The organism is Pseudomonas sp. LTGT-11-2Z (assembly GCF_003691445.1).
GTDB lineage: Bacteria > Pseudomonadota > Gammaproteobacteria > Pseudomonadales > Pseudomonadaceae > Aquipseudomonas > Aquipseudomonas monteilii.
Genome location: NZ_CP033104.1, coordinates 4,113,867 through 4,171,091, shown reverse-complemented (window position 1 = coordinate 4,171,091; position 57,225 = coordinate 4,113,867). Strand labels below are relative to the sequence as shown.

Genomic DNA, 57,225 nt, shown 5'->3' with positions numbered 1-57,225 from the left:
GAACGCTGGCACCAGCGCCAGCACGATGGCGATCAGCGCAGCGGGGATGAACGCCGCTACGGCGCGCAGGTTGACCCCGCCCTTGTAGTGGTAGGCGGCCTCGGTGCTTTCGCTGTACAGCTGCGGCAGGTTCACCCGGCTGCGACGCACCAGGTAGTAGTCGGTGACGATGATGCCGTACAGCGGGCCGAGCAGGGCGCCCAGGCCGCCGAGGAAATACACGATTACGGACGGGCTGTTGTACAGGTGCCAAGGCAGGATCACCACCGCGATGCCGGCGCTGAGCAGGCCCGCGCGGCGGAAGTTCAGCAGGTTCGGGGCCAGGTTGGCGAGCACGTAGGCCGGGGCGACGAAATTGGCCATGATGTTCACCGCCACGGTGACGATCAGGAAGGCCAGGCAGGCCAGCACCAAACCGGCGGTGCTGGGGATGGCGGCGACGATTTCGGTGGGGCCCTGCACCAGCTTGCCGTCGATGCTGAACTGCGCACCGGCGAGTACCACGGCAATCAGCGCGAAGCCGAGCATGTTCACGGGCAGGCCCCAGAAGTTGCCCACGCTGATGGTGCGCCGGTCTGGGCAGTTGCGGGTGAAGTCGCAGAAGTTGAGGATCATGGTGCCGTACAGCGAGACCCACAGGGCGGCGGCGCCTAGCACTTTCAGCCACATTGTCGAGCCGGTCGGGGCGTTGCCGCTGGACCAGGCAATCGACAAGCCACTGCGCCAGTACATCCAGCCCGCCAAGCAGGCGAATGCGACCAGAATGATCGGCCCGGTGATGGACTCGAAGCGGCGTACCATCTCCATGCCGTAGGCGAAGATCGCCACCTGCACGCACCAGATACCGAGGAAGGTGACCCAGCCCAGTGTCGACAGGCCAAGGATTGCGTTCTGATCGTAGGCCTTGAGGTCTGGCACGATGGCGGTGAGCAGCACGCGCAGCACGACCGAGGCGAGGTACGTCTGGATGCCGAACCAGGCAATGGCGATCACCGCGCGGATCAGGGCCGGGATCTGTGCACCGTGGATGCCGAAGCTGATCCGGCACAGGACGGGGTAGGGTAGGCCGGTTTTCTGGCCCATGTAGCCGGACAGGTTCATCAGGCCGTAAATCACCAGCGCGCCGAGGGCGAAGGCGCCAAGGATTTGCGCGCCACTCATGCCCAGGGCGAACAGACCGATGGCGAAGGAGTAGTTGGCGATGTTGTGCACATCGTTGGTCCACAGCGCAAACAGGCTGTAGCGCCCCCAGGTGCGATTTGCCGCGCGGGTTGGCGCGAGGTCGGCGCTGTACAGGCGCGGGCTCAATGCCAGCTGAACGGGCTCGGCCGTTTCGACGGGTAGCGCGTCAAGGTGGCCAACATCGGAACGTGAAATCGACGCCATCGGAACTCCATGATGGTTGTGTACTTTTATTGTTGGATTTGTATACAAACAAGATTCGTACCAACCCGCAGGTTTCATGGGATTTGCCGTTTTCTCGGCGTTTTGCTGCCTTTTGCTGCGATGGATCGGGCCTTGAAGTGGGAAGTTCGTGCACATTCGTGTGTGCAGTTGTTACCGCTGGCGCAGGTTGACGCAGTGAACGGCTGGCTTTACGGGGCGTGTTCCGACTAAGCTGGGGGCAGGGTTCCAAGGGGGCAATTCGATGTTGCATGTATCGCTCGGACTGGGTCTGTTAATGGCCGTCGCCTTGGTCGAAGCGGCTCCCCTGCAGGTCCCCACCCCGGCCCAACTCAGGAGCCAGCTCGACAGCCTCAAGCCTGGACAGTTTCTCTGGTACCCGCAGGTCTCGCCGGTGGGGCCGGTGACTGTCGTGGTCAGCCTCACCGAGCAACGTGCCTATGTGTACCGCAATGGCATCGCCATCGGCGTCAGCACCGTGAGCAGCGGCAAGCCAGGCCGGGAAACCCCCACCGGGGTATTCAGCATTCTGCAGAAAAAGGTTGAGCATAAATCCAGCCTCTACAACAGCGCGCCGATGCCGTACATGGAGCGCCTGACCTGGGACGGCATTGCCCTGCACGCTGGACACCTACCGGGGTACCCCGCCTCGCATGGTTGCGTGCGGCTGCCCATGGACTTTGCCAAGAAGCTGTACGAAGTGACCGGTTTCAGTTCGACCACGGTCATTGTTTCCGACACCCACAGTGCTCCGGTGGAGGTCTACCACCCCGGGGTACTGGCGCCCACGGTCAGCGATGGTAAAGCCCAAGGCCCGTTGGTATTGAGCAATCAACAGTTCTGGAACGACCCCGACCCGACGGCAGGGCCGCTGTCGATCCTGATCAGCCGCGCCGACTTGCGGGCCTACGTGTTTCGCGGTGGCCAGCTGGTCGGATCGGCACCGGCACTTTCGCTTGAAAGCAGCCCGCATCGCAGTGGCATGGCGGTGTATTCCCTGCTGCAAAAGCCATCTGCCCCGGCACTCGATGGCGCGCTACCCTTGCATTGGTCGGTGGTGGGCCTGAGCAACCCGGAGTACGGGAGCACGCCCTATGAACAATTGGGCCAATTGAGTATCAACCCGGAATTCCGCCGCCATTTACGGGCGGCGATGGACGTTGGCACGATGCTGGTGATCACCGACTGGGCATCCACCCGGGATACCCGTAGCAATGGACAATTCACCGTAATCAGCACCGAAGGCAGTCAAGACGTTAAACCATTGGTCAAGAAATGATCGGCAATGCTGCAGGAATCAAGCAAAGTAGCCGCTTTTGGCTGCAATCATGGCAACAACGGCCAGGTTTTCATCAGGGTAATCCATGTCGATCTTCAAACCATTGCGGGGAGCCGCGCGGCTCTCGTTGGCCAGTATTGGCCTGTTTTTTCTCAGCGCCTGGCAAGCCGCCCACGCGCAACCTCTGCCGAGTGCCGCCGAGCTGCAGCAGTTGGCACCGAGCGCCAGCCTGTCGACCCTGGCCCTGGCACTCACCGCCTATGCATGCGCCAGTCACAGCGATGCGCAGAAGTTGCTGACGGTGATCGATTACTCCAAGGCCTCGCGTGACAAACGCTTGTGGGTGTTCGACCTGCGTGCCAGGAAGCTGTTGTTCGAGGAATGGGTCGCCCATGGCAAGAACAGCGGCGCCGATGTACCGACGGCGTTCTCCAACGCGCCGAACAGCTACCAGTCGTCTATCGGCCTGTATGAGACCGGCCAGACCTACAGTGGCAAGCACGGCCGCTCGCTGCGCTTGCAGGGTCTGGAGCCGGGGTTCAATGACAACAGCATGTCGCGGGCGATTGTGATGCATGCCGCCGCGTACGCCGACCCCAAGGTGGTGCCCGGCCTCGGTCGTTTGGGGCGCAGCCAGGGGTGCCCGGCTGTTCGGCCGGCCATTGCCGGCAAGCTGATCGAGACGCTGCAACGCGGTAGCTATGTGTTCGCCTATTACCCGCAGCGGGACTGGCTGAAAACATCGCGTTTTCTTAACGCCCAGAGCTGCCCGCTGGCGAATCAGTCGATTGCCAGCAAGTAGGGGAAGTGGCGGGCCAATCCTGTCCGTCCAGCGTAATGAGCTGCATGAGCCCCTAAACGCTACGTGTCACGCCGCCATCAACCCTGATGTTCTGCCCCGTGATGTAGGCCGCGCCGTCGCTGGCAAGAAACGCAATGGTGGCGGCGATTTCCTCGCTGGTGCCATAACGCTTGAGCGGCACGCTGTCGCGGCGTTGTTCGGTGGCCGGCAGGCTGTCGATCCAGCCGGGCAGGACATTGTTGATCCGCACGTTATCCCCGGCGAAGTTGTCGGCGAAGATCTTGGTGAATGCGGCCAGGCCCGAGCGGAAAACGGCAGACGTCGGGAACAGCTCACTAGGCTCGAACGCCCAGGCGGTGGAAATGTTGATGATCACGCCACCCTTCTGGCGCTGCATGAAAGGCGTTACCAGACGCGTCGGGCGAATGACATTGAGCAGGTAAGTGTCCATGCCCTTGTGCCAGTCCTCGTCGCTGATCTCCAGGATCGGCGCGCGCGGCCCATGGCCGGCGCTATTGACCAGCACGTCGATACGGCCCCATTTTTCCACCACGGCGTCGACCAGGCGTTGCAAGTCTTCGACCGACTGGTTGCTCCCGGTTACACCAATGCCGCCAAGCTCGGTAGCCAGCGCCTCACCCTTGCCCGATGAAGAAAGGATGCCAACCTTGAACCCGTCAGCGGCCAGGCGACGTGCTGCTGCAGCGCCCATGCCGCTACCGCCGGCGGTAATAATCGCAACTTTTTCTACTGACATGCTGCCTCCAGAACTGAAATGGCTGATTGCTTAGGTGTACTTACCTTAGCAGTAGCCCCAGTGGCGAGGGAGGCAGGCGAACTTTATCGTGACAGTAGATTAACTATTGCCAGCCTGCTGCCTTAGCCAGTGTTGAACCACGTCAAGCGACTCAGGCTGCTGCAGTTTGCGCGGCCACACCAGGTAGAACGACTTGTCCAGCCGGAGCGGCTGGTCGAAGACCTGAATCAGCCTGCCTGCGGCAATGTCGTCACCGACGAATGCCAGGCTGGCCAACGCAATGCCCTGACCACTGATGGCGGCATCAATAGCCAATTAAGTCTGGTTGAACCGCAGGTTTCTGGCGGTCGGTTGGGCGTGGTGTGGGAACACGGCTGCAAGGTACCGGGGCCAGAAGTCATGGGCATCGTGAAGCATGATGAACGCTTGCAGCTGTTCGAAGCAGGTGGGGATGTTGGTGCCCTCGAACAACGCTGGGCTGGCCACGGCGACGATGTGCTGTTCCATCAACAGTTCGCTGTTCAACCCCGCGCCAATTTCGGGCTTTCCATAGCGCACCGCGATATCTACGCCGTCGGTACTGAAGTGAGACAGCCGATCGGTGGCCAGGACCCGCAGATCGATGTCCGGGTGGCTTTGCGCAAAGTTGCCGAGCCTGGGAATAAGCCATTTCGAGGCAAAGGTGGGGGTAACGCTGACCGTCAGGTGAGACGTCTGCGGGCGCAACAGGCGGGTTGCCTCATCGATCATCGCCAAGGCACTGCGAATGCTGCCGCTATAACCCAGGCCCGCATCGGTCAGTGCCAGGCCCCGGGGCAGGCGCTCGAACAAACGAAGGTTCAGGCTTGCTTCCAGCCCGCGTATCTGCTGAGCAACGGCTGCCTGGGTCACCCCCAGCTCCTCGGCAGCCAAGCGGAAGTTGAGGTGGCGGGCAACCACTTCAAACACACGTAGCGCGTTGAGTGAGGGTAAGTCAGGGAAACCGTTTGGCATGACGATGGAGGTGGCCGGGCTGTAAAGATTCAATGCCGAGGCTACTCCCTGAGCACCATTAAAGAAACCCACGCCACCGCAGCCAATCCAGCGCTGTTTCCCTTAAGCCACGCCGTTATCGGCTGCACATTTGCATCGCTGTGCTTGACTCGTGAATTTTTTCATGTAATTTTTCATGAAAAATAACTCTAAAAATTTCACGGCAGTCCGAAACGATGAAGATGCACGAAGAGGTTGAAGCCCTCGCGATCCTTATTCACGACCTGCGCAAATTCAAGAACCTGACCCTGGGTGAGCTGGCCGAGCGCATCAACCGCTCGGTTGGGTTCCTCTCTCAGGTCGAACGCGGTGTTTCGCGCCCGACCGTGGCCGACCTCACCGCCATCAGCGAAGCGCTCGGCGTGTCGACCGCGTACTTTTACAACCTGAGCAAGCCCCGCAGCATCGGCTGGGTCACGCGCCCCCACGAGCGGCGCACGCTGTACCTGGAGTCGGGCATCACCGATGTGCTGGCGTCGCCCACCATCGCCGGCGCCTTCTCCATGCTCGACAGCCATCTTGAACCCGGCGCCACCAGTGGCGAGGCGTACCTGAGCGACCGTTCCGAGCAGGGCTGCTTCGTGCTCGAAGGTGAGCTCACGGTATGGCTGGACCAAGGCGAGGCCGTGACCCTGCAGGCCAACGACTGCTTCCAGCTGCAACCCCACGCGCAGTTCCGTTACGCCAACCTGACGGCAAAACCCACCCGCGTGCTCTGGGTCTTCAATTGAATTCGTTCAACTCACAAGGATAAGAAGATGAGTGTCATCTTTCCGGATCTGCTGACTGAAGTGCGCGCGTTCCGGGCGCAGCACCCGGCCATACGTTATGTCGACCTGATTGCGCTGGATATCCCCGGGCACTTCTACGGCAAGCGCTACCCCATGGACATGCTGGAAAAGGTCGCCGCCGGCGCCCCTCTGAAGCTGCCACAGAACTGCGTGCTGCTCGGTACCCAGGGTGGGCTCTACCCGATTGGTGACTACTGCTTCGCCGACGGCGACCCGGACGCCGCCCGGCGCCTGGTGCCCGGCACCCTGAAACCGGTGCGCTGGGAAAAGGAAGCGATCGCCCAGATGCTGATTACCTCCGACGGCACCGCCCAGCCGATCGAGTTCGAGCCCCGTGAGGTGCTGGCCCGCGTTATCGAACGCCTGGCCAAGCGTGGCATTCGCCCGGTGGTGGCGTTTGAGCTGGAGTTCTACCTGTTCGACCGCCAGCTGGATAACGGCCTGCCGCAGTACCCACGTGACACGGCGACCGGGGATGAAGACGATCAGCCGAACATGCACATCGAGCGGCTTTCGCGTTTCTCGTCAGTGCTGCACGAAATGGTGGATGGCGCCAACGAACAGGGTGTGCCAGCGAACGTCATCACGGCGGAGCTGGGCCCAGGCCAGTTCGAGATCAACTTCTCCCACAGCGACGATGCCCTGAGTGCGGCGGACTGGTCGGCGCTGTTCTGCCGCAGCACCCGGGGTATCGCGATGAAGCACGGCTACCGTGCCAGCTTCATGAGCAAGCCGTACCTGGATGCACCAGGCAGCGGCATGCATGTGCACGTCAGCCTGTACGACAGCGCTGGCAATAACATCCTTGCAGGTGCCGAACAACGCAAGCTGCGCCATGCGGTAGCGGGGTGCCTGGAATTGCTGCCGCACTGCATGCCGATCTTCGCCCCCAACCACAATGCTTATCGCCGCTATGGCGCCATGGTCAACGCGGCGAGCAAGGCCAGCTGGGGCTTCGAAGACCGTGATGCGTGCATTCGCATCCCCGAGTCCGACCCGCGCAACCTGCGCATCGAACACCGCCTGGCGGGCGCCGATGCCAACCCGTACCTGGTGCTGGCGGCCATCCTGACCGGCATGGAGCATGGCCTGGACCGCGGCGTTGAGCCCATCGCCCCGCTGAACGACAACCGCCAGAGCGGCATCGACTTCCCCAAGGATGCCCTCGGTGCCCTGGCCGCCATGCGTCACCACCCGGCGGTCAACCAGGGTTTGGGCAGTGAGTTCGTGATGGTGTATTGCGAAAACAAATACCAGGAGCAACTGGACTTCATGCGCCACATCGATGCCCGCGAATACCGCTGGTTCCTGTAGCTGGCGCCGTTCGTACAGCGATGCCTTTCAACGTTCAAACACCACGCGCAATACCGATTTGCCGGAGGAAGATATGCCACGTGTGCCCGTTATTGGCATTACCGCATGCACCAGCATGATTGAGCAGCATGCCACCCAGACCATCGCCGAGAAGTATGCACGCGCGGCGGCCAAGGCGGCCTGTGGCTTGCCCATCGTGATACCCAGCCTCGGTGAGCTGATGGACAGCGCCGATATTCTCGACGTGGTGGACGGGCTGATCTTCACCGGCTCGCCGTCCAACATCGAGCCGTTTCACTACAACGGCCCGGCCAGTGCCGAGGGCACCCATCACGACCCTCTGCGTGATGCCACCACGTTGCCGCTGATGCGTGCGGCTATCGCTGCCGGTGTGCCGGTACTCGGCATTTGCCGCGGTTTTCAGGAAATGAACGTGGCACTGGGCGGCACCCTGCACCAGAAGGTGCACGAGGCCGGGGTGTTCATGGACCACCGTGAAGGTAAGGGCGAGCCCATCGAAAAGCAGTATGGCCCGCGCCACACCATGCATGTAGAGCCTGGTGGCCTGCTCGACCGCATGGGTTTGCCGGCGATCTTCGACGTCAATTCCATCCATGGTCAGGGCATCGATGTACTGGCCCCGGGGCTTAGGGTGGAAGCGCTGGCACCCGATGGCCTGGTGGAAGCCATTTCGGTCGAGAACGGCAAGGGTTTTGCCCTTGCGGTGCAATGGCACCCAGAGTTCCAGGTCATGGACAACCCGCACTACCTGACCCTCTTCCAGTCCTTCGGCAAGGCCTGCCGGCAGCGCTCGGTATTGCGCCAGAAGCTGTTGCTGTCTGCCTGAAAGCGACCTTTCCCAACTAGAAAACGTACCTGCGCAGCCTGGCTGCGCAACGCGATGGAGTGAAAGCAATGAGTGAACAGAATTCGCAAACCCTGGCCTGGCAGGCCATGAGCCGCGACCACCACCTGGCGCCGTTCAGCGATGTGAAGCAACTGGCCGAGAAAGGCCCGCGCATCATCACCTCGGCCAAGGGCGTGTACCTGTGGGACAGCGAAGGCAACAAGATTCTCGATGGCATGGCCGGCCTATGGTGCGTGGCGGTTGGCTATGGTCGCGATGAGCTGGCCGAAGTCGCCAGCCAGCAGATGAAGCAACTGCCTTACTACAACCTGTTCTTCCAGACCGCTCACCCGCCTGCGCTGGAGCTGGCCAAGGCGATCGCCGATGTGGCCCCGCAAGGCATGAACCATGTGTTCTTCACCGGCTCCGGCTCCGAAGGCAACGATACCGTGCTGCGCATGGTTCGCCATTATTGGGCGCTGAAGGGCCAGAAGAGCAAGAAGGTGATCATCGGCCGCATCAACGGTTACCACGGCTCTACCGTGGCAGGCGCCGCCCTGGGCGGCATGAGCGGCATGCACCAGCAGGGCGGGGTGATTCCGGACATCGTGCACATCCCGCAGCCTTACTGGTTCGGCGAAGGTGGCGACATGACCGAGGCCGACTTCGGCGTGTGGGCGGCCGAGCAGCTGGAGAAGAAGATCCTCGAAGTTGGCGAAGACAACGTTGCCGCCTTCATCGCCGAGCCGATCCAGGGCGCCGGTGGCGTTATCATTGCGCCGCAGACCTATTGGCCGAAGGTGAAGGAGATCCTCGCCAAGTACGACATCCTGTTCGTCGCCGACGAAGTGATTTGCGGCTTTGGGCGTACCGGTGAGTGGTTCGGGACCGACTACTACGACCTCAAGCCCGACCTGATGACCATCGCCAAGGGCCTGACCTCTGGCTACATCCCCATGGGCGGGGTGATCGTGCGTGACGAAGTGGCCCAGGTACTCAGCGAAGGTGGCGACTTCAACCACGGTTTCACCTATTCCGGCCACCCGGTGGCGGCGGCGGTGGGCCTGGAGAACCTGCGCATCCTGCGTGATGAGCAGATCATCCAGCAAGTGCACGATAAAACCGCGCCGTACCTGCAACAACGCCTGCGCGAGCTGGCCGACCATCCGCTCGTAGGCGAAGTGCGTGGCCTGGGCATGCTCGGTGCGATCGAGCTGGTGAAAGACAAGGCCACCCGCGCCCGTTATGAAGGCAAGGGCGTGGGCATGATCTGCCGCCAGCACTGCTTCGACAACGGCCTGATCATGCGCGCCGTGGGCGACACCATGATCATCGCGCCACCGCTGGTGATCAGCATCGAGGAGATTGACGAACTGGTGGAAAAGGCCCGCAAGTGCCTGGACCTGACGTACGAGGCTGTTCGCTAAGCGGCCGTTGGCTGCACCGGGGTCGCAAGGCGGCCCCGGTTTGCCTGGCTGGCAATAAGTACACCTGTGAAGCATTTTGCTTTGTGAGTCGTATCATGTACTTTTCAGGGCATTCATTTCCTGTCTGAAAGTCGCGATTCAACTATGAAAGTGCACGAAGAAATCGAAGGCCTGGCAGTACTGATTCGCGACCTGCGCAAGTTCAAAGGCCTGACCCTGGGCGATCTGGCCCAGCGAATCGGCCGTTCGGTGGGCTTTTTGTCCCAGGTCGAGCGGGGCGTATCACGCCCGACCGTGGCCGACCTTACCGCCATCAGCGAAGCGCTGGGTGTCTCGACCGCCTATTTCTACAAGCTGGAAAAACCCCGCGAGCTCGACTGGGTCACCCGCCCGCACGAGCGTCGCACGCTTCACCTGGCGGGCGGCATCACCGATGTACTGGCGTCCCCCACCATATCGGGCGCGTTCTCCATGCTCGATAGCCATCTGGAACCGGGGGCCAGCAGCGGCGAGGAGTACCTGGACGACAGCTCGGAGCAGGGCTGCTTCGTGCTCGAAGGTGAACTGACCGTGTGGCTGGGCGGCGGTGAGCCGGTAACGCTGCGCGCCAATGACAGCTTTCAGCTGCAACCCCACGCCAGTTTTCGTTACGCCAACCTCACCGACAAGCCCACGCGGGTACTCTGGGTATTCAGCTGAGAGGCCCGCTCGGCGTGTCTCGGTTGGCCAGGAAAGATGACCTGCAAACACTGTCAGGGCTGCATAGGGTATCCTTGCGCCACGCAATCAACTTCTAAGCAGTGAACTGAACGATGGGTTTTGAACAACTAGCAGCGCTACGCGACCGCCTGCGGGCGGAAAAACAGCAGGTAAAGGCCGAGAGCCCGAAACAGCCAAAGCGCAAGCCGTCCCCGCAGGCGAAACCGCGCGAGCAGGATCCGGCGGTCGCGGCGATCTGGCCATTGCAGAAGCATTTTCCGTTGGCCTTCCCGGTCAACCCGGCCCCCAAGGTGCCGCTCAAAGAGGGCATTTTCAAGGATGCCGAGCAACACCTGGAGCTGCTCGGGCTAACCCGTGAGCAGCTCAAACTGGGCATCTCGACCTGGTGCCGGGGTGCCCGGTACTGGGCAAGCATGGTCGAAAACGCACCACGCGTGGACTTGACCGGCCAAGCCGCTGGCACTGTGACCGCCGCTCAGGCACTGCATGCCAAGCAGCAGGCATCGCGGCAGCGCAGCCGGGACCGTCGCAACCGTGCGAAGTCGAAAGCACAGGCTCCGGCCCCCGCCGCTGACACCGCAGCGGCCCCCGCCGCCGACTGAAACGCCCGGGCGGCTTGCCTGGTGCAAGGCCAACGTGAATAAGGCAGTGGCGTAGGCCTTCACTCGACCAAGGCAAGCCATGGCCAGCGCTCGCGATAGCTGGCGGCTTTTGCCTTGAACAAATCGGGGCGGGGACTCAACGCGTTCATCCTCAGCTCGTTGTCTGTGTTGCGGCCTTGGGCAACCAAGATGGGCCGAGAACATGGCGACGCAAATGGTCACCGTTAACGGGGCCTGACGACGGCCAGCTGGCAGGTGTTGAGCTGGCCATCGGCAAACCACTGGCCGCTGCCGTCGGCCCGGACTGTGAAGATCTGTTGCGCAAAGCGATGCCAGTCCAGCGCGGCGACCTGTTTACGCCAGAATCCCTCGGGGTCGTCGGCAGCGCGGGCGTAGGCCTGCTGTAATCCTCCCAGTCAGTGCGGATGGTCGCTTGGCGGGGCTTCTCAGGCGTGCTGTTGCGGGGGCAACAGTGGATCGACAGTCTGCTGCCTGAAGTGCACCTGGACAGGTTTTTATTTTCTTTAACTTACTGATTTATATGTATTTATAGGTTGGCATGTTTGCTGCTCCCGCCTCCTTGAACCCCAAGGATTCTCAAGGAGCCTCCCCATGAGCCACGCCCCAATCAAATTCGCCTACTGGGTCCCCAACGTCAGCGGTGGCCTGGTGGTCAGCACCATCGAGCAGCGCACCAGCTGGGACATCGACTACAACCGCAAGCTGGCGCAAATCGCGGAAAAATCCGGTTTCGATTACGCCCTGTCGCAAATCCGTTTCACAGCGGGCTATGGCGCCGACAACCAGCATGAGTCCGTCACCATCAGCCACGCGCTGCTGGCCGCCACGGAAAAACTCAAGGTCATCGCCGCCATCCTGCCAGGCCCGTGGAACCCGGCGCTGGCGGCCAAGCAGCTGGCGAGCATCGACCAGTTCACCCAGGGCCGTATCGCCATCAACGTGGTTTCGGGCTGGTTCAAGGGCGAGTTCCATGCCATCGGTGAGCCTTGGCTGGATCACGACGAGCGCTATCGCCGTTCCGAAGAATTCATCCGCGCGTTGAAGGGCATCTGGACCCAGGATAACTTCACCTTCAACGGCGACTTTTACCGCTTTCGTAACTACAACCTCAAACCCAAGCCGCTGCAGCAACCGCACCCGGAAATCTTCCAGGGCGGCAGTTCGCGTGCGGCACGGGACATGGCAGCGCGTGTGTCGGACTGGTACTTCACCAACGGCAACAGCGTGGAAGGGATCAAGGCCCAAGTGGACGACATCCGCACCAAGGCGGCGGCCAACGGCCACTCGGTAAAGATCGGGGTGAATGCCTTCATCATTGCCCGCGATACCGAGGAAGAGGCGCGTGCGGTGCTGCAAGAGATCATCGACAAGGCCAACCCCGAGGCGGTGCGAGCGTTCGGCCAGGAGGTCAAGCATGCCGGTTCGGCCAGCCCGGAGGGCGAGGGCAACTGGGCCAAGTCCAGCTTCGAGGACCTGGTGCAATACAACGACGGCTTCAAGACCAACCTGATCGGCACACCGCAGCAAATTGCCGAACGCATCGTCGCGTTGAAGGCGGTGGGGGTGGATTTGATCCTCTCCGGCTTCCTGCATTTCCAGGAGGAAGTGGCGTACTTCGGCGAGCACGTGTTGCCGCTGGTGCGGGCGCTGGAAGCCGAGCGTGGCCTGGACAAAGCAGTAGCCTGAGGCCGGGGGCAGGGAGGGCTTGGCACCCTGCCAGTATTGTCGGATTGTCGTGCAGGGGTTAGGTTGGCGGGCTTACTTCAAGGAAGACTACCCCATGAAACGGACCTTACCGCTCCTGTTCGCCTGCGCGATTTTCCCCTTGCAAGCCTGGTCGGCGCTTGAAGTTGGCCAGTTTACCCTCGGCATGCCCAAGGCCCAGGTCCTGGCCATTCTGCAGCAGCAGTTCGGCGAGGTTGAGCATTTCACGGGCTATCACTATCAGGTGCCCACCGAGTTTTATCAGGGCGCCAATCCCAAGGGCGACTACAGCCTGGGCGGTGTTCCCGTTTCACAGGTGAAAGCGTCGTTCAATGAAGCCGACCAGCTCCGCCAGGTCGAGGTACGGCTGGATACCACTGACGAGGCGCGGGTCCAGCAACTGCTGCCGATGACGAAGCAGGCCAAGCGGGTGCCGAATACCGGTGGCCGGCTGGAAGCGTTTTCTGCAGAGGGTGAGCTGGTTTACTGGGTCTCCAAAGACTGGGACTGGACCGTGGTGACCATTGCCGACAAGGCCAGCTCGGCCGGGAACATCAAGGCCCGGGCCAAGAGTGACGAGAAGTTTGCCCAATTGAACCGCAAGTTCGACAAGCTGATTGAAACCGCCAAGGCGGTGGAGGGGAAAGGCGCGCCTTGATCGCAAGCCCACCCCCTTGCCGACCTTGGCCATCGCCTGGGACGTTGCGGGAGCCTTCTGACGTTGTTGCTGGGCGGGCCGGTCTTTAGCGGCCAGCCTAAACGCTTTGTTTATTGGCCTGGCCGCTCGGACCCGCTAAGTTAGCGCCCCCTGCAAGGATGCATTCCAGGAGTTGTCATGTCGCCCTTTGGCCTGTTCATCGGCCGTCTATTCAACCCGTCCCCTGCGTTGAAGCCCCTGCTCGACGGTTATTCCGAACTTCAGGTACCCGACGCGCAAGCGGTCTGTGCCTTGGGTGAAGTCGACCTCGGTGAGGCCGTGCAGCTCAAGCGCTTCTATCTGGATGATGAAGATTACTGGCTGCAAGTGCTGATGAACGGCAACGAGGCCGGCGATACCGTGCTGTTTGGCTACCACAGCGCGATACCGGTCCGCGATCAAGCCCACTTGCAGCAAGTGGTTGGCAGCCAATCCAGCGTCGGCATGCCGATCTTCGAGCACGATGGCTATTTGTACTCCCGCCAGTGGGGCCGTGAGCAAGGCAAGGCGCCTTTGGTATCCCTGCATGAGCAGGTCGTCAACCAGAGTGCCCGCTACGGTATCAGCCACCTGTCGATGCTTTACGCCCGCGACACCGGCCTGCCGGAGCGCCGCGAATTCCTGCTGTTGTCGATCGAGGAAGATGAGCAGGGCAGCCTGACCTTCACCACTTCGCTTGGCGCCACCCTGTTCCCCAGCGATTTTCACGTAACCTGACAAGGATTTCCCATGCTCGACGCACTGCGCCTGTCGCTCAACGCTTCAGCGGTGACCGGCTTCATTCTCTATATCAGCGTGGCCCTGTTGGTGTTCTGGCTGTTCCAGTTCATCTACACCCGGCTCACCCCTCACCGTGAGTTTGCGCTCATCCGCGAGAACAATCCGGCGGCAGCCGTTGCCCTGGGTGGCTCACTGATCGGCTTTTCGTTGCCGGCCAGCAACATCATCGCCTACAGCGTCGGCATTCTCGACTTTATCGCCTGGGTGGTCATCGCCGCCGTGGTGCAACTGGTGGCCTTCGGCATCACCAGCCTGGTGCTGCGCGACTTGTCCAGACGCATCGTCCAGGGTGAACTGGCGGCGGCCATCTACGCGGCCAGCGTGGCAATCAGCGTGGGCTTTCTCAACTCGGCCTGCATGACCCCATCGGCCTGACGCGCCAGGAGCCTTGATGAACACCCCTATGCGAAGAAGCTCCGTCAAGCTGGTGCTAGCCGGCTCGCTGCCGCTGGCCTTGTCTGCCTGCGGTCCGCACGAAGATTTGTACACGGTCAGCCAGCAGGTCAATTACGACAGTGTCGAAGCCTGTGTCAGTGACAAGGTGCCTGCCCAGGCCTGTGCTGATGCCTACCAGCAAGCCTTGGTTGAATATCGCCGCAGCGCGCCGAGCTATGCCTTCAAAACGGCGTGCGAGGCAGACTTCAGCCCGGACGGCTGCCAACCAGCGCGTGATGGCCGGTACATGCCGCGCATGAGCGGTTTCGAATTGCAAACCAGCGGTGAAGTGACCCAGTCGCAGCTCGATGCGGGGTATGCCCAAGGCGGTGGCTATGGCCATGTCGCGTCGGCTGCGGTGGCCGGCATGTTGCTGGGACAGATGGCCAGCAGCGCCGGTCGCCGTTATAGCGCCCAGCCGCTGTATGCCTACCGTGAGGGTACGGGCCAGCGAATGGGTCTGCTCGGGCGGCGTTATGGTTCGGCCGGTGGTATCCGTGGCGTTGCCAGGGAAGAGGAAAGTGGCACGACGTCGGGTGGCGGCGGCGGGGGTTCCGGCGCCTGGGGGCGCAACGAACCTCGCTCGGCGCAGTCGGCGTCGATCACCCGTGGTGGCTTCGGCGGCCAAGCCACTGCGCGCAGTGGTTGGGGCGGCCGCTCCGGCAGTTTCTTCGGGGGCTGAACATGCACAAGGTCGAGCTGGATGAACGCCCAGGCTGGCGTGCCACTGCCCTGCGCGAAGGGTTTGCCTTCCATACCATCGAGGGGGAGCGTTACTGGGACGAGCGCAGTTACTACCTGTTTTCCGAAACCCAGGTCGTGCGTGACTTGCAGGCCCCGACAGAAGAACTGCACGCCATATGCCTGGACGCCGTTGATCGCATCGTCGACAGCGAGGCACTGATGACGCGGCTGGCGATCCCGCCTGCGTTCTTCGACCTGGTGCGCCGTTCGTGGAAGGCGCGGCAGCCGCACCTTTATGGGCGCTTCGATTTCAGCTACGACGGCCAAGGGCCGGCCAAGCTGATCGAGGCCAACTATGACACGCCCACCTCGCTGTACGAAACGGCAGCCTTCCAGCTGATCTGGCTGGAGGAGCAGATCGAACGGGGTGTGCTGCCAGGCCATGCCAGCCAGTTCAACACCCTGGCCGAAGACCTGGTGCAAGCGTTCATCGCGCTGCCGGGGCAGGGCACGTTTTACTTTTCCACCATCGCAGGTTCGGTGGAGGACCGCGGCACCACGGACTTCCTGCGCAAGATGGCCGGGCACGCCGGCATTCCTACCCGGCACATTGACCTGGAAGACATCGGCCTGGACGGCGACGGGCGTTTTGTCGACCTGGCCGGCAGGCCGATATCACGGTTGTTCAAGTTGCATGCCTGGGAGCACATTTTCCGTGAGCAATTCGGCCAGGCCATCCCCGGCTGCAACACGCAGTTTTTCGAGCCGCCGTGGAAGGCTTTGATCTCCAACAAAGGCATCTTGCCGTTGCTGTGGGAGTGGCATGCCGGGCACCCCAACCTGTTGCCGGCGTTCGTGGATGACGCCCCGGCTGGCCCGGTGCCCAAGGGCTGGGTGCGCAAGCCTTACTTTTCGCGAGAAGGGGCGAATGTCGATATCCATACTGCCGATGGCCGGCGGGTATTCGAGGACGGTCCGTACAACGATGCGCCATACATCCTCCAGGCCTTCGCACCGTTGCCCAGGTTTGCCGACAGCTACACCCTGATCGGTTCGTGGGTGGTGGGCGACCGCGCGGCGGGGATCGGCATTCGTGAGGATGACTCGCTGATTACCAAGGACAGCTCGCGGTTCTTGCCGCATGTCGTGCTTGGCTAAGCCATCACCGCAGGTCGGTTTCAGGACGCGCCTGGTCGTTCGCATGCATCCCTCTGGCGCCACAAGTGCCATGCTTGCAGGATGCCTTCGGACCAGTGCACGCAGATGCACGGCCGTCGGCAAGGAGGCCGCCAGACCGCGCAACCGTGACGTGGCCGGCGCGCCGCAGCAGAACACGCCGGACACCTGCCCCACAATAATTCAGGCAGGGTCCGTGATGCCGAGGTCCGCTGTATGCCTGATCAATTGCTCCACCTGCCCGTTATCCAGCGCATTCTGGCCCGTGACAAGGCTACCCCAGGCGCGCTGTTGCCGATCCTGCATGCCATCCAGCATGACATCGGCTATATCCCCGATGCGGCTGTTCCCGAAATCGCCCATGCCCTGAACCTCAGCCTGGCCGAGGTGCGCGGCGTGATCAGCTTCTATCACGACTTCCGCACCACGCCGCCTGCGCGCCACACCTTGCGCCTGTGCCGCGCCGAGTCGTGCCAGAGCCGTGGCGCCGAGGCCCTGGCCGCGCAGTTGCGCGAACAGCTGGCACTGGACGACCACGGGACCAGCGCCGACGGCGCCATCAGCCTGCGCCCGGTGTACTGCCTGGGTGCCTGCGCCTGTTCGCCGGCGCTGGAACTGGACGGCCAAGTGCATGCGCGGCTCACCCCTGAGCGCCTGCGCGCATTGGTCAACGGTTGCCGGGAGGACGCAGCATGCTGAAGCTCTATATCCCCTGCGACTCGGTGGCCCGTGCCGTCGGGGCCGACCAGGTGGCTGATGCCTTGCAACGCGAGGCCGAGCGTCGCCAGCTACCGCTGGATATCCAGCGCACCAGTTCACGCGGGCTTTACTGGCTGGAGCCGCTGGTCGAGTGCGACAGCGCACAAGGGCGCCTGGGTTTTGGCCCGGTCACCCCGCAGGAGGTGCCTTCGCTGCTCGATGCCCTGGCCGGTGAACCCGGTGGCCACTCGCTGGCGCTGGGGCCGGTCGAAGACATCCCCTACCTGAAAACCCAGCAGCGCCTGCTGTTCGCCCGCGCCGGCATCACCCGCCCGTTGTCGCTGGACGACTATCGCGCCCAGGGTGGTTTCGCCGGCCTGGAAGCTGCCGTGGCAATGGACGGCGCCGATGTGGTCGCTGCCGTGCTCGATTCCGGCCTGCGTGGTCGTGGCGGCGCGGCGTTCCCCGCCGGGATCAAGTGGCGCACTGTGCGTGATGCCGTTGCCGGGCAAAAATACGTGGTGTGCAACGCCGACGAGGGCGACTCCGGTACCTTCGCCGACCGCATGCTGATGGAAGGCGACCCGTTCCTGCTGATCGAAGGCATGAGCATTGCAGGCCTCGCTGTGGGCGCCGACAAAGGCTACATCTACGTGCGTTCGGAATACCCCGATGCCATTCGCGTGCTTGACCAGGCTTTGGCCATCGCCCGCGATGCCGGCTATCTCGGCACTGACGTGGCCGGCAGCGGCCAGTCCTTCGACCTGGAAGTGCGGGTTGGCGCCGGCGCCTATATCTGCGGCGAAGAAACCGCGTTGCTCGAATCCATCGAAGGTAAGCGGGGCATCGTCCGCGCCAAGCCTCCACTGCCCGCGCTGCAAGGCTTGTTCGGCCTGCCGACGCTCGTACATAACGTGCTCACCTTGGCTTCGGTTCCCATCATTCTGGCCAAGGGGGCGGCGTTTTACCGCAACTTCGGCATGGGCCGTTCGCTGGGCACCATGCCGTTCCAGCTGGCCGGTAATATCCGCCAGGGCGGTTTGGTGGAGCGCGCATTCGGCCTGACCCTTCGTGAGCTGGTCGACGGCTATGGCGGCGGCACCGCCAGTGGCCGGCCGCTGAAAGCTGCGCAGGTCGGTGGCCCGCTCGGCGCCTGGGTTCCGCCCAGCCACTTCGACACCCCGCTGGATTACGAAGCCTTCGCCGCCATGGGCGCGATGCTTGGCCATGGCGGTGTAGTGGTGGCCGACGACACACTGAACATGGCCAGCATGGCGCGCTTTGCCCTGCAGTTCTGCGCTGAAGAGTCCTGCGGCAAATGCACCCCGTGCCGCATCGGCTCTACCCGTGGCATGGAAGTGGTGGACCGGTTGATTGCAACCCAGGATTTCACTGAACGCCACGACCAGGCCCTGTTGCTGCGTGACCTGTGCGACACGATGCAGTACGGCTCGCTGTGCGCCATGGGCGGCATGACCGCCTACCCGGTGGCCAGTGCCCTCAAGTACTTCCCCGCCGATTTCGGGCTGACCACCACGGAGGCCGCGCAGTGATCAATTTCTTCGACCCCGCTTCTGATAAAAGCAGCGACCTCGGCACCCCGGCCCGTGACAGCGACGTGCAGGTCAGCCTGAGCATCGATGGCCGTGCCATCAGCGTGCCCGCCGGCACTTCCGTCATGCGTGCTGCCGCCATGCTCGGCACCAGCATCCCCAAGCTCTGCGCCACCGACAGCCTCGAAGCCTTCGGCTCGTGCCGCATGTGCATGGTGGAAATCGAAGGCATGCGCGGCTACCCGGCGTCCTGCACCACGCCCGTCAGCGAAGGCATGGTGGTACGCACCGAAACCCCACGCCTGGCTGGCCTGCGCCGCAACGTGATGGAGCTGTACATCTCCGACCACCCGCTGGACTGCCTGACCTGTTCGGCCAACGGCAACTGCGAGCTGCAGACCGTGGCTGGCCAGGTGGGTTTGCGCGAGGTGCGCTACGGCTACGACGGCGCCAACCACCTGGCCGAGAAAAAGGATGTTTCCAACCCGTATTTCGACTACGAGCCCAGCAAGTGCATTGTGTGCAGCCGCTGCGTGCGCGCCTGCGAGGACATTCAGGGTACCTTCGCCCTGACCATTACCGGGCGCGGTTTCGAGTCGCGGGTGGCGGCGGCGGGCGGAGACAACTTCCTGGCCTCCGAGTGCGTCTCCTGCGGCGCCTGCGTGCAGGCCTGCCCGACTGCAACCCTTACGGAAAAAAGCCTGGTGCAGCTTGGCCAACCTGAGCGCTCGGTCATCACCACCTGCGCCTATTGCGGTGTCGGTTGTTCGTTCCGCGCCGAAATGAAAGGCGACCAACTGGTGCGCATGGTCCCGGACAAGAACGGCGGCGCCAACCACGGCCACGCCTGCGTCAAGGGCCGTTTCGCCTGGGGTTACGCCACCCACCCGGATCGCATCACCAAGCCGATGATCCGCAAGCGGCTGGAAGACCCGTGGCAGGAAGTGAGCTGGGACGAGGCGGTGACGTATGCTGCCAGCGAGTTCCGCCGTATCCAGCTCAAGTACGGGCGTGACTCGATTGGCGGTATCACCTCCAGTCGCTGCACCAACGAAGAAGCCTATCTGGTGCAAAAGCTGGTGCGCACGGCGTTCGGCAACAACAACGTCGATACCTGCGCGCGGGTGTGCCATTCACCCACCGGCTATGGCCTGAAGCAGACCCTGGGTGAATCGGCCGGCACACAAAGCTTCGATTCGGTGATGCAGGCCGACGTGGTGCTGGTGATAGGTGCCAACCCCACCGATGCCCACCCGGTGTTCGGCTCTCAGCTCAAGCGCCGTCTGCGCCAGGGCGCGCGGCTGATCGTGATCGACCCACGGCGCATCGACCTGGTCGACTCGCCCCATGCCCGCGCCGAGCTGCACCTGCAACTGCGCCCAGGCACCAACGTGGCCATGCTCAACGCCCTGGCTCATGTGATCGTCACCGAAGGCCTGCTGGCCCAGCGCTTCATCGATGCGCGCTGCGAAACAGAAGACTTTGCCCGCTGGCGTGACTTCGTCAGCCTGGCAGACAACGCCCCTGAAGTGCTCGGCCCGGTCTGCGGCGTGCCCGCCGAACAGATCCGTGCCGCTGCCCGGTTATATGCCACAGGCGGCAACGCGGCAATCTACTACGGCCTGGGCGTGACCGAGCACAGCCAGGGCAGCACCGCAGTGATGGGCATCGCCAACCTGGCCATGGCCACCGGCAACATTGGCCGTGAAGGGGTAGGGGTGAACCCGCTGCGCGGGCAGAACAACGTGCAGGGCTCTTGCGACATGGGCTCTTTCCCCCATGAACTGCCTGGCTACCGGCACATTTCCAACGAAGGCGTGCGTGCCGAATTCGAGCGCGCCTGGGGCGTGACGTTGCAGCCCGACCCAGGCCTGCGCATTCCCAACATGTTCGAAGCCGCGCTGGACGGCAGCTTCAAGGCGTTGTACTGCCAAGGCGAGGACATCGCCCAGAGCGACCCCAACACCCAGCATGTCACGGCGGCCTTGCACGCCATGGAATGTGTGGTGGTGCAGGATATTTTCCTCAACGAAACGGCCAAGTTTGCCCATGTGTTCCTGCCAGGCAGCTCGTTCCTGGAAAAGGACGGCACCTTTACCAATGCCGAACGGCGCATTTCGCGTGTGCGCAAGGTGATGGAACCGTTGGCAGGCAAGGCGGACTGGGAGGCGACCGTGGCCTTGGCCAACGCCTTGGGCTACCCGATGAACTACCGTCACCCGTCCGAGATCATGGACGAGATCGCCCGCCTGACGCCGACCTTCCGCCGCGTCAGCTATGCCGAAATCGACCGTCACGGCAGCTTGCAGTGGCCGTGCAACGACGCCGCACCCGATGGCACGCCGACCATGCACATCGACCAGTTCGTGCGGGGCAAGGGGCGCTTCATGCTTACCGGTTACGTGCCCACCGACGAGAAGGTCAGCAACCGCTACCCGCTGCTGCTGACCACCGGGCGCATCCTCAGCCAGTACAACGTCGGCGCCCAGACCCGGCGTACCGGCAACGTGGCCTGGCATGACGCCGACCGCCTGGAAATTCACCCGACCGATGCCGAAAGCCGTGGCATTCAGGACGGTGACTGGGTGGGTATTGGCAGCCGCGCCGGGCAGACTGTACTGCGGGCCAAGGTCAGTGCGCGGGTGGCGCCGGGGGTGGTGTACACCACCTTCCACTTCCCCGAGTCGGGGGCCAACGTGATCACCACCGACAACTCCGACTGGGCAACCAACTGTCCGGAATATAAGGTAACGGCGGTGGAAGTGGTGAAAGTGTTTCAGCCGTCGCAGTGGCAGAAACGCTATCAGGACTTCAGTGACGAACAGCAGCGTTTGCTGAAGGAGCGCCGTACAGCGGAGAAAGTCGAGGTGCGCCGATGAGCAGCGACAACCTGGTCAAGATGGCCAACCAGATTGCCCATTACTTCGACAGCGAGCCGGACCGGGCCTTGGCGGTACAAGGGGTGCGGCAGCATTTGCAGAGCTTCTGGACACCGGCGATGCGCCGGCAACTGGCGGAGTGGAACAAGGCCAATGCGGGGGAGGGCCTGGACCCCAAGGTGCGGGAGGCGTTGGCGTAAATTTCGGGGCAAAAGACAGGCCCTGTGGGAGCGGGTTTACCCGCGAATGCGTCATTCGACTTACCGACGCTTTCGTGGGTAAACCCGCTCCCACACAGATCGCGTTTGCTTCAGCCGCGGGCCAACTCGGCTTGGTGGGCGATGGCTTCTTCGCTTTTCAGCACCAATACATCGCCTTCCAGAGCATCCAGTACCACCTCCGAAGTATTTCCAATCAACGCCCCGGTAATCCCCGTGCGGCACACCGTCCCGATCACCGTGACCACGGCGTCCAGCTTCTGCTCGGTATGCGGGATCAGCACGTCCGCCGGCCCTTCGGCCACATGCAGGCGCTCTTCGCTAATGTCGTACTCGGCCTGGAACGCTTTGCACGCCTCGCGATAGCGCTTTTCGATGGTCTCGCTCAACTGGTAAGCCGGGTCCGACGCCGACAGCATCGGTGACGGATGGGCGCTGATGACATGCAGTTCACCCTTGGCCAGTTTGGCAATCTCGAAGCCATGGTCAATGATGCTGGCATGCAGGCGGCGGTGATCCTCGTCCTGGTTGCCCACGTCCACCGCTGCCAGGATCACGCCACCCGTCCAGGGCCGCTCACTCTTCACCATTAGCACGGCACACGGGCACTGGCGCAGCAGCTTCCAGTCGCTGGGGGTGAGCAGGGCCTTTTTCAGCGGGTTGTCCGGGCGGTGTTCCTTGATCACCAGCTCGCAACCCTCGGCCTGCTGCACATAGATGATGGTGTCGTGCAGGTTGCCGCGCCAGGCCTCTTCATGGGTGACATTGTCGTAGCCGTCATCGTGCAGTTGACTACTCAACAGGCTCAGCAGCGCATGGTGATCATGCCGCTTGTCGCACATCAGCAGGTGCAGGCGTGCGCCGGTCACGCCGGCAATCAGCTTGGCCCGGGTCAGCGCCCGGCTGTGGGCGTGCTCGGGGTCGAGGACGACAAGGATGCTGCGGACGGCTTGCATGGGCGTTAGCTCCCTTCAAAGGTGGCGACCAATGCCTGACTATAGACGGCCCGCCCCCCGCTGGCGCTTGATGTACATCAAGAAGCATAGTCACTGACGCCGCCCGCCGCCGCCGCTATAATCGCCAGCCCTGCCTGTTCTGTGTGGTTGCACGCTTATGTCCCTGATCCCCGAAATCGACGCCTTTCTTGGCTGCCCGACGCCAGATGCCTGGATCGAAGCGGCGCTGGCCGACCAGGAAACCCTGCTGATCGACCACAAGAACTGCGAATTCAAGGCCGCCAGCACGGCCTTGAGCCTGATGGCCAAGTACAACACCCACCTCGACCTGATCAACATGATGTCGCGCCTGGCCCGTGAAGAGCTGGTGCACCATGAACAGGTGCTGCGGCTGATGAAACGCCGTGGCGTGCCACTGCGCCCTGTGTCGGCGGGGCGCTATGCGTCGGGGCTGCGCCGCCTGGTGCGCGCCCACGAGCCGGTCAAGCTGGTGGATACGCTGGTGGTGGGGGCATTTATCGAGGCACGCAGCTGTGAGCGCTTTGCCGCGCTGGTGCCGCACCTGGATGAGGAGCTAGGCCGCTTCTATCACGGCCTGCTGAAAAGCGAAGCACGCCACTACCAGGGCTACCTGAAACTGGCGCACAACTACGGTGATGAGGCAGACATCGCTCGTCGTGTGGAGCTGGTGCGTGCCGCTGAAGTCGAGTTGATCCAGTCACCGGACCAGGAACTGCGCTTCCACAGCGGCATCCCGCAAGCGCTGGCCGCCTGATTCGCACCAGGCGGCCCAGCCGTCAGTTGCGCCGGCCCAGCAGCAGGCCCACCACCAGGCCAAGGCCTGCGGAAATGGCCACGGTCTGCCATGGGTGGCCACCAATGTAGTCCTGGGTGGCGTCCACCACCGGTTGCGCCTTGCTGCGCATATTGCTGGCCGCCTGGCGGGCCTGGCGCAGCTTCAGGTTGACCTGCGCGCGTAACGTTTCGGCTTCTTCGCCCACCAGGGCGGCGCTGTCGTTTAGCAGCTTTTCCGATTCTTCGATCAGCGATTGCAGTTCGCTGAATACCTGGTCCTTGATCTGATCGCTGTCTGCCAGTGCGGCGTTTTTCCGGGCCATGAACTCTTCCTCGTCGATGGGGTGGTTTGAACAATGGATGCCGCCGCGTCGGGAAAGTTGCGCCGGCTTACCGATGTTGCGTTGCCTGGGTGTAAGATAGCGGCCATTTTCAAACCTGCAGGTACCTTCATGAGTTTCAATCTGGCCAACAAGAGCTTCGAGGAACGGGCGCAGATCGAGGCAGAGAAGGCGCGGTTGTTCGAGCTGTGGCAAAACAACCTGGGCAAGGCCAAGGCCGAAGCGGCCCGGCTGATTGCCGAAAAACCGCGTCGCAAGGGCAAGTGGGCCGAATGGGTACGCGCCGAGCTGGAAGGCATGACGCCCCCCGAATACGCCAGCATGGTGCGCAGCGAAGTCAACAAGCTGATGGCCGCCGCCAGCGCCAGCCGCTGAACACACTCTCCCGGTGCTTACCAGTAGGTGCCCTTGGGCAGGTCCAGCTTGCCCTCGTCGGTAAAGCGCACAGTCCCCAGCGGCCCACCGGCCAGCTTGCCGCGCAGCTTATAGGGCAGGCCCTGTAGCGAGTCCACCTTGCCCAGCCCATAGGCCTGGCGCAGGAAGGAAAATGCCGTGATGCTAACCGGCACCACGATCACTGCCTCGTCATAACGGCCAATGTGCCCCTGCTGGTCGCTGACCCCGGCGGCCAGCGGCTGGCCGTTCACTTCCAGGTTGAGGGCAATGCCGTTGTAGTCGATGGGGGATTCGTTGGGGTTTTGCACCCGCATTTTCACGGCCATGCGCAGTTCCAGTTCCTGGCCGGGCAGCGGTTCGATGCCGATCACACTGATGTTGATCGGGTCACGTGGCTGGAACAGTGCACAAGCGTTCAGGCCATAGGCCATCAGTAGCACGAGCATTAACCGGGTAAAGCGGTACAGGCGGGCAGTCATGAGGGCGACCTTGCCAGAGTGAGCGAAGTGTCAGTGTGGCAAATGCAAGTGGGCGTTGAAAGTGCCCCACAGGATGAAAGATACTGTTTCTCATTAACGCCCGATAACTCCTCCTACTGGCTGTTCCCAAACCCATGCTGACGTCACCCGTGTCGGGGCTGCTGGCGAGTTTCCAGGAGCACTACGACGACCTGCTGCAGTTTCTGACCCGGCGCATGAGCGACCGCCAGCGCGCCGCCGATGTGGCTCAGGAAACCTACCTGAAGCTGGTCAAGATCGATGAGCAGGCGCTGCCAGTGCTGCATGCGCGCAGGTTCATCTTCCGCGTGGCCGGCAACCTGGCGATCGATGCCTTGCGCCGCGAACAGCGCCTGGCGGCCAGCCATGACGACTGTGACGGGGCAGGGGAACTGGCCTGCCCGGCGCCAGCACCCGAGGCGATGTTGTTGGCCCGGGAGCGCTTGCAAATCCTTGACGATGCGCTGCTGAAACTGCCCGACAATGCCCGCCAGGCGTTGTTGCTGAACCGCGTCGAAGGCCTGACCCAGGCGCAGATTGCACAGCGGCTGGGGGTCTCCGAGAGCATGGTGGCCAAGTACATCGGCCAAGCCCTGCGCCATTGCCGCGACTGGCTCAAACAGGCGGGTGTGGCGGCCTCCGTGGTGTTGCTGGTCGCCGCTACGGCTGCTTGGCAACAGGCGCCGATGCTGTTGGCGGATTACCACACCGCAGTGGGCGAGCGGCAGGTGATCACCCTGGCAGATGGCACCCGGGTGACATTGAACAGCGCCAGTGCGCTGAGCGTGGTGTTCAACGAGCACGAACGCCGAGTGGTGCTGGATGCCGGTGAGGCCTTGTTCGAGACCGCTGATGACGCGCGGCCGTTTGTGGTCGAGACGGCGGGTGCGCGTGTGCAGGGTGGTGCAGCCACGTTTAGCGTGCGCCGCGATGGCCGTGTGGTGCTGGCGCGTGGTGAGGCCAAGGTTGGCGAACGTCCATTGGCGGTAGCGGCCGATGCCGGAACGCAGATGGCCTGGCAGCGCGGCAAGCTGATCTTCAACGGCAAGCCGCTGGGGCAGGTGCTGGCGGAACTTGAACGTTACCGGCATGGACGGATTGTGCTGTCGGACAGCAAGCTGGCAGCCATGGAGGTGAGCGGGGTGTTTGACCTTGACGAGCCTGAGGCGCTGTTGCGCACGCTGGAGCAGCGGTATGGCCTGAAGGTGACCTACCTGCCGTGGTTGGCCGTGGTTCACTGATCCGGTACAGAAATAAAAATATTTTCCATTTGCCACTGCAAGTTCCTGCAAGCCAGATCGTCGTAGTGGGACTGATCAGCAACCCATTCTCATTTACGACTTGTCAGGAAGCTCATTCGTGCCTCTGATGCTCAAGCCCCTGCACCGCCGTCGCGGTTCACTTCACCATGCCCTGATGTCCTGCAGCGCCCTGGCCATGCTGGCCGGCCCGCTGTCGGCATGGGCGTCTACCGCTGCCGACCAGGCCCAGGTCCAGGCCCGTCAGGTTCAGCTCGACCTGCCAGCCCAGCCGCTGGACCAGGCCCTGACTGCCTTCGCCGACCAGGCCGGCCTGCACCTGCTGTACACCACGGGCGATGTTGCAGGCCTGGCCAGCCCTGCGTTGCACGGCAGCTACAACGTCGAGCAGGCCCTGCAGCAGTTGCTGGCCGGCAGCGGTATGGGCTGGCAGTTCAGCGATGCCCGCACTGTCACCCTGCGCAAGGCCGAGGCTGCGCCGCAGGCGGTCAACCTCAAGCCGATCGAAGTCAGCGTGGCCTCGCGTACCAGCACTGCAATCAGCGAAATCCCCGGCACGGTCTGGGTGGTCGACCAGCAGCAATTGCGCGAACAGATCGACAGCGGCGTTAGCCTGAAGGAAGCCATCGGCAAGCTGGTACCCGGCCTCGACCTGGCGCCGGAAGGGCGCACCAACTACGGCCAGAACATGCGCGGACGCAACGTGCTGGTGATGATCGACGGGGTCAGCCAGAACAGCTCGCGCGGCCTGTCGCGCCAGTTCGACAGCATTTCGCCGTTCAACGTCGAGCGTGTCGAAGTATTGTCGGGCGCCAGCGCCATCTACGGCGGCGGTGCCACCGGCGGCATCATCAACATCGTCACCAAGAAGGGCGAGCCCGGCCCGGCGCGCTTTGAAACGCAGCTGGGTGCCAGCAGCGGTTTCAACAACAGCGATGACCTGGCCACTCGCTTCGCCCAGTCGATTAGCGGCGGCAACGAGCGGGTCAATGCCCGCCTGGGTATCTCCGGTGAGCAGAACGAAGCCTTCTACGACGGTGCTGGCGACCAGATTTTCATCGACAACACCCAGACCGACCTGCAGTACAACCGCACCCTCGATGTGCTCGGTACCTTGGGCCTGCAATTGAACGACCAGCAGAGCCTCGACCTGCTGGCCCAGTACTACGACTCGGGCAACCACGGCAGCACGGGTATCTACTTCCCCAACCTCAACTACAACGCACCGTCCGACCTGGAAGATGCCGAACTGCGCAGCGGCTACTCGTCCGGCCTGGAGCCGCGTACCCGGCGCCTGCTGCTCAACGCCAACTACCACCACACCGATGTGCTCGGCCAGGACTTCTACCTGCAGGCCTCGTACCGCAAGGAAGACGACAACTTCTACCCGTTCCCGTACTACAACCGCGCCACGCCCACCGGGTCGCGCGGGGTGTACTTCGCCGCCTCGCAGCAAAATTTCGAGGTCACCAGCCTCAAAGGGCTGTTCGCCAAGCAGTGGGACACGTTGAAACTGACCTACGGCATCGACCTGGACCGTGAGCGTTTCAACGCCGAGCAGACCACGTTCAATGCCCTGACTTCGTCCGAGTCGGGCGGCCTGGAACTGGAAAAGGACAGCAAGGCCCCGCGCTATCCCAGCTACCGTGTCGATGGTGTGTCGGTGTACGCCCAGCTCGACTGGCATGCCACCGACAACCTGACCCTCTCCGGTGGCGCCCGCCGCCAGCAGATGGACGTGGACGTCAGCGACTTCAAGGGCGTACCGGGCGGCAGCAACGATTACCAGGTCAACCTGTTCAACGTCGGTGCCATTTACGACTTCAAGAACGGCCATCAGGTGTGGACCAACTACGGCGAAGGCTTCGACCTGCCGGACCCGGCCAAGTACTACGGCAAGCCAGGCCTGAGTGTGGCCGACAACCCGCTGGCCGGCATCAAGAGCCGCCAGGTGGAACTGGGCTGGCGCTATGCCGATTTGGACTGGGATGCTCAGGCGGCGCTGTACTACATCTGGTCGGACAAGATCATCAACGTCGATTCGCAAACGCTGACCATCAACGTGGAAGAGCAGAAGAGCCGCGACTTCGGCTTTGAAGGTGCGCTGACCCGGCATTTCCAGACCGGCTGGGAGGCAGGCGGTACCTTGCACCTGACCCGCTCCGAGGAAGAGGCTGCCGACGGTGGCTGGATCAAGCGTGATGCCCGTTATGCCTCGTTGTCCAAGGCCACTGCATTTGTCGGCTGGAAGGGCGATGGCCGCAGTGCGCGGCTGCAGGCCAACCATGCCTTCAGCCTGAAGGACGACGCCGACCACGAGATCGACGGCTACACCACCTTTGACCTGCTGGGCAGCCAGGACACCGGCTTCGGCACCTTCAGTGCCGGCATCCAGAACCTGCTGGACAAGCAGTACAGCACGGTCTGGGGGCAGCGTGCGACGTTGTTCTATTCGCCGACCTACGGGCCGGCGTATCTGTATGACTACCAGGGGCGCGGGCGTACCTACACCTTGACCTGGAGCATGGCTTACTGATGGTTTTCGCCTGAACTGGCCTCTTCGCGGGCAAGCTCGCGAAGAGGCCAGTTCAGGCAAACGCTGCCAGCAAATCCTGCGCAAACGCCTGCTGTGCCTCGCCAACCCCCTGTGCCCGGTGCCTGGCCAAAGTAAACGGCACCACAAAATCCAGCCCCGGGTCCAGCGCCCACAACGCCCCCCCGGCCTCCCACTCCTGCGCACAATGGCGCGGCAGATAGCCAATATGCCGCCCCGACAAAATGAACGTCAGTACACTCTCGATCTGCTCTGCCACCGCCATGCTGCGCCGGCTCTGGAATGGCTCACCGCCTTTGAGAAACCGGTACGGGTGGCGCACCTGGTCGGTCTCCAGCAACCGCTCAAGCGCAACTTCCGCCTCGCCGAACAGCTCATGGCCTTTGCCGCAGTACAAGCGTTGCCGCTCCTCGAACAGCGGCTGGTAGTCAAAGGCCGCCTGGTTGCCAGAGAAGTAGCTGATGGCATAGTCCAGCCGCTGCTCCAGCAACAGCCGTTCCAGCTCCGCTGGTGGCGCACTGATCAGTTCCAGTTGTACCGCTTCTTCACGCGTGCGAAATGCCGAAATGGCTGCCGCCAGCTTCAGGCTCACCGCCTTGTCCTGATTCTCCGCCATGCCGATGCGCACGGTCCCCAGCAACCGCCCGGCAACCCCATTGGCTTGCTGGCGAAACTGCTCGATGTTCAGCAGCAGCCCGCGTGCCGCCTCCAGCAGCAACGCGCCTTTCTCCGTCAGGTGAAAGCCGCCTTTGCCCCGGCTGCACAGGCGATAACCCAGGCGGGCTTCCAGCTGTGCCATGCGCTGGCTGATGGTGGGCTGGCTCAGGCCCAGCACGCCTTGTGCGGCGCTGAAGCCGCCGGCCTCGACTACAGTGACGAACAGCCGCAGCAGGTGCAGGTCGGGGTCGTGCACTTGTCCGAGCATTACATTGCTCCTTTTGAATGTCAGCTTTACAAACTTGCCATTCCTGCAATGTAACCCGGCTGGCATGCTCGCGGCATCCACCCATTTGCCGAGGTGTCCGCCATGCGTCGATCGTTGTGCCTGTTGTCCCTGGTTCTGGCCTTGCCGCTGCAAGCCGAAGAAAAGGTCGTCAATCTCTACAGCTGGGCCGACTACGTTGCCCCGCAAACCCTCGAGCGTTTCGAGCAGGAAACCGGCTACAAGGTGCGCTACGACACCTTCGACACCACCGAAGTACTGGAAACCAAGCTGCTGACCGGTGGCAGTGGCTACGACGTGGTGGTGCCATCGTCGACCGTACTGGCACGGGCGCTGAAAGCCAACGCCCTGCAACCGCTCGACCCTCAGGCCATGCCCGGCTACAGCAACCTCGACAAGGACCTGCTGGCCAAGCTCGCCGAGGCCGACCCCGGGAACCGCCATGCTGTGCCGTACACCTGGGGCACCTTGGGCCTGGGTGTGAACGTGGAAGCGGTGCGCCAGCGCCTGGGTGATGTGCCGCTGGACAGCCTCGACCTGCTGTTCAAGCCCGAATACGCCAGCCGCCTGAAGGATTGCGGCATTGCCATGCCCGATTCACCGCAGGAGGTGATTGGCGTGGCCCTCAACTACCTGGGCAAGGACCCGTACAGCCAGAACAAGGATGATCTGGCGGCTGCGCAGCGCCTGCTGAGCCAACTGCAACCCTCGATCAGCTACGTCGCCAATGGCCGGCAGATCAGCGACCTGGCCAATGGCAGCGTGTGCCTGGCGCTGACCTACAACGGCGATGCGGCGATGGCCGCCGACCAGGCGCGTCGTGCCGGCAAGCCGTTCGAGCTGATCTACCGTATCCCCCGCGAGGGCACGCTGGTGTGGCAGGACAACCTGGTCATCCCTAAGGACGCCCCGCACCCCGAGGCAGCTCGGGCCTTCATCGCCTTCATGCTCAAGCCAGAGTCGGTGGCTGCGCTGACCAACACGCTGTTCTTTGCCAACGCCAACCAGGCGGCCACGCCGCTGCTGGACGAAGCAGTGCGCAACGACCCCGACATCTACCCGCCGGCTGAAGTGCGCCAGCGCCTGTTCGCCGACCGCAGCATGGCCCTGGCCGACCTGCGCCAGCGTAACCGCCTGTGGACGGCCTTCCGCACCCGGCAATAACCCATAACAACCCAGGAGCCCGACCGTGGACCAAGCCGCAAGCAACGACCAGGCGATGACCCGCGACAGCCTGTACGGCACTGCCGCAGAAAGTACCTACGCCGGCATTACCAGTTTCTCCCGCCGCCGCTACAGCCGCGACCTGCGTGGTGTGGATGTGGTGGTCAGCGGTGTGCCGTTCGATACCGCCACCAGCAACCGCCCTGGCGCACGCTTTGGCCCGCGAGCGATCCGCGCCGCCTCGGTGCAGCAGGCCTGGGCCCGGCACTGGCCGTGGGCGTTCGACCCGTTCGACCACCTGGCAGTGATCGACTACGGCGACTGCGCCTTCGACAGCGGCACGCCACAGTCGGTGCCGGACAGCATCGAGGCCCATGCCGAGCATATCCTGCAGGCGGGTTGCGCCATGCTCACCTTGGGCGGCGACCACTTCATCAGCTACCCGCTGCTCAAGGCTCACGCTCGCCGGCATGGCCCGCTGGCGCTGATTCACTTCGATGCCCACAGCGATACCTGGCCGGACGAAGAGGGCAAGCGAATCGACCATGGCACCATGTTCTGGCATGCGGCCCGTGAAGGCCTGGTCGACCCGGGCAGCTCGGTGCAGATCGGCCTGCGCACCACCAACGACGACAGCCAGGGCTTTGCCATCCTGGATGCCCGGCAGGTACACCGCCAGGGCACCGAGGCGATCATTGCGGCGATTCGTCAGCGGGTGGGCGACCGGCCGGTGTACCTGACGTTCGATATCGACTGCCTCGACCCGGCTTATGCGCCTGGCACGGGTACGCCGGTGTGTGGCGGGCTGAGCACGGTGCAGGCGCTGGAGATTCTGGGCGGGCTGCGCGGCATCAACCTGGTGGGCATGGACCTGGTGGAAGTGGCGCCGGCCTATGACCATGCCGACATCACCGCATTGGCCGGGGCGACGTTGGCGATGGAGATGCTGTGCTTGTATGCGGCGCGGCACAAGGTAGACAAAGCCCAGTAATCGGGGGCCGCTTTGCGGCCTTTTCGCGACACAAGCGGCCTTGTGTCGCGAAAGGGCTGCATGGCAGCCCCAAGGTCCATACTGAAACATCAGGAATCAACTCCACCCGCATTCACACTTTTGCCGCGAACCCTTCGCGCCTTACGCTATCAAAACCCCCAGGCGCGGCATTTTCGTACAGGAGGTGAAGCATGAACCCGTCATTGCCCATCCTGGCGCTTGGCCTGGCCTTGTGCCTGCCCGCGCACGCTGCTCCGCAGCCACCGTTGCAGCTCGCTGCCGGCAACAACAACCCCTACAACAGCCCGATCCAGCGCGCCAACCCCAACAGCCGCCAAGGCAGCATGCCTGCCACGCCGCCCGTGCGCGGCCCATCCACCGACCCGTACCAACGCACGCCCAGCCTGGACAACCGGGGCATTGGCAATGGCGACAACCTGCGCCGCCAGCAGCAAACCCCGAATCTGGAACCCACCCGGCCACCGCGCGACAGCACGCGTGCGCCATAAGCCCATACGAAAGGAATCCTGCATGCCCAGAGCAACCTGGCTGGTCAGCGTGACCGCCGCCGCACTCATGCCCTTGTTGGCACAGGCGGCGGCCGAGCAACAGTTTCGCAGTGAAGAAGGCACCTTGACAGTCAGTACCCTGGCTGACGGCCTGCGCAACCCCTGGGCATTGGCATTTTTGCCGGGCGGCAAGGACATGCTGGTGACCGAGCGTGCCGGCAATTTGCGGCTGGTCAACGCCGAAGGCAAGGTTGGCCCGCCCATCAGCGGTGTGCCCAAGGTCTGGGCCGAGGGGCAGGGTGGCCTGCTGGATGTGGTGCTGTCGCCCGCATTCGACAACGACCGCACCGTGTACCTGTCCTTCGCCGAGGAGGGCAGTGACGGTAAGGCCGGCACCGCAGTCGGCCGTGGCCAGCTGTCCGAAGACCGGGCCCGGCTGGAAAACTTCACCGTGATCTTCCGCCAGCAGCCCAAGCTGTCGGTGGGTAACCACTTTGGCTCGCGGCTGGTGTTCGACCGCAACGGCTACCTGTTCATCGCCCTGGGCGAGAACAACCAGCGCCCCACGGCCCAGGACCTGGACAAGCTGCAAGGCAAGATCGTGCGCATCCTTCCCGATGGTGAAGTGCCCAAGGACAACCCCTTTGTAGGCAAGGACAACGTGCGACCGGAAATCTGGTCGTTCGGCCACCGCAACCAGCAAGGCGCCGCGCTCAACCCATGGACCGGCAAGCTGTGGACCCACGAGCACGGCCCGCGAGGTGGTGACGAAATCAACATCCCCGAGCCCGGCAAGAACTACGGCTGGCCGATTGCGACCCACGGCATCAACTACTCGCTGCTGCCGATCCCCGAGGCCAAGGGCAAGCATGTCGATGGCATGGTCGGCCCACACCATGTGTGGGAGAAGTCGCCTGGCATCAGCGGCATGGCGTTCTACGACAGCCCGACGTTCAAGGCTTGGGACCACAACCTGTTCATTGGTGCACTGGCAACGCAGGAGCTGATTCGCTTGCAGCTGGACGGCGACAAGGTGGTGCATGAAGAGCGCCTGCTCGTGGACCTGAAGGCCCGAATCCGCGATGTGCGGGTAGGGCCGGATGGGTACCTGTATGTGCTGACCGATGACAAGGACGGTGCATTGCTCAAGGTAGGCCTGGTCGACTGACGCGCTCCTACACGAATAGCATCTGCCGTGTAGAATTCGTTATGGCCATTGACCCCCAATCCCTGTACCAGAAAGCCTTGACTACTCAGGGCTACGTCGTCGACCCTGCCCAGGCCCGTGCCGTCGATGCCTTGCAAGCCTGTTTCCAGGCAGTCGAACACAGCCGCTCTACCCAGGGCATCTACCTTTGGGGCCCGGTTGGCCGTGGCAAGACCTGGTTGATGGACCAGTTTTACCGCTGCCTGCGCATCCCCAGCCGACGCCAGCACTTCCACCACTTCATGGCCTGGGTGCATCAGCGGCTGTTCCAGCTCAACGGCACTGCCGACCCATTGTTGGCGCTGGCCCGGGAGTTGGCCGGGCAGATCCGCGTGCTCTGCTTCGACGAACTGTTCGTCAACGACATCGGCGATGCGATCATCCTCGGCCGCTTGTTTCAGGTGCTGTTCGATCAGGGCGTAGTCATTGTCGCCACATCCAACCAGCCCCCTGAGCAGCTCTACCGCGACGGCTTCAACCGTGAGCGGTTCCTACCGGCCATCGGCGCGATCCAGCGGCACATGCAAGTATTGTCGGTGGCGGGTGAGCAGGACCATCGCCTGCACCCCGGCGCAGCGCGGCAACGCTATTGGGTGGCAGAAGCGGGACAGGTGAGCCAGCTGGGGGAGGTGTTTCGCCAGCTCAGCCCGGACGCTGCAGGCAGTGACCAGCCGTTGGCCATCGGGTCTAGACAGGTGCAGGTCGTGCGGCGCAGCGAGCAGGCTATCTGGTGCCGCTTCACCGACCTGTGCGAACAACCCCTGGCGGCCATGGAGTTCATGGCGCTTTGCGACCGTTTTCCGGCCATTCTGGTGTCGGGTATTCCGGCATTGGGCGGTGAGCAGCAAGCCGGTCGCATTGCCCGTGGCACCGAAGACGGCGCAGCGCGAGTGGTGGCGGGCGACCGTGAGTTGCCAGCACTGTCACCCAAGGACGATGCGGTACGCCGCTTCATCGCCTTGGTTGACGAATGCTACGACCGCCGGGTGGCGTTGTACCTGGAGGCAGAGGTGCCGCTTGAAAGGCTCTACACGCAGGGGTATCTGGCGTTCCCGTATCAGCGGACCTTGAGCCGGTTGCGGGAGATGCAACTCCAGCGGTTTGGCTGAAAGGTGCAGGGGCGCTAAGCGCCCCCGGTTTCATTTGCCCAGCCACTCCACCAGCGTGCGATTGAACCGCACGGGCTCTTCGATCTGTGGCGCATGCCCCATGCCTTCAAAGGTGATCAGTTCAGCTTTGGGAATCAGCTTGGCCACCTGTGGCCCCAGCACTTCATACTTGCCCAGCTTCGCCTTCACGTCTGGCGGCGCAATATCACTGCCGATGGCGGTGGTGTCCTTGTCGCCGATCAGTAGCAGCGTCGGCATCTGCAGGTCCTTGAACTCGTGGTACACCGGCTGGGTAAAGATCATGTCGTAGATCAACGCCGAGTTCCAAGCCACCGCTTCATGCCCCGGCCCTTTGTTCAGGCCCACCAGCATCTGCACCCAGCGTTCGTACTCCGGCTTCCAGCGCCCGGCGTAGTAAGTCTTGCGCTCATATTCGCGCACACCATTGGCATCCAGCTTGAGCTCGCGGGCATACCACTGGTCCACGGTGCGGTAGGGCACGCCGAGGGCTTTCCAGTCTTCCAGGCCAATCGGGTTGACCATGGCCAGGCGTTCCACCTGCTGCGGGTACATCAGCGCATAGCGTGTGGCGAGCATGCCGCCCGTGGAATGGCCGAGCACGATGGCCTGCTTCACGCCCAGTTGTTCAAGCAAGGAATGGGTATTGTGCGCCAGTTGCTGGAACGTGTACTGGTAATACGCCGGTTTGCTGGAGGTACAGAAACCGATCTGGTCGGGCGCGATCACACGGTAGCCGGCCTTGCTCAGGGCGTCGATGGTGGTTTCCCAGGTGGCGGCGCAGAAGTTCTTGCCGTGCATCAGCACTACGCTGTGGCCGTTGGCCTGGCCTTGCGCGGGGACGTCCATATAGCCCATCCGCAGGGCCTGGCCCTGGGACTTGAAGTCAAAATGCTTGAGCGGGTGTGGGTAGCTGAAGCCTTCGAGCTGAGGGCCGTAGGTGGGTGACTCGGCGGCGATGGCCGGGCTGCCGACAAGGCAGGCCAGGGCCAGGGCGGTTGCGCGCAGCATGGGGGCACTCCATGTAGGGCCATGTAGGAATAGGCGACTTTAGCAGCCAGGCGCATGTCGGGAACGTGAAAGGTGTTACCAGGCGTGAAACCAGCCCAGGGTGATCATTGCCAGCACCGCATAACGGCCAGCCTTGGCCAGGGTGACCAGCAGCAGAAAGCGCCAGAACGGCTCGCGCAAGATCCCGGCGATCAGCGTCAGCGGGTCACCGATCACTGGCATCCAGCTGAGCAGCAGCGACCACTGGCCCCAGCGCTGGTAGCGCTGCTGCGCACGCGTCAGCTGGGCTGCGCTGAACGGGAACCAGCGCTTGTCGCGCAGGTGCTCGATGGCCCGGCCCAACAGCCAGTTCACCACTGAACCCAGCACGTTGCCCAATGTGGCCACCAGCAGCAGGGTCGCCCAAGCCTCGGGCTGGCGCAGCAACAGGCCGACCAGCACGGCCTCCGATTGCAGCGGCAGCAGGGTGGCGGCGCCAAAGGCGCTGAGAAACAGCGCCCACAGGCTCAGCATCAGTAGGTGGCGACCACGGTGTCCTGGCCATCCTGGGTCACGCCGATAACCTGGTAGGCGTCCTTGTGGTCACCCATTTCCATGCCTGGCGAACCCATGGGCATGCCCGGTACGGCCAGGCCCTTGAGGTCATTGCGTTTGGCCAGCAGGCGCACCTGCTCGGCCGGTACGTGGCCTTCGACGAACTTGCCGTCGATCACCCCCGTGTGACAAGACGCCAGGCGTGGTGCCACGCCCAGGCGTTGCTTCACCGCGCTCATGTTCGGCTCGACGTGGTCATTGACGGTGAAACCGTTGTCACGCAGGTGGCTGATCCAGGCCTTGCAGCAGCCGCAGTTGGGGTCACGGTAGACATCGATGGTCTCGGCGGCCTGGGCCAGGCCGGTGATCGCCAGCAGCCCCACGGTCAGCAGGTGTTTGCGCAGCATGGTAAAGCACTCCTTCCAGCATTGGTTCAGCAGCATAGCGTAAGCGGCTGGCCACTGAGTTGCACGTTACAGTACTGTCAGCTTGCTGCCTCGTCGGCACCGAGGTCGCGCATCAGCAGGGCATGCTCGAGCGCGACCTGCTCCGGAATGGGCAGGTACACCACATGGCCATCGCCCGGCGCCACCTCGATGGCCTGCTGCTGGCTGTTGCACAGGCGGTGCAGGTCGAAGTGGTAGTTGCCGCGCGGGGTCATCAGCTCCAGGTGGTCACCCACGGCGAAGCGGTTCTTAACCTTGACCTCGGCCAGGCCATCGACACGCACGCCGGTCAGCTCGCCAACGAACTGCTGGCGCTCCGAGACCGAATTACCTCGCTGGTAGTTCTGGTACTCATCGTGTACGTGACGGCGCAGGAACCCTTCGGTGTAGCCTCGTTGCGCAAGGGACTCCAGGTTGCCCATCAAGGTGCGGTCGAACGGCCGCCCGGCCACGGCGTCGTCAATGGCCTGGCGATATGACTGCACCGCGCGGGCACAGTAGAAGTGCGACTTGGTGCGCCCTTCGATCTTCAGCGAATGCACGCCCATGGTGGCCAGGCGCTCGACGTGCTGGATGGCACGCAGGTCCTTGGCGTTCATGATGTAGGTGCCGTGTTCATCCTCGAAGGCTGGCATTTCAGTGCCGGGGCGGTTGCTTTCCTGCAGCAGGAACACCTGCTCGGTCGGGGCGCCCAGGCCAAGGGTGGGCTGCACTTCGCGCACGATGTCGCCGGTGGCGTTCTCGGTGGCCGGCGTGGCGTCGTACTTCCAGCGGCAGGCGTTGGTGCAGGTGCCCTGGTTGGCGTCACGCTTGTTGAGGTAGCCCGACAGCAGGCAACGGCCGGAGTAGGCCATGCACAGGGCGCCGTGGACGAACACCTCCAGCTCCATGCCCGGCACCTGCTGGCGAATTTCCTCGATTTCTTCGAGCGACAGCTCGCGTGAAAGGATGACCCGGCTCAAGCCCAGTTGCTGCCAGAACTGTACGCTGGCCCAGTTCACCGTATTGGCCTGCACCGACAGGTGAACCGGCATCTGCGGGAAGTGCTGGCGCACCAGCATGATCAGGCCGGGGTCGGACATGATCAGCGCATCCGGCGCCATGTCGATCACTGGCGCCAGGTCTTTGAGGAAGGTCTTGAGCTTGGCGTTGTGCGGAGCAATGTTGACCACCACGTAAAAGCGCTTGCCCAACGCATGCGCCTCCTGGATGCCCAGCGCGAGGTTGGCATGGTCGAACTCATTGTTACGCACCCGCAAGCTGTAGCGCGGCTGGCCTGCATAGACCGCGTCGGCACCGTAGGCAAAGGCATAGCGCATGGTCTTGAGGGTGCCGGCGGGGGCCAGCAGTTCGGGCTTGGCAGTCGGGTTCATGTGCGTACCGGGGCAAAAGGCGCGGATGCTAGGGCTGGCGCAAAAAACGCGTATTGATTTGCATCAAAGGAGTGGTGGCACTTTTACCCACGCGGCGCGCACTAATATCCCAGAAGCCATTCGAGGACCTGCGATGAACGAAGCTGCGCTACAGAACAAAGCCCTGGCCGTACTTTTGGCGCTGGTGACCATCGCCTTTTTCTGGATATTGCTGCCTTACTACGGTGCAATCTTCTGGGCGGTGATACTGGGCATTCTGTTTGCCCCGCTGCAGCGGCACCTGCTGATCCGCTTTGGGCGCAGGCGCAACCTGGCCGCTGCCACCACGATGCTGGTGTGCCTGCTGGTGGCGATCCTGCCAGTGATCATCACCAGTGCACTGTTGGTGCAGGAGGGGGCCACGCTGTACCAGCGTATCGAAAGCGGGCAACTGGACATCGCCGGTTACGTCGAGCGCGGCAAGGACATGCTCCCGGCGTTCGCCCAGCATGGCCTGGACAACATGGGTATGGGCAACCTCGACGCGTTGCGCGAAAAAATCACCAAGTGGGCAACCCAGGGTAGCCAGGTATTGGCCAGCCAGGCCTTCAGCTTCGGTCAGGGTACGTTCGAGTTCGTGATCAGCTTTGGCATCATGATGTACCTGCTGTTCTTCTTCCTGAGAGAAGGCGCCGAGGTGGCTCGTCGTGTGCGCCTGGCCGTGCCACTGCCCGAACCCCAGAAGCGCCGTTTGCAGCTGAAATTCAACCGGGTGGTGCGGGCGACGGTGAAAGGTAACGTGCTGGTGGCCATTACCCAAGGGGCGCTGGGCGGGTTCATCTTCTGGGTGCTGGATATCCCCAGTGCGTTGGTGTGGGCGGTGCTGATGGCGTTCCTGTCGCTGCTGCCGGCAGTGGGCGCTGGCATCGTCTGGGCGCCGGTGGCCGCGTATTTCCTGCTGACCGGGGCCATATTGCCGGGGGTGATCCTGACCGCGTTCGGGGTGCTGGTGATCGGCCTGGTGGACAACCTGCTGCGGCCGATCCTGGTGGGCAAGGACACGCGCATGCCGGACTATCTGATCCTGGTGTCGACGTTGGGTGGGCTGGCGGTCTTTGGGCTCAACGGTTTCGTAATCGGGCCATTGATCGCAGCACTGTTCGTGTCCAGCTGGGCAATCTTTGCCTCGACCAAGCCGCAAGTGCAGTTGCCGCAGTAGACCGTGCATGGGGGCCGCAAAGCGGCCCCACTTGCCGGCTCAGGAGGCCTGCGGCATCTCGCCCTTGGCCAGGCGCCGGTTGATGTCGGCGATCACTTCGGGCAGCTCGTTGATGGTGTCGATCAGGTAGTGCGGGCGGGAGCCTGCGAACAGCGTGTGAATGCGCGTGCGCTCGCTTTCCAGCTTCTCGGCGCTCAGTGCACGGTAGCCTTCCCAGGTCAGCCCCAGGGCATTGCCCGAACACACCAGGGCCACGGTCCACATGCCGGCGCGTCGGCCTTCGAGAATGCCCGGCACGGTGTCATCCACCTTCACGCAGGCCGCTACGTCGTCGATGCCAAGGGCAATCACGTTGGCCAAGGCCTGGGCTGGCCAGGGGCGACCGTTCGGGGTTTCATCGGTGGCTACCACATGGTCGGCCACGTAGCCATTCTGCGCGGCCAGCTCCACCACCTTGTCCATCACCACTTTCGGGTAACCTGAGCAGGAGCCGATCTTCAGGCCGTTCTGGCGCAGGCCGGTCAAGGTTTCCAGGGCGCCGGGGATCAGTGCCGAGTGCACGGCGATCTTCTCGATCTGCAGTGGCATGAAGCGGTTGTAGATGGCGGTGACATCATCGTCGGTGGGGGTGCGGCCGAACACCTTGCGGTAGCGCTCGGCAATTTCCGGTACGTCGCACAGGGTGCGGATGTGGTCCCATTTGCCCATGCCCATCGGGCCTCGGGCTTCCTCGATGGTCACTTGCACGTCGAATTCGGCGAACGCCTCGACGAAGATCTGGGTCGGCGCGAAGGAGCCAAAATCGACCACGGTGCCGGCCCAGTCGAGGATGGCGGCTTGCAGCTGGGTAGGGTTGCTGTAGTTCATGTGCGCTAATTCCTGAAGTCGGGTGGGCAAAGGGTCAGATGTCCAGCACTTCCATTTCCCGCAGCACTTGGGCCACGGCATTCACGGCGGCTTGCATGCCGTCGGCTCCGACCACGCCGATGCAACCGACGCGGAAGGTTTCGACCTGGGTCAGCTTGCCCGGGTAAAGGATGAAACCCTTGGCCTTGACCCGCTCGTAGAAGTCTTTGAACTGGTAGCGGGCATCGTTGGGTGCATGGAACGTGACAATGATCGGCGCCTGGATCTCGGCCGGCAGGAAGCTGCGCAGGCCGATGGCTGCCATGCCGTCGAGCAGGGTCTTGCAGTTGTCGGCGTAGCGCTGGTGGCGGGCCGGCAGGCCGCCTTCCTCATTGTATTGCTGCAGTGCTTCATGCAGGGCCGCGACCACGTGGGTGGGGGGTGTGAAGCGCCACTGGCCGGTCTTGGCCATGTAGGCGTGCTGGTCGTGAAGGTCCATGGCCAGCGAGTGGGCATTGCCTTCGGCGGCGGCCAGGGCTGCTTTTTCGGCGAAGACGAAGCCCATGCCGGGTACGCCTTCCAGGCACTTGCCGGAGGCGGCGATAAGTGCTTCGAAGGGGATTTCGCGGGCGTCGATTGGCAAGGCGCCGAACGAGCTCATGGCATCGATGATCAGGCGTTTACCGTGGCGCTTGACGACCTGGGCGATCTCGGGCAGCGGGTTGAGGATGCCTGTGCTGGTTTCGCAGTGGATCAATGCCACGTGGGTCACGGCCGGGTCGGCAGCCAGCAGGCGGTCGACATCAGCGGCGGTAGTTGGCTGGTCTTCGGCGGTTTCGAAGGTGTTGTACGTGCGGCCCAGCACTTTGCAGATTTTCGCCAGACGCTGGCCGTAAGCGCCGTTGATCAGCACCAGAACCTTGCCATCGCGTGGCACCAGGGTGCCGATGGCCGCTTCCACGGCAAAGGTGCCGCTGCCTTGCAGGGGCACGCAGTGGTGGCTGGCGCTGCCGTCGATGATCGCCAGCAGCTGCTCGCACACGCTGGCCGTCAGTTGGTTGAAATCGCGGTCCCAGGAGCCCCAGTCCACCAGCATGGCTTGGCGGGTGCGGATTGATGTGGTCAGGGGACCGGGGGTCAGCAGAATCGGGGGGGTGCTCATTCCGTTATTCCTCACAAGCGGTGGGCTGAAACGACGGGGCCTAGGTTGCAATTCACGCTGCCATCAATCAAATTGTTTGTTGTTATCTCAGCTATAAGTCAGGCCGATAGAAATGAACCTGTTCCAGCTCCGCGCCTTCGACGCCGTGGCCCGTGAGGGCAGCTTTACCCGTGCCGCCGAGCGGCTGTTCATCAGCCAGCCGGCCGTGACCGGGCACGTCAAGGCGCTGGAGGAGCACTACCAGATCACCCTGCTGCGGCGTACCGCTCGGCGGGTGGAGTTGACCGAAGAGGGCACTCGCCTGGCAGCCATCACCCGCGCCATGTTCGGCCTGGCCGAAGAGGCACAGGCCATGCTTGAAGCCAACCGGCAATTGCTGACCGGGCGCCTGGAGGTGGCGGCCGATGGCCCGCATCGGGTCATGCCCATGCTGGCGCAACTGCGCGAGCGCTACCCCGGCATCACGGTCAACTTGCGGCTGGGCAATGCCCAGGAAACGCTGGCTGCGCTGTTGTCCGAACACGCCGACGTGGCGGTGCTGACCGAGATCGAGCCGCGCAAGGGCCTGTACCTGCAGAACCTCTGCGAATCACGCCTGTGTGCGTTGTTGCCTGCGGGGCATGGCTGGGCCCACGACGACGGCGATTTGCCCCTGGCCGAACTGCACCAGCAGATCATGGTGCTGCGCGAACCCAGCTCCACCACGCGGCGTACCTTCGACAAAGCCTGCGTCAGGGCGGGCGTGCAGCCGCGTGTACTGCTGGAGCTGGACAGCCGTGAGGCGGTAACCGAGGCGGTGGCTTCGGAGCTGGGTATTGGTGTTGTTTCTTCCACAGAAGTGGCCAATGATCCGCGGGTGGTCGCACGGCCATTGTCTGGCGAGGGCCTGGTCAACCAACACCTGGTCGGTTGCCTGGAGCGCCGTCGCGAATTGCGCCTGATCCAGGCGTTCCTGGGTCTGGCGGTGGGGCTGTGATGGCTGTTTTCAGCAAGGCGGCCTAAGATGGCCGGCAACACGCCGACAGGACCGTCGATGAGCGACAAAGACACTATTTCCATGCAGCTGGTGCGCGAAGCGCTGTTGCAGACTTGCCCCGCCGGTGAGCCCGATAGCAGCTTGCTGGCCCGGGCGGGCATCGCCGTTGAACACTTGCACTTGCCTGAGGCGCGTGTCAGTGCCGAGTCCTATGCCCGGTTGTGGCGCCTGCTGGCACGTCGCTGCAATGACGAGTTCTTCGCTATGGACCCGCGCGGCCTGCCCAGCGGCAGCCTGGCCTTCATGTGCCGTGCCAGCATGGGCCAGCCGACCTTGGGTGCGGGCCTGGAAACCTCGCTGGCATTCCTTTCGCTGATGCTCCAGGACATGCAGCCCAGCCTGGTGCGCCAGGAAGGTTTGGCCGAGATTGTCATCAATGAGCCGCGTGACGAACCGCGCCGCGCGTTCACCTATTTCACGTTCTGGATGATCGTGCATGGGGTGGCGTGCTGGCTGGCCGGGCGGCGTATCCCGATTCTGAGCATTGACCTGCGTTGTGCCGAGCCACCCTTTTGTGACGACTATCGGGTGATGTTTTCGGAAAACCTGCATTTTGAGCGCCCGCGCACACGCATGATCGTTGCCTCGGCGTGCCTTGACCTGCCACTGAAGCGCAACGAGGAGGAACTGCAGCGATTTCTTGCCGAAGCGCCGGGCAACATCCTGGTCAAGTACCGGGACCCGGCCAGCCTCGGGCGACGTATCCGTACCGATTTGCTGCGCCTGGCCCCTGAACATTGGCCAGATGCTGACAGCCTGGCACGGCAGCTGTGCCTGTCGCCTTCGACCCTGCGCCGGCGCCTGGCCGAAGAGGGGCAGAACTACCAGGGGTTGAAGGACAGCGTACGCCGCGAGTTGGCGATCGCCTGGTTAAGCCGGGAAGAGCTAGCCATGGGCGAGCTTGCCGAGCAGTTGGGGTTTGCCGACAACAGTTCGTTCTACAAGGCGTTTCGCAAATGGTTTGGCTGTAACCCTGGGCATTATCGGGCATTGATTCAGGCGCGCGGGGCTGGGCACTGAGGGACCAACGCTTCCGGCTGTGGCGCGGTAAACGGTAAGGGCAAGGTGGCAGGTCGAATCATGCCTGAGGATCCTGACCATGCCCCAACCGACGATTCACCCGAAACTGCTGCACCCGGCCAACGACTTTATCGCCGAGCAGTTGCCCACCTGGCTGAGGGGTGCCGGACCAAAACCACTGGCGTTGCTGCGGGCCTGCATGACAGCACATTTGCAGAGCCAGAAACGCATGGCGGCGGCCTCGCAGCAGCTGCAACCGCTTGAGCGGTTTGCCGCTCTGCACTTCGAGCAGGCGATGAAGTCGCAACTGAAGCTGGAAATGGATCTGACCAACGTCAACTGGCGTGAAGAGCGACGGCGTTTGAAGGTCAGCCAAGGCCAGCTTCAGGCGTTCGAGGCCTATTTCGTGACCGTTCCGGCCTTGCAGAAGCTGTTGCAGAACTTCAAGGAAGGTGAGTCGTTCTTTACCGATACGGCGCTGATCGATGCAACCGCTGCGCCTGGCGAGCCAGTGCGTGTCATCACGCAGCGCATCGACGATGTGGTGCAGCTGTGCCGTAGCGCAGATGTCGGTCAGGCCTATCAAGACCATCTTGATCAGGTATTGACGGCAAGTTTCAAGCGCCAGCTGGCCATCGACAAGCGCCTTGAACTCGCGGTTGCAATCGAGATTGCGGCCGTCAAAGGGCAACTTGCAGGTAGTGACCTGCGAATGCTGCGTGAAGTCGGGCAAGGCAAGCGTCCAGAGCTGTTTTCGGACCATGAGCTCAACATGAGTACGCTGCAGATCCTGGGGCACCGGGTGGATGGCGCCATTGCGTTCCAGCTGGTGGGAACACCAAGCGGGTTCCCCGGTCTGGTCTTCAACCCCAGACGTCTGCTGAGCGTGCTGCTTTATCTGCCAGACGACCCCGTTCAGCCGCTGCGCCGTTACGATGACTGGCGTTCGGCTAACCGAGGCCTGGTGGCTGCCATGGGCAATGCCCGGTTCCGCCAGGCGATTGGACGTCGGATTGCACTTGGCGGGCAGGCGGATTATCAGCAGACGCTGGGCAAGCGCCTGCTGGATGACCAACCGGACCTGGAACCCTGCTCCGTTGCTGCAGGAAACGAAGCGTTCATCGACTTGGCCGTCGGGCATGTTCAGCGCATCAAGGATGATGCGGCTTTCCTGGCCGTGCCGACGGCGCAGGCGAACGCCAGGGCTGCGGCAGAACGATTGCGAAAGCTGGAGACTGCGGGGCTGGTACTGCTGAACCTGGTCGGATTTTTCGTGCCGGCCGTTGGCGCACTGCTCTTGGCTGATCTGGCCCGGCAGGTGCTGGGTGAAGTATTCGAAGGTGCGCGTGACTGGGCTCAGGGGCACCAGCACGAAGCACTGGAGCACCTGCTTCAGGTGGCCACTACAGTGGCTGCCGGCGCTGCGGTCGCCACGGGCGTGCAGATAGCGCGAAGTACGTTTGTCGAGCAGTTGGAGCCGGTCCTCACCGAGGCGGGCAAGCAACGTCTATGGCATTACGACCTACGTCCTTACCAGGCACACGCGACCGTGCCGAGCTTGGCTGAACTGGATAACGGGCTGCTCAGCGATGGCCAGGCCCATTGGTGGCGGCGCGAGGGTGTGCTGTACCGGGTGCGCCGCGATACGGCGGGCACCTGGCGATTATTGCACCGTGGGGGCGCGAGCGTGTTTGGCCCTTCTCTGGAGAGTAACGGTGAGCGTGCCTGGCGGCTCAGTTACGAGCGGCCGCTGGAGTGGCAGGGCAGTGAGCGACTACTCATGCGTCTATGGCCTGGCGCAGCTGAATTGAGCCCGGAGCGCATCTCCCAAATCCTCACCGTTGCGGATGTCAATGAGGCGCATTTGCGCGGTTTGCTGGTAGAGGGTCGGCGCCTGCCGGTAGGGCTGCGCGATACCTTGGAGCGGTTTGCCGTTGATGAGAGGATCGAGGTGTTCTTTGCCGAACTTGGAGGGCAGGACCACGATGCTGAAGCCTTGCAGTGGTGTATCGACCGATTAGGGCTGCAAGGGCTGCAATCGCCAAAACAGATAAAGGCAATTCGGGCGTCTGCGCAAACCCTGCGGGCCCCGATGCTGGAGCATTTTGCAAAAGCCTACCTGGTTGATGATCCGCTGTTGGCCACGCTGAAGGGCAGTTTCGCGGGGCTGCCTGACGCCTATGCGCTGGATTTGCTCAAAAACGCCAGTGTTGAGCTACGCCAACGCATGGTGAGTGAGTCTCGCGTGCCGATGGCGTTGGCCGAGCAGGCGCGTGCGCTGCTGCAGCAGGCTCGCCTTACACGGGTACGCGAGGCTCTGTTCTTGCGTAATGGATACAACGCCGACTGGGTGGCCTTGGTATTCGCCTTGCTGCGTCGCCGGGGTTTGGCGCCTGGACGCATCAACCTGATATTGCGCGAGGGGTCAGCCTTTGGCCCCGTACTGGAAAAACTGTTCCCTGAGCAAGGCGGGGCAGAGCAGGGTACGGTGATGGTGTGGCGTGACGGCAGCTTTGATCTCTACGACGAGATGGGCCAGGAAAACGAGATAGAGGTGGCGCAGCCCCACGGGCTATTCGAAGTGCTGGCCGCCTGCCTGCCGTCCACTTTCCTGCAGCGTGAAGGGTGGGCTGGTGAAGGCGCCGCAGCGCGCATCCGTGTGTCGATGCAAGGCTGGCTACCGCCTGATCGCCTTGAGTTGATCCGTTTGCTAGGGTGGCGTGAAGCCAGGCCCGTTGCTTCTACCTTGCACCGTTTACCCGATGGGCGGGTTGGCTATTTGCTCAGCGGCCGGGGCACTTCGCCAGCGACTCAAAGGCAGGTGCTGCTGCGTCGGATTCGTAGCCTGTACCCTTCGTTCGATGACGATGCCGTCGAACGCTTCTTGCAGATGCTCTTGAGGAGCACGCACTCGGCTTACGCCAATCTGCTGTATCAGGAGCAACAGTATCGCAGGCTTGATGAGAGCCTTGTTCGCTGGACCGATGCTGTATCCGAGCCTCAGCGTGGGCAGCGGCAGCTGGTAGCAAGTGCGTTTCGCCACGCGTGGCGCCTGGAGGGTGATCGGGTTCATTTTCCCGATGATGCGCAAAGTGGATTGAGACTTGGTGTTCTAAATGTGCCGGCCGGCGGCTTGCCTGTCCTACCAGTAGGTAATGACTTTGGCCACATCACGGACCTTGTGCTGGTGGGGTTGCGGCTACACGCTTTGCCGACAGGCTTTCTGAACTTTTTCCCTGGCTTGCGGCGCCTGGACCTGAGCAGAAATGCCTTGCCTGCGATTCCGCAAGGGCTCGAAATGTTGCCCCGGTTGCGCTATTTGCACCTGGCCAGCAACCGGATTCGGATGACGGCGCCGCATGCGGGGGCCTTGGCGCAGCTCGTCAACCTGCGCACGTTGGACCTGAGTGGCAACCCGTTGGGTGCGATCAGCTTGCGTTTCAACCAAACTTCCCGGTTGCGCGAGCTGCATCTGTATCGCACGGGTCTGCAGGTGGTGCCGGATGGCCTTGAATGGTGTGGCCTGCTTGAGCATGCCGACCTGCGAAACAACCAGATTTCCAGTTTGCCCCAGGCATTGATCGATGCTCCGCTGGCGCTGCGCCAGCGGCTGCTTGTAGAGGGTAACGCGCTGTCGGTGGCCGATCGCGAGCGCTTGTACGCGGTACAGCCGGGACCGGGCCACTTGCAAGGGGAGGAGGCGGACATTCTGCATGCCAGGACGGCCTGGCTGGCGACACTGGATGAGCATGGTCAGTTAAACAGGTCTGGGCAGTGGGACGCGTTGAGGCAGGAATCAGGCAGCACGCAGTTCTTCCTGCTACTGGCTGAGCTGATTGACAGCGCCGATTTTCGGCTCGCGCGTGAAGACATTTCGCGAAGAGTGTGGGGGATGGTGGAGTCTGCCTCGCAAAATACCCGGATCCGTGAAGAGCTTTTTGACCGCGCGGCGGACCCGCGTACATGCGTTGATAGTGTGGCGCGTTGTTTCAGCCAGCTCGAAGTCCGCATGAGAGTGCTGCAAGTGACATTCGGGGGCGACCCGATTGCCACGCGTGATGCCCGCTTGTTATTGGCTCAGCGCATGTTTCGGCTTGATGAGGTGGAACGTATCGCCCGTGCCGACTGCCTTGACCGGTTGGCCGAAGGGCACGCTGTGGATGAGGTCGAGGTCAGCCTGGCGTATCGCACGGGGTTGGCGAGCCGCCTGAACCTGATAGGGCAACCGCGGACCCTGCAGTTTCGTGCCATTGCCGGGGTTACGCAGGCCCACCTCGATCAGGCGTATGCGACCGTGCTGGCTGCCGAAACGGGTGTAGAGCGGGTTCGCTACATCAGTCAGCGAGACTTCTGGGCGCCGTACCTGCGTGCCAGGTATCCCGAGGCGTATGCGCGGATCTCCGACGATTTCGACACGCGGATCAATACCCTGGATCAGGAGAAGGAAATCCTTGGCAGTGGTGAGTATGTGCAACGCTGTGAGCAGCTGAAGCGGGAAACGGAACTGGCGTTCGATGCGCTTGCCTTGCAGCTTACCGAGCAGGAACTGAACATGCCGTTGCAGGGCCGTCCGCGCCAAGGCGTTTGATCTGCCCGCACCCGTTCCCTCTGCATCCTGGTCGGGCACTTGAGCAACATGGTTGGCTTCGTCCAATAGCTGGGGAACCAACCATGATCGCCAACGCGACTGGCCACGATCAATTCATGGCAGCCAGATTACCTGAGTGGCTCAAACGCGCTTCAAAGGGCCAGATCAATACCTTGCGTACTAGCCTGAACGCGCATCATGCCAGTCAAGCGCGCTTGCGTGGGCTCACGCTCGAGCTACTGCCGCTCCAGCCGTTTGCCGAGAAGCACCTGATGACACTGCTGGATGCACCGTTGCCTGACGGGCAGGCCTTTGCCCAGCTCGAATGGCTGAGGGTTGCTCCGCGCTTCGGCACACTGTCAGGCACATTGCAGCAGACGTATGCGTACAGCCAGACACGTGAAAACGGGTTGCTGCGGCTGATGCGCAACTTCGCTGCGAATACAAGTTACTACACAGGTACCGGGCTGGTTTTGCCAGGCAGCGATAAGCCGTTGAACGCATCGCTGGACGCATTGATAGCGGCTTGTCGCGATCTGGACGTTGGCCAGAAATATCAGGACGAGCTGGAAAGGATCTTTCATCCGGCTACTCAAGCGATGCTGGCTGCAGACAAACGTTCGGGGTTGAAACTGGCCACCGAAATTGCAGCTTTGCAGGGAAACATAAGCGCCGATGTACAGATCGCCTTGCGTGAGGTGGTGGACCACGGTGAGCCACACCGACAGCAAGGATTGACGGGTGACCCTATGCTGCTGAAGGCGCTAGGGCAACCTGTGGCCGACGGGTTGCTGATTCACCTGCGTGACAAGGCAGGGAATGAACGGGGTATCGTCCTTTACCTGGCGAGTGATCCTCGGCAAGCGCTGCGTTTCTTCGACGATGCAACCGCCATGAACAGCATGCTGGCATCGCTGTTGAAGGAGCCATCGTACTGGCAGTACTTCACGCAGCTGATCAGCATCGAGCACCGTGCAGCTTTCGTCAGCACCCTTGGCATGCGCCTGAAGGACGCACTACCGGACCTGGCGCTTGAAGGCACGGCACCGGGCGGGGGGATTTTCACGGAACTGGCGACCCGGCAAGTGCACAGGGTCAAGAATGATGCCCGCTTGTTGCTGGTACCAACCGCCGACGCTGATAGCCAGGCCATAAGCGCCAGACACGCGCAATGGAAGGCTGCGGGTCTGGACCTGATAAACCTCGCCGGATTGTTCATTCCCGTCGTGGGCGCCTTGTTGTTGGGTCAGTTGGTTGCCCAGACCTGCTCGGAAGTGTTCGAAGGGATAAGGGACTGGTCGAGCGGGCACCAACATGAAGCGTTGGAGCATTTGCTAGGGGTGGCCGAGACCTTGGCGGCCACGGCTGCGACAGTGGCGGCGGTCAGTTTTGTGCGCAGTGCGTTTGTCGCGCGCCTGGAGCCGGTAAGCCTTGGGAATGGGCGCGGTCGGCTATGGCATTTCGATCCCACGAATTATCGCTCCATGCCGGGTTCTATCGGTCTGCTGGAAGAGGGACGGTATGGTGAGGATGAACGTCGCTGGGTCCGCATTGACGGGCGCTATCATGAAGTGCATCAGCCGATCGCTGGCGGCCCCTATCGCTTGCGTCATGCCGCGGGTGAGGGTGGCTACGGGCCGGTGGTGTTGCACAACGGTGAGCGTGGCTGGCGCCTGATGCGCGAGCAACCGCTTGGCTGGCAGGATCCTGCACACATGCTGGATGCTTTGTGGCCACAGCATCCCGCTGTCGATGCGCATCAGGCCGAGCAGATACTGCGGGTCGCCGATATGGATGAAGATGAGTTGCGCGGGGTGCTGGTGGAGAACCGACCGGCCCCCGTGAACCTCGGGCAAAGCTTGCGCGCCTTCCAGGCACATGCGCGTATTCAGACATTTTTCGAGCGCGCTCGGCTGAAGGCATTGATGCCATCCGACAGTGAGCTGTTGACCTGGAGTGAAGGCCGGCCAGACGTTGGGGAGGGGCTGGAGCAGTTACTGGCGCACGAGGCCGAGTTGCGCCCGCAGCTGTTTGCCCACCTGACAGAGCAGCCGCTTGTGCAAGGTCCCTTGAGCCTGTTGGTCAAACGGGACTTCCCTGGCCTGCCGGCCGCCTACATAAACGAGCTGGCCGGCCAGGCAGGTGAGCTTGAGCACGAAATGGCGCGGGTCGAGCAGCGCTTGCCCTTGTCTTGCACGAAGCACGCCCGTTCGCTCCTGCGCCTGGCGCGGTTGAACCGGGGGCTGGCCGGATTGTATCTGAGCACAGCCTATAGCGATGTCACAGGCGCGCTGGCCCTTGCGTTGCTGGATACCTTCGAGCTTGAGCAGCTCGACATCGACTTGCGTGAAAGCGCGTTTGATGGACGGTCTGTCAAGCACCTCGGTAGCGGCGGGCAGAGCGAGGCGGAAAGGGTACTGGTCCGCCATGAAGGCAGGTTTCAGATCTACAACGGGTTGGGTGAGCAACAAGCGGTTCCGCCCGGCGAGCCGGGCTGTATCTTCGAGGCACTCGTTGCCGCCCTCACGTCTGAACAGCGCGCGGCGATGCAGTTGATGGGCAGTGGTTTGGCCGGCCAACTGCGTACGCAGCTTCTGGAGCGGTTACCCGGTACCCATTGGGGGATTGCACGCATGCTCGGCTGGCCGGAGCAGGGTGCGTGGTTCAACCCAGGGCACCGCCTGGAGGACGGGCGCGTGGGTTACACGCTCAGTGGCCGCTCTTCAGCTGCGCCCCGCGATGAGCGGGCAATCGTTCGTAACCAGCTACGATCGCTTTATCCTGGCTTGGATGAGGCCGCGCTTGACGTGGAGCTGGCGCGTTTGCAGGAAAGCGCGCAGCCCGTGCTGGAGCGCCTCGTGGCGCTGCAGGATGACCATGATCAGCTGATGCAGCACCTGAACCGCTGGGTCAGTGCCGAGCTGCAGGAGGGGCGGCAAGCCGCACGCAGGTTGACGGCCGACAGCATATTGCGCGCCTGGCGACTGCAGGGCGAGCCTGTCTCGACCGGTCAAGAGCAAACACAGGAGCAGCGCTTGTCGCTGAGCGGTTTGCACTTGCGTACGCTGCCGGCACTGCCACCACAAATCGACTTCCATCGCATTACCCTGCTCAGCGTGAACGACACTTTGGTCACTGACATTCCGGTCGATTTCCTTCGTCCTTTCACGGCCTTGACGCACCTGAATCTCAACAACAACGGTTTGATGCGCATGCCGACGGTGCTTGCGTACCTCCCAGGTATTCAAACGCTCAGATTGGCGCGTAACCAGATACGGCTTGACGCCCAGGCAATCGGTATTCTGCATGGGATGCCAAACCTTACGCATCTTGACCTCAGCTACAACCGGCTGGAAGCGCTGGACATGAGCTTCCATCATCTCTCCCGACTGAGAAGCCTGAACCTGCGCCATTGCCGTCTCGACGCCTGGCCGCGACGCCTGGAGCTGTGTGGCCTGCTTGAGTGTGCTGACCTGCGCGACAACCAATTGCGTGAGGTGCCGGCGGAAATCCAGCAGATGCCGCATGCGGTTCGGCGTGCCATTCTGATAGAGCGCAACCCCTTGTCGCCCATGCAACTCCGTAGATTTTACGCGCTCGATGTGATCGAGGAGCATCGGCACTCGCCTGAGCAGTCATGGACATTTGACCTCACCCGGACTCGCACGCTTTTGGCCGAGCATGAGGATGCGGCGGTTCGGGCGACGCGAGAGGCCGTGTGGCAGCGTTTGCTGGCGCAAGCGAATAGCAGTGGGTTCTTCAGGTTGTTGGCTCGCCTGGAAATGACGGCTGACTACACGGGCGCTGGCGAAGGACGGGTTGCGCTGGTTGACGGAGTATGGACATTGCTGGCCGCACTGGACAACGACCCCGTGCTCTGCCGGCGAATTTTCGAATGGGCTGACGCGCCGCTGTCGTGTTCGGATGCTGTCGCCAGCCGGTTCAGTGAATTGCAGGTACAGGTCAGGCAGGCGCAGGCTGAAGCGAACGCGGTCAATCCTGAAAGCAGCAACCAGCTGCTGGAACTGGGCCGGCAACTGTTCCGGCTGGATCAGGTGGAAGGAATTGCCCGCCAGGATTACCGGCAGCGTCTGGCCGCGGGTGAGTCCGTTGATGAATTGGCATTGGGACTTGCCTACAGGGTCCGACTTCGCAGCCGTTTGCAGCTGCCTGGTCAGCCGTACGCCATGCGCTATCCCGATGCTGTCACGCTTGCACAGGCCCGGATAGAGGATGCATTTCGGCGGGTTAACCACGCGCAGACCATCGAGAACTTGACCGATAGCCTGAGTCAGCGGGCGTTCTGGAACCGTTACCTGCGCCAGCAGCATGGCCGCATGTTTGATGCCATCCGTGCAGACTACTCGCAGCGCATGCTTCGGCTGCAGGCTCAGCGGCCTGCGTTGTCGGCGATGGCCCTTGATCAGCAGCAAACTCGACTACGGGAGCAACAGGGCGTCGATATCGAGCGCCTGGTCGCGGCGCTCACCCAGTCTTACCTGCGCGCCGCAGAGCGCGGGCAGGGGTAACGAGAGGCGGCCAAACCGGTCATCCAGATTGACAGCTTTGGCCATTGCCGCCGCGCTTGAGCGGCGCGAACATCGTTGGACCGATGGTTTAACTCCAAAAACAAGAAACCAGGAGTCTGACGATGCGCGATTACGCCGAGGCCGCCCGTGCGTTCGACCATGCCAATGCTGTTACGGCGGCATTGCATGGCAACCTCGAAGCCCTCAATGCCTGTGTCGAATGTTGTGATCGGCATGCCGGAAGCGGCAAGCTGGCGCTGATTTACGAAGACCGCGATGGCAACAGCGCGCGCTACAGCTTCGATCAGCTCAAGGCGCAGGCAGCCCGGTTTGCCAATGTGCTCAAGGCGCAGGGGGTGGAGGCTGGAGACCGGGTGGCCGGGTTGATGCCGCGTACGCCCGAACTGCTGGTCACCATCCTCGCCACCTGGCGCCTGGGGGCGGTTTACCAGCCGTTGTTCACGGCGTTCGGCCCCAAGGCCATCGAGCACCGGCTTGAACAATCCCATGCCCGAGTGGTCGTCACCGACAGCCAGAACCGCGCCAAGCTGGACGATGTGCAGGCCTGTCCGACCATCATCACCGTCAGGGCCCGCAGCGGTGAGCTGGACTTCCAGCAATGCCTGGAACGCGCAGCGGATGCATGCGAGCCGGTGATGCGCTCAGGCAACGATCCGTTCCTGCTGATGTTCACCTCTGGAACCACCGGCCCGGCAAAACCATTGGAAGTGCCACTGCGGGCGATTGTCGCGTTCCAGGGCTACATGCGCGATGCCATCGAACTGCTTCCCGAGGACAACTTCTGGAACCTGGCCGACCCGGGTTGGGCGTATGGCCTGTATTACGCCGTAACCGGCCCGTTGTCGCTAGGGCACGCCACCACCTTCTACGATGGCCCGTTCAGTGTTGAAAGCTGCGCCCGGGTGATCGACAAGCTGGGCATCACCAACCTGGCTGGCTCGCCCACTGCGTACCGTTTGCTGATTGCTGCGGGCAATGAATTCTCGGCGCCGATCAAGGGCCGCCTGCGGGTGGTCAGCAGTGCTGGCGAACCGCTTAACCCGGAAGTGATCCGCTGGTTCTCCGACGAACTGGGCGTGACCATTCACGATCACTACGGCCAGACCGAGCTGGGCATGGTGCTGTGCAACCACCATGGTTTGAAGCACCCGGTGCACCTGGGCTCGGCCGGCTTTGCCATCCCTGGTCACCGCATCGTGGTGGTGGACGAGCAGGGTAACGAACTGCCGGCCGGCCAGCCGGGCATCCTTGCTGTCGACCGTGAGCAATCACCGTTGTGCTGGTTCGGTGGCTACCAGGGCCTGCCGACCAAGTCCTTCGTTGGCAAGTATTACCTCAGCGGCGACACCGTCGAGCTGAACCAGGACGGCAGCATCAGCTTCGTCGGCCGCAGCGATGATGTGATCACCACCTCCGGTTATCGGGTTGGCCCGTTCGATGTGGAAAGCGCGCTGATCGAGCACCCGGCGGTGATCGAGGCGGCGGTGATCGGCAAGCCCGACCCGGAGCGCACCGAGCTGATCAAAGCGTTCGTGGTATTGGCCCGTGGCTACAACGGCAGTGCCGAGCTGGAGGAAACCTTGCGTCAGCACGTACGCCAGCGGCTGTACGCGCATGCCTACCCCAGAGAAATCGAATTCGTCAGCGAGCTGCCCAAAACCCCGAGTGGCAAGCTGCAACGCTTCATCCTGCGTAACCAGGAAGTCGCCAAACAAAACGCGCAACAGGCCACCCCTGCCAGCGCTTGAAAGGAAACCGATCATGCAGATAGCCAACAAACACTTCATCGTCAGCGGCGCCGCCTCCGGGCTGGGTGCTGCGACTGCGCAGATGCTGGTCGAAGCCGGCGCCAAAGTCATGCTGGTCGACCTCAATGCCCACGCTGTCGAGGCCAAGGCCCGCGAGCTGGGTGACAACGCCCGCTTCGCTGTGGCTGACATCAGTGACGAGCAAGCGGCCCAAGCGGCTGTCGATGCGGCTGTCAGCAGCTTTGGCAGCCTGCATGGGCTGGTCAACTGCGCAGGCATCGTCGGTGCCGAGAAAGTGCTGGGCAAACAGGGCCCGCATGGCCTGGCCAGCTTCGCCAAAGTCATCAATGTCAACCTGGTAGGGAGCTTCAACCTGCTACGCCTGGCTGCGGCGGCCATGGCCGAAGGGGGTGCCGATGAAGGTGGAGAGCGTGGCGTGATCATCAACACGGCGTCGATTGCCGCCTATGACGGGCAGATAGGCCAGGCCGCTTACGCCGCATCCAAGGGCGCCATCGCTAGCCTGACCTTGCCGGCCGCCCGTGAGCTGGCGCGCTTTGGCATCCGCGTGATGACCATTGCCCCAGGCATTTTCGAAACACCGATGATGGCCGGCATGACCGAAGAAGTGCGTGCTTCGCTGGCTGCCGGTGTGCCATTCCCGCCGCGCCTGGGCCGTCCACAGGAATACGCTGCACTGGCCCGTCACATCATCGAGAACAGCATGCTCAACGGCGAGGTGATCCGCCTCGACGGCGCACTGCGCATGGCAGCCAAGTAAGGAGAGCGAACATGACCCTCGCCAATGACCCGATCGTAATCGTCAGCGCCGTGCGCACGCCCATGGGTGGCCTGCAGGGCGACCTCAAAAGCCTGACCGCGCCACAACTGGGCAGCGCGGCCATTCGCGGCGCCGTGGAGCGCGCCGGCATCGACGCTGCCAGCGTCGAGCAGGTGCTGTTCGGCTGCGTGCTGCCGGCCGGCCAGGGCCAGGCACCAGCGCGCCAGGCGGCGCTGGGTGCCGGGCTGGACAAGCACACCACCTGCACCACCCTGAACAAGATGTGTGGCTCGGGCATGCAAGCCGCGATCATGGCCCATGACCTGCTGCTGGCCGGTACGGCTGACGTGGTGGTTGCCGGCGGCATGGAAAGCATGACCAACGCCCCCTATCTGCTGGACAAGGCCCGTGGCGGTTACCGCATGGGCCACGGCAAGATCATCGACCACATGTTCATGGACGGCCTTGAAGACGCCTACGACAAAGGCCGCCTGATGGGCACCTTCGCCGAGGATTGCGCCCAGGCCAATGCCTTCAGCCGCGAAGCCCAGGACCAGTTCGCCATCGCCTCGCTGACCCGTGCCCAGGACGCGATCAGCAGCGGCCGCTTTGCCGCCGAGATCGTGCCGGTAGAAGTCACCGAGAGTAAGGAAAAACGCGTCATCAAGGACGACGAGCAGCCGCCGAAGGCGCGCCTGGACAAGATTCCGCAGCTCAAGCCTGCCTTCCGCGAAGGCGGAACGGTGACCGCAGCCAACGCCAGCTCGATTTCCGATGGTGCTGCCGCGCTGGTGCTGATGCGCCGCTCCGAAGCCGAGAAGCGTAGCCTCAAGCCGCTGGCGGTGATTCATGGCCACGCCGCATTTGCCGACTCCCCGGCGCTGTTCCCGACCGCGCCGATCGGTGCCATCGACAAACTGATGAAACGCACCGGCTGGAACCTGGCCGAGGTCGACCTGTTCGAAATCAACGAGGCCTTCGCGGTGGTCACCCTGGCGGCCATGAAGCACCTCGACCTGCCCCACGACAAGGTCAACATTCACGGCGGCGCCTGCGCCCTGGGTCACCCGATCGGTGCCTCTGGCGCTCGCATTCTGGTCACCCTGCTGTCAGCCCTGCGCCAGAACAACCTGCGCCGCGGCGTGGCGGCCATCTGCATTGGCGGCGGCGAAGCGACGGCCATGGCCGTCGAATGCCTGTACTGAGGTGAACCATGCTGGTAACTGACGAGCAACAACAGATCGCCGACGCCGTGCGCGCTTTCGCCCAGGAGCGCCTGAAACCGTTTGCCGAACAATGGGACAAGGAACACCGTTTTCCGAAAGAGGCCATCGACGAGATGGCCGAGCTTGGCCTGTTCGGCATGCTGGTGCCGGAGCAGTGGGGTGGCAGCGATACCGGTTATGTGGCCTATGCCATGGCCCTGGAAGAGATCGCTGCGGGTGATGGCGCCTGCTCGACCATCATGAGCGTGCACAATTCGGTAGGTTGCGTGCCGATTCTGCGTTTTGGCAGCGAGCAGCAAAAAGAGCAGTTTCTCACCCCGCTGGCCACGGGGGCGATGCTCGGTGCCTTCGCCCTGACCGAACCGCAGGCAGGCTCTGATGCCAGCAGCCTGAAAACCCGTGCAAAGCTTGATGGCGACCACTACGTACTCAACGGCAGCAAGCAGTTCATCACCTCTGGGCAAAACGCCGGGGTAGTGATCGTGTTTGCCGTGACCGACCCGGACGCCGGCAAGCGTGGCATCAGCGCCTTCATTGTGCCGACCGATTCGCCGGGGTACCAGGTGGCGCGGGTCGAGGACAAACTCGGCCAGCATGCCTCCGACACTTGCCAGATCGTTTTCGACGATGTGCGTGTGCCCGTGGCCAACCGCCTGGGCGCGGAGGGCGAAGGCTACAAGATCGCCCTGGCCAACCTTGAGGGGGGGCGCATCGGTATTGCTTCGCAGGCTGTGGGTATGGCCCGCGCCGCGTTCGAAGTGGCCCGCGACTATGCCAATGAACGGCAAAGCTTCGGCAAGGCGCTGATCGAGCACCAGGCCGTGGCATTCCGCCTGGCCGACATGGCCACGAAAATTGCCGTCGCCAGGCAGATGGTGCTGCATGCCGCCGCGCTGCGTGATGCCGGGCGCCCAGCGCTGGTGGAAGCGTCGATGGCCAAGCTGTTTGCCTCGGAAATGGCCGAAAAGGTCTGTTCGGATGCCTTGCAGACCCTGGGCGGTTATGGCTATCTGAGTGACTTCCCGCTGGAGCGGATTTACCGAGACGTTCGGGTATGCCAGATCTACGAAGGCACCAGCGACATTCAGCGCATGGTCATTGCGCGCAATCTTTGAAGGAGCAGACTGCATGGCATTCGAAACCATC

50 protein-coding genes and 1 pseudogene (2 of these 51 running past the window's edge) are annotated in these 57,225 nt (G+C 62.8%); 37 read left to right on the top strand and 14 right to left on the bottom strand.

The features are described from left to right. Nucleotides 1-1,386, bottom strand: the 5' portion of a protein-coding gene (locus D8767_RS19545) for an NCS1 family nucleobase:cation symporter-1 (RefSeq protein WP_016714931.1). Its footprint begins 135 nt before the window's first position; only the first 1,386 of its 1,521 coding nucleotides appear in the window; its start codon is at nt 1,384-1,386; the stop codon falls past the left edge of the window. Nucleotides 1,387-1,648: 262 nt separating this feature from the next. Between D8767_RS19545 and D8767_RS19540 the strand changes: the two genes are divergently transcribed. Both D8767_RS19540 and D8767_RS19535 read left to right on the top strand, forming a co-directional pair. Beyond that, nucleotides 1,649-2,683, top strand: coding sequence for a L,D-transpeptidase (locus D8767_RS19540; protein WP_029380327.1), 1,035 nt, complete (start codon nt 1,649-1,651; stop codon nt 2,681-2,683). Between the two features lie 85 nt (nt 2,684-2,768). Further along, nucleotides 2,769-3,485 carry a murein L,D-transpeptidase catalytic domain family protein gene (locus D8767_RS19535; RefSeq protein ID WP_029380328.1) on the top strand — a complete coding sequence of 239 codons (717 nt, stop codon included), beginning with the start codon at nt 2,769-2,771 and terminating at the stop codon, nt 3,483-3,485. Nucleotides 3,486-3,537: 52 nt separating this feature from the next. On the opposite strand, the gene D8767_RS19530 is transcribed toward D8767_RS19535, so the two are convergent. Both D8767_RS19530 and D8767_RS19525 read right to left on the bottom strand, forming a co-directional pair. Continuing rightward, complete coding sequence (locus D8767_RS19530) at nt 3,538-4,242, bottom strand: SDR family oxidoreductase (protein WP_016714934.1); 705 nt, start codon at nt 4,240-4,242, stop codon at nt 3,538-3,540. Nucleotides 4,243-4,341: 99 nt separating this feature from the next. Next, a pseudogene (locus D8767_RS19525) lies at nt 4,342-5,235 on the bottom strand (LysR substrate-binding domain-containing protein). Nucleotides 5,236-5,450: 215 nt separating this feature from the next. Between D8767_RS19525 and D8767_RS19520 the strand changes: the two are divergent. The 6 genes from D8767_RS19520 to D8767_RS19495 all read left to right on the top strand — a co-directional run bounded on the left by D8767_RS19520 (nt 5,451) and on the right by D8767_RS19495 (nt 10,975). Beyond that, nucleotides 5,451-6,005 carry a helix-turn-helix domain-containing protein gene (locus D8767_RS19520; RefSeq protein ID WP_016714936.1) on the top strand — a complete coding sequence of 185 codons (555 nt, stop codon included), beginning with the start codon at nt 5,451-5,453 and terminating at the stop codon, nt 6,003-6,005. Between the two features lie 27 nt (nt 6,006-6,032). Beyond that, nucleotides 6,033-7,379, top strand: a complete 1,347-nt coding sequence (locus D8767_RS19515) for a glutamine synthetase family protein (protein ID WP_016714937.1) — start codon at nt 6,033-6,035, stop codon at nt 7,377-7,379. Between the two features lie 73 nt (nt 7,380-7,452). Continuing rightward, a complete protein-coding gene (locus D8767_RS19510; RefSeq protein ID WP_019098729.1) occupies nt 7,453-8,226 on the top strand; it encodes a gamma-glutamyl-gamma-aminobutyrate hydrolase family protein in 774 nt (257 codons plus the stop codon). 68 nt (nt 8,227-8,294) lie between these two features. Next, nucleotides 8,295-9,653, top strand: a complete 1,359-nt coding sequence (locus D8767_RS19505; protein WP_016714939.1) for an aspartate aminotransferase family protein — start codon at nt 8,295-8,297, stop codon at nt 9,651-9,653. 144 nt (nt 9,654-9,797) lie between these two features. Then, on the top strand, nt 9,798-10,352 hold the full coding sequence (locus D8767_RS19500) for a helix-turn-helix domain-containing protein (protein ID WP_016714940.1): 555 nt from the start codon (nt 9,798-9,800) through the stop codon (nt 10,350-10,352). Nucleotides 10,353-10,465: 113 nt separating this feature from the next. Then, nucleotides 10,466-10,975, top strand: a complete 510-nt coding sequence (locus D8767_RS19495; RefSeq protein WP_016714941.1) for a ProQ/FinO family protein — start codon at nt 10,466-10,468, stop codon at nt 10,973-10,975. A gap of 224 nt (nt 10,976-11,199) precedes the next feature. On the opposite strand, the gene D8767_RS19490 is transcribed toward D8767_RS19495, so the two are convergent. Continuing rightward, nucleotides 11,200-11,391 (bottom strand): acetyl-coenzyme A synthetase N-terminal domain-containing protein, encoded by a 192-nt coding sequence (locus tag D8767_RS19490; protein ID WP_231115651.1) that lies wholly within the window; start codon nt 11,389-11,391, stop codon nt 11,200-11,202. A 196-nt stretch (nt 11,392-11,587) separates the two neighbouring features. Between D8767_RS19490 and sfnG the strand changes: the two genes are divergently transcribed. The 10 genes from sfnG to D8767_RS19440 all read left to right on the top strand — a co-directional run bounded on the left by sfnG (nt 11,588) and on the right by D8767_RS19440 (nt 21,803). After that, nucleotides 11,588-12,682: a dimethylsulfone monooxygenase SfnG gene (gene sfnG / locus D8767_RS19485; RefSeq protein WP_016714943.1), complete on the top strand. Its 1,095-nt coding sequence runs from the start codon at nt 11,588-11,590 to the stop codon at nt 12,680-12,682. A 94-nt stretch (nt 12,683-12,776) separates the two neighbouring features. Beyond that, nucleotides 12,777-13,358: a hypothetical protein gene (locus D8767_RS19480; RefSeq protein WP_016714944.1), complete on the top strand. Its 582-nt coding sequence runs from the start codon at nt 12,777-12,779 to the stop codon at nt 13,356-13,358. A 177-nt stretch (nt 13,359-13,535) separates the two neighbouring features. Further along, nucleotides 13,536-14,114 (top strand): DUF2491 family protein, encoded by a 579-nt coding sequence (locus D8767_RS19475; RefSeq protein ID WP_016714945.1) that lies wholly within the window; start codon nt 13,536-13,538, stop codon nt 14,112-14,114. Nucleotides 14,115-14,126: 12 nt separating this feature from the next. After that, nucleotides 14,127-14,552: a DUF350 domain-containing protein gene (locus D8767_RS19470; RefSeq protein ID WP_016714946.1), complete on the top strand. Its 426-nt coding sequence runs from the start codon at nt 14,127-14,129 to the stop codon at nt 14,550-14,552. 16 nt (nt 14,553-14,568) lie between these two features. Beyond that, on the top strand, nt 14,569-15,294 hold the full coding sequence (locus D8767_RS19465) for a DUF1190 domain-containing protein (protein WP_016714947.1): 726 nt from the start codon (nt 14,569-14,571) through the stop codon (nt 15,292-15,294). Nucleotides 15,295-15,296: 2 nt separating this feature from the next. Next, a complete protein-coding gene (locus D8767_RS19460; protein ID WP_016714948.1) occupies nt 15,297-16,454 on the top strand; it encodes a glutathionylspermidine synthase family protein in 1,158 nt (385 codons plus the stop codon). Between the two features lie 234 nt (nt 16,455-16,688). Continuing rightward, a complete protein-coding gene (locus D8767_RS19455) occupies nt 16,689-17,171 on the top strand; it encodes a formate dehydrogenase subunit gamma (RefSeq protein WP_016714949.1) in 483 nt (160 codons plus the stop codon). Beyond that, nucleotides 17,165-18,724 carry an NADH-quinone oxidoreductase subunit NuoF gene (locus D8767_RS19450; RefSeq protein ID WP_016714950.1) on the top strand — a complete coding sequence of 520 codons (1,560 nt, stop codon included), beginning with the start codon at nt 17,165-17,167 and terminating at the stop codon, nt 18,722-18,724. The genes D8767_RS19455 and D8767_RS19450 overlap by 7 nt, the downstream gene beginning before the upstream one ends. Further along, the gene (gene fdhF, locus D8767_RS19445; protein ID WP_016714951.1) at nt 18,721-21,603 is read left to right on the top strand and encodes a formate dehydrogenase subunit alpha; all 2,883 of its coding nucleotides are present in this window, start codon (nt 18,721-18,723) and stop codon (nt 21,601-21,603) included. The genes D8767_RS19450 and fdhF overlap by 4 nt, the downstream gene beginning before the upstream one ends. Continuing rightward, nucleotides 21,600-21,803, top strand: a complete 204-nt coding sequence (locus D8767_RS19440; RefSeq protein WP_016714952.1) for a formate dehydrogenase subunit delta — start codon at nt 21,600-21,602, stop codon at nt 21,801-21,803. The genes fdhF and D8767_RS19440 overlap by 4 nt, the downstream gene beginning before the upstream one ends. A 110-nt stretch (nt 21,804-21,913) precedes the next feature. Here D8767_RS19440 and D8767_RS19435 read toward each other — a convergent pair whose 3' ends face one another. Next, the gene (locus D8767_RS19435) at nt 21,914-22,777 is read right to left on the bottom strand and encodes a universal stress protein (protein ID WP_016714953.1); all 864 of its coding nucleotides are present in this window, start codon (nt 22,775-22,777) and stop codon (nt 21,914-21,916) included. 157 nt (nt 22,778-22,934) lie between these two features. Here D8767_RS19435 and D8767_RS19430 point away from each other — a divergent pair, with 157 nt between their 5' ends. Further along, nucleotides 22,935-23,552, top strand: coding sequence for a tRNA-(ms[2]io[6]A)-hydroxylase (locus D8767_RS19430; protein WP_016714954.1), 618 nt, complete (start codon nt 22,935-22,937; stop codon nt 23,550-23,552). Between the two features lie 22 nt (nt 23,553-23,574). On the opposite strand, the gene D8767_RS19425 is transcribed toward D8767_RS19430, so the two are convergent. Next, a complete protein-coding gene (locus D8767_RS19425) occupies nt 23,575-23,895 on the bottom strand; it encodes a YqjD family protein (RefSeq protein WP_016714955.1) in 321 nt (106 codons plus the stop codon). Nucleotides 23,896-24,024: 129 nt separating this feature from the next. Here D8767_RS19425 and D8767_RS19420 point away from each other — a divergent pair, with 129 nt between their 5' ends. Beyond that, complete coding sequence (locus D8767_RS19420; protein ID WP_121757571.1) at nt 24,025-24,288, top strand: hypothetical protein; 264 nt, start codon at nt 24,025-24,027, stop codon at nt 24,286-24,288. A 17-nt stretch (nt 24,289-24,305) separates the two neighbouring features. On the opposite strand, the gene D8767_RS19415 is transcribed toward D8767_RS19420, so the two are convergent. Then, nucleotides 24,306-24,788: an LEA type 2 family protein gene (locus tag D8767_RS19415; protein ID WP_016714957.1), complete on the bottom strand. Its 483-nt coding sequence runs from the start codon at nt 24,786-24,788 to the stop codon at nt 24,306-24,308. A gap of 134 nt (nt 24,789-24,922) precedes the next feature. Here D8767_RS19415 and D8767_RS19410 point away from each other — a divergent pair, with 134 nt between their 5' ends. Both D8767_RS19410 and D8767_RS19405 read left to right on the top strand, forming a co-directional pair. Then, complete coding sequence (locus D8767_RS19410) at nt 24,923-26,047, top strand: sigma-70 family RNA polymerase sigma factor (protein ID WP_016714958.1); 1,125 nt, start codon at nt 24,923-24,925, stop codon at nt 26,045-26,047. Between the two features lie 127 nt (nt 26,048-26,174). Next, on the top strand, nt 26,175-28,601 hold the full coding sequence (locus D8767_RS19405) for a TonB-dependent receptor (protein WP_016714959.1): 2,427 nt from the start codon (nt 26,175-26,177) through the stop codon (nt 28,599-28,601). A gap of 52 nt (nt 28,602-28,653) precedes the next feature. Here D8767_RS19405 and D8767_RS19400 read toward each other — a convergent pair whose 3' ends face one another. Further along, a complete protein-coding gene (locus D8767_RS19400; protein ID WP_016714960.1) occupies nt 28,654-29,544 on the bottom strand; it encodes a LysR family transcriptional regulator in 891 nt (296 codons plus the stop codon). Between the two features lie 102 nt (nt 29,545-29,646). On the opposite strand from D8767_RS19400, the gene D8767_RS19395 reads away from it, so the two are divergent. From D8767_RS19395 to zapE, 5 genes are all read left to right on the top strand, one after another. Continuing rightward, nucleotides 29,647-30,726, top strand: coding sequence for a polyamine ABC transporter substrate-binding protein (locus D8767_RS19395; RefSeq protein ID WP_016714961.1), 1,080 nt, complete (start codon nt 29,647-29,649; stop codon nt 30,724-30,726). Between the two features lie 25 nt (nt 30,727-30,751). After that, nucleotides 30,752-31,717, top strand: a complete 966-nt coding sequence (speB, locus tag D8767_RS19390; protein ID WP_016714963.1) for an agmatinase — start codon at nt 30,752-30,754, stop codon at nt 31,715-31,717. Nucleotides 31,718-31,908: 191 nt separating this feature from the next. Then, complete coding sequence (locus D8767_RS19385; RefSeq protein ID WP_016714964.1) at nt 31,909-32,226, top strand: hypothetical protein; 318 nt, start codon at nt 31,909-31,911, stop codon at nt 32,224-32,226. A 22-nt stretch (nt 32,227-32,248) separates the two neighbouring features. After that, nucleotides 32,249-33,394 carry a PQQ-dependent sugar dehydrogenase gene (locus D8767_RS19380; RefSeq protein ID WP_016714965.1) on the top strand — a complete coding sequence of 382 codons (1,146 nt, stop codon included), beginning with the start codon at nt 32,249-32,251 and terminating at the stop codon, nt 33,392-33,394. A 41-nt stretch (nt 33,395-33,435) separates the two neighbouring features. Continuing rightward, the gene (gene zapE, locus D8767_RS19375; protein ID WP_016714966.1) at nt 33,436-34,542 is read left to right on the top strand and encodes a cell division protein ZapE; all 1,107 of its coding nucleotides are present in this window, start codon (nt 33,436-33,438) and stop codon (nt 34,540-34,542) included. Between the two features lie 30 nt (nt 34,543-34,572). On the opposite strand, the gene D8767_RS19370 is transcribed toward zapE, so the two are convergent. From D8767_RS19370 to yegQ, 4 genes are all read right to left on the bottom strand, one after another. Beyond that, entirely contained in the window at nt 34,573-35,571 is a 999-nt protein-coding gene (locus D8767_RS19370) for an alpha/beta fold hydrolase (RefSeq protein WP_028699780.1), read from the bottom strand. Between the two features lie 75 nt (nt 35,572-35,646). Continuing rightward, nucleotides 35,647-36,084: a YqaA family protein gene (locus D8767_RS19365; protein WP_016714968.1), complete on the bottom strand. Its 438-nt coding sequence runs from the start codon at nt 36,082-36,084 to the stop codon at nt 35,647-35,649. Beyond that, on the bottom strand, nt 36,084-36,512 hold the full coding sequence (locus tag D8767_RS19360; protein ID WP_016714969.1) for a DUF411 domain-containing protein: 429 nt from the start codon (nt 36,510-36,512) through the stop codon (nt 36,084-36,086). The genes D8767_RS19365 and D8767_RS19360 overlap by 1 nt, the downstream gene beginning before the upstream one ends. Before the next feature lie 77 nt (nt 36,513-36,589). Continuing rightward, a complete protein-coding gene (gene yegQ, locus D8767_RS19355) occupies nt 36,590-37,924 on the bottom strand; it encodes a tRNA 5-hydroxyuridine modification protein YegQ (protein WP_016714970.1) in 1,335 nt (444 codons plus the stop codon). A 133-nt stretch (nt 37,925-38,057) separates the two neighbouring features. Here yegQ and D8767_RS19350 point away from each other — a divergent pair, with 133 nt between their 5' ends. After that, nucleotides 38,058-39,122, top strand: a complete 1,065-nt coding sequence (locus D8767_RS19350) for an AI-2E family transporter (protein ID WP_016714971.1) — start codon at nt 38,058-38,060, stop codon at nt 39,120-39,122. A gap of 39 nt (nt 39,123-39,161) precedes the next feature. On the opposite strand, the gene phnX is transcribed toward D8767_RS19350, so the two are convergent. Both phnX and D8767_RS19340 read right to left on the bottom strand, forming a co-directional pair. Beyond that, complete coding sequence (gene phnX, locus D8767_RS19345) at nt 39,162-39,989, bottom strand: phosphonoacetaldehyde hydrolase (protein WP_016714972.1); 828 nt, start codon at nt 39,987-39,989, stop codon at nt 39,162-39,164. 34 nt (nt 39,990-40,023) lie between these two features. After that, the gene (locus tag D8767_RS19340) at nt 40,024-41,130 is read right to left on the bottom strand and encodes a 2-aminoethylphosphonate--pyruvate transaminase (protein WP_016714973.1); all 1,107 of its coding nucleotides are present in this window, start codon (nt 41,128-41,130) and stop codon (nt 40,024-40,026) included. Nucleotides 41,131-41,242: 112 nt separating this feature from the next. On the opposite strand from D8767_RS19340, the gene D8767_RS19335 reads away from it, so the two are divergent. The 9 genes from D8767_RS19335 to D8767_RS19295 form a co-directional block, all read left to right on the top strand. After that, nucleotides 41,243-42,106 (top strand): LysR substrate-binding domain-containing protein, encoded by an 864-nt coding sequence (locus tag D8767_RS19335; protein ID WP_016714974.1) that lies wholly within the window; start codon nt 41,243-41,245, stop codon nt 42,104-42,106. A gap of 57 nt (nt 42,107-42,163) precedes the next feature. Then, nucleotides 42,164-43,186: an AraC family transcriptional regulator gene (locus D8767_RS19330; protein ID WP_016714975.1), complete on the top strand. Its 1,023-nt coding sequence runs from the start codon at nt 42,164-42,166 to the stop codon at nt 43,184-43,186. A gap of 79 nt (nt 43,187-43,265) precedes the next feature. Further along, complete coding sequence (locus D8767_RS19325) at nt 43,266-47,774, top strand: NEL-type E3 ubiquitin ligase domain-containing protein (protein ID WP_121757572.1); 4,509 nt, start codon at nt 43,266-43,268, stop codon at nt 47,772-47,774. Between the two features lie 83 nt (nt 47,775-47,857). Continuing rightward, complete coding sequence (locus tag D8767_RS19320; protein ID WP_016714977.1) at nt 47,858-52,303, top strand: NEL-type E3 ubiquitin ligase domain-containing protein; 4,446 nt, start codon at nt 47,858-47,860, stop codon at nt 52,301-52,303. Nucleotides 52,304-52,425: 122 nt separating this feature from the next. After that, nucleotides 52,426-54,072, top strand: a complete 1,647-nt coding sequence (locus D8767_RS19315; protein WP_016714978.1) for an acyl-CoA synthetase — start codon at nt 52,426-52,428, stop codon at nt 54,070-54,072. Between the two features lie 13 nt (nt 54,073-54,085). Next, nucleotides 54,086-54,853 (top strand): SDR family NAD(P)-dependent oxidoreductase, encoded by a 768-nt coding sequence (locus D8767_RS19310; RefSeq protein ID WP_016714979.1) that lies wholly within the window; start codon nt 54,086-54,088, stop codon nt 54,851-54,853. Between the two features lie 11 nt (nt 54,854-54,864). Continuing rightward, entirely contained in the window at nt 54,865-56,058 is a 1,194-nt protein-coding gene (locus D8767_RS19305; protein ID WP_016714980.1) for an acetyl-CoA C-acyltransferase, read from the top strand. A gap of 8 nt (nt 56,059-56,066) precedes the next feature. Then, nucleotides 56,067-57,194: an acyl-CoA dehydrogenase gene (locus tag D8767_RS19300; protein WP_016714981.1), complete on the top strand. Its 1,128-nt coding sequence runs from the start codon at nt 56,067-56,069 to the stop codon at nt 57,192-57,194. Between the two features lie 13 nt (nt 57,195-57,207). Continuing rightward, nucleotides 57,208-57,225 carry the beginning of an enoyl-CoA hydratase gene (locus D8767_RS19295; protein WP_016714982.1) on the top strand. It continues 756 nt past the right edge of the window, so the window shows 18 of its 774 coding nt (coding positions 1-18); it begins with the start codon at nt 57,208-57,210; its stop codon lies off the right edge, out of view.

Bases quoted from the DNA above. Each gene is read 5' to 3' on its own strand.
- D8767_RS19540 (WP_029380327.1), top strand. From the start codon at position 1,649: ATGTTGCATGTATCGCTCGGACTGGGTCTGTTAATGGCCGTCGCCTTG.
- D8767_RS19520 (WP_016714936.1), top strand. From the start codon at position 5,451: ATGAAGATGCACGAAGAGGTTGAAGCCCTCGCGATCCTTATTCACGAC.
- D8767_RS19340 (WP_016714973.1), bottom strand. From the start codon at position 41,130: ATGAGCACCCCCCCGATTCTGCTGACCCCCGGTCCCCTGACCACATCA.
- D8767_RS19465 (WP_016714947.1), top strand. From the start codon at position 14,569: ATGAACACCCCTATGCGAAGAAGCTCCGTCAAGCTGGTGCTAGCCGGC.
- D8767_RS19385 (WP_016714964.1), top strand. From the start codon at position 31,909: ATGAACCCGTCATTGCCCATCCTGGCGCTTGGCCTGGCCTTGTGCCTG.
- D8767_RS19475 (WP_016714945.1), top strand. From the start codon at position 13,536: ATGTCGCCCTTTGGCCTGTTCATCGGCCGTCTATTCAACCCGTCCCCT.
- phnX (WP_016714972.1), bottom strand. From the start codon at position 39,989: ATGAACTACAGCAACCCTACCCAGCTGCAAGCCGCCATCCTCGACTGG.
- sfnG (WP_016714943.1), top strand. From the start codon at position 11,588: ATGAGCCACGCCCCAATCAAATTCGCCTACTGGGTCCCCAACGTCAGC.
- D8767_RS19425 (WP_016714955.1), bottom strand. From the start codon at position 23,895: ATGGCCCGGAAAAACGCCGCACTGGCAGACAGCGATCAGATCAAGGAC.
- D8767_RS19480 (WP_016714944.1), top strand. From the start codon at position 12,777: ATGAAACGGACCTTACCGCTCCTGTTCGCCTGCGCGATTTTCCCCTTG.
- D8767_RS19350 (WP_016714971.1), top strand. From the start codon at position 38,058: ATGAACGAAGCTGCGCTACAGAACAAAGCCCTGGCCGTACTTTTGGCG.
- D8767_RS19310 (WP_016714979.1), top strand. From the start codon at position 54,086: ATGCAGATAGCCAACAAACACTTCATCGTCAGCGGCGCCGCCTCCGGG.
- D8767_RS19360 (WP_016714969.1), bottom strand. From the start codon at position 36,512: ATGCTGCGCAAACACCTGCTGACCGTGGGGCTGCTGGCGATCACCGGC.
- D8767_RS19410 (WP_016714958.1), top strand. From the start codon at position 24,923: ATGCTGACGTCACCCGTGTCGGGGCTGCTGGCGAGTTTCCAGGAGCAC.
- D8767_RS19400 (WP_016714960.1), bottom strand. From the start codon at position 29,544: ATGCTCGGACAAGTGCACGACCCCGACCTGCACCTGCTGCGGCTGTTC.
- D8767_RS19500 (WP_016714940.1), top strand. From the start codon at position 9,798: ATGAAAGTGCACGAAGAAATCGAAGGCCTGGCAGTACTGATTCGCGAC.
- D8767_RS19460 (WP_016714948.1), top strand. From the start codon at position 15,297: ATGCACAAGGTCGAGCTGGATGAACGCCCAGGCTGGCGTGCCACTGCC.
- D8767_RS19305 (WP_016714980.1), top strand. From the start codon at position 54,865: ATGACCCTCGCCAATGACCCGATCGTAATCGTCAGCGCCGTGCGCACG.
- D8767_RS19335 (WP_016714974.1), top strand. From the start codon at position 41,243: ATGAACCTGTTCCAGCTCCGCGCCTTCGACGCCGTGGCCCGTGAGGGC.
- D8767_RS19330 (WP_016714975.1), top strand. From the start codon at position 42,164: ATGAGCGACAAAGACACTATTTCCATGCAGCTGGTGCGCGAAGCGCTG.
- D8767_RS19510 (WP_019098729.1), top strand. From the start codon at position 7,453: ATGCCACGTGTGCCCGTTATTGGCATTACCGCATGCACCAGCATGATT.
- D8767_RS19515 (WP_016714937.1), top strand. From the start codon at position 6,033: ATGAGTGTCATCTTTCCGGATCTGCTGACTGAAGTGCGCGCGTTCCGG.
- D8767_RS19495 (WP_016714941.1), top strand. From the start codon at position 10,466: ATGGGTTTTGAACAACTAGCAGCGCTACGCGACCGCCTGCGGGCGGAA.
- D8767_RS19435 (WP_016714953.1), bottom strand. From the start codon at position 22,777: ATGCAAGCCGTCCGCAGCATCCTTGTCGTCCTCGACCCCGAGCACGCC.
- D8767_RS19370 (WP_028699780.1), bottom strand. From the start codon at position 35,571: ATGCTGCGCGCAACCGCCCTGGCCCTGGCCTGCCTTGTCGGCAGCCCG.
- D8767_RS19505 (WP_016714939.1), top strand. From the start codon at position 8,295: ATGAGTGAACAGAATTCGCAAACCCTGGCCTGGCAGGCCATGAGCCGC.
- D8767_RS19300 (WP_016714981.1), top strand. From the start codon at position 56,067: ATGCTGGTAACTGACGAGCAACAACAGATCGCCGACGCCGTGCGCGCT.
- D8767_RS19405 (WP_016714959.1), top strand. From the start codon at position 26,175: ATGCTCAAGCCCCTGCACCGCCGTCGCGGTTCACTTCACCATGCCCTG.
- D8767_RS19470 (WP_016714946.1), top strand. From the start codon at position 14,127: ATGCTCGACGCACTGCGCCTGTCGCTCAACGCTTCAGCGGTGACCGGC.
- D8767_RS19530 (WP_016714934.1), bottom strand. From the start codon at position 4,242: ATGTCAGTAGAAAAAGTTGCGATTATTACCGCCGGCGGTAGCGGCATG.
- D8767_RS19535 (WP_029380328.1), top strand. From the start codon at position 2,769: ATGTCGATCTTCAAACCATTGCGGGGAGCCGCGCGGCTCTCGTTGGCC.
- D8767_RS19320 (WP_016714977.1), top strand. From the start codon at position 47,858: ATGATCGCCAACGCGACTGGCCACGATCAATTCATGGCAGCCAGATTA.
- D8767_RS19315 (WP_016714978.1), top strand. From the start codon at position 52,426: ATGCGCGATTACGCCGAGGCCGCCCGTGCGTTCGACCATGCCAATGCT.
- D8767_RS19430 (WP_016714954.1), top strand. From the start codon at position 22,935: ATGTCCCTGATCCCCGAAATCGACGCCTTTCTTGGCTGCCCGACGCCA.
- D8767_RS19415 (WP_016714957.1), bottom strand. From the start codon at position 24,788: ATGACTGCCCGCCTGTACCGCTTTACCCGGTTAATGCTCGTGCTACTG.
- D8767_RS19380 (WP_016714965.1), top strand. From the start codon at position 32,249: ATGCCCAGAGCAACCTGGCTGGTCAGCGTGACCGCCGCCGCACTCATG.
- D8767_RS19365 (WP_016714968.1), bottom strand. From the start codon at position 36,084: ATGCTGAGCCTGTGGGCGCTGTTTCTCAGCGCCTTTGGCGCCGCCACC.
- D8767_RS19325 (WP_121757572.1), top strand. From the start codon at position 43,266: ATGCCCCAACCGACGATTCACCCGAAACTGCTGCACCCGGCCAACGAC.
- D8767_RS19440 (WP_016714952.1), top strand. From the start codon at position 21,600: ATGAGCAGCGACAACCTGGTCAAGATGGCCAACCAGATTGCCCATTAC.
- D8767_RS19450 (WP_016714950.1), top strand. From the start codon at position 17,165: ATGCTGAAGCTCTATATCCCCTGCGACTCGGTGGCCCGTGCCGTCGGG.
- D8767_RS19395 (WP_016714961.1), top strand. From the start codon at position 29,647: ATGCGTCGATCGTTGTGCCTGTTGTCCCTGGTTCTGGCCTTGCCGCTG.
- zapE (WP_016714966.1), top strand. From the start codon at position 33,436: ATGGCCATTGACCCCCAATCCCTGTACCAGAAAGCCTTGACTACTCAG.
- yegQ (WP_016714970.1), bottom strand. From the start codon at position 37,924: ATGAACCCGACTGCCAAGCCCGAACTGCTGGCCCCCGCCGGCACCCTC.
- D8767_RS19420 (WP_121757571.1), top strand. From the start codon at position 24,025: ATGAGTTTCAATCTGGCCAACAAGAGCTTCGAGGAACGGGCGCAGATC.
- D8767_RS19455 (WP_016714949.1), top strand. From the start codon at position 16,689: ATGCCTGATCAATTGCTCCACCTGCCCGTTATCCAGCGCATTCTGGCC.